We start from the raw sequence: 57,440 nt of genomic DNA on the forward strand, positions 1-57,440 counted from the left end.
CGGCACCGAAGCCGACCCCCGCCCCGGCCTCCGAAACCACGGCCCGCACCCGCACGGCCCCCGAACCGAAGCTTCCCGCCCTGATCGAAGCCGTCAACGCCGCCGGCACGTCCGACTCCGACATTTCGGCTATGGCGGGCGAGATGATACAGGCGCTCTCCGAGGTGCTCGACTTCACCGAGATGTCCGGTCTGCCGCGTGCCGAACAGGAAAGCCGGATCCACGATGCGATCCACGCCCTGTCCGAAAAGCGCAAGATGCACCTCAATGGCCGCGAGGTCGCCGACTTGGTGAAGGCGGTCCTGGCCGACATGCTGGGCCTCGGCCCGCTGGAACGCCTGCTGGCGGACGAGACAGTGACCGACATCATGGTCAACGGCCCCAAACGGGTCTATGCCGAGCGCGGCGGCAAGCTGGAACTTACCGGCGTGCGCTTCCGCGACGACGCGCATGTCCACGCCGTGGCCTCCCGCATGGTCGCCGCCGTGGGCCGCCGGATCGACGAGGCGCAGCCGATGGTCGACGCCCGCCTCAAGGACGGCAGCCGCGTCAACGTCGCCATCCCGCCGCTCGCCATCGACGGCCCCACCATCACCATCCGCAAGTTTCCCGCCGCCCCCATGAAGCTGGAAACGCTCGTGGCCAACGGCTCGCTCTCCGAACAGATGGCGCGCTTCCTCGGGCTTGCGGCCTACCTGCGCCTCAACGTGCTGGTCTCGGGCGGCACCGGCTCGGGCAAGACCACGCTGATGAACGCGCTCTCGGCCTTCATCCCAGCCACCGAACGGCTCGTCACCATCGAGGACGCCGCCGAACTGCGGTTCCAGCAGCCTCACGTGGTCCGGTTCGAGACGCGCCCCCCCAATGTCGAGGGCAAGGGCGAGGTCACCATGCGCACGCTGGTGCGCAACGCGCTCAGAATGCGCCCCGACCGCATCATCATCGGCGAGATCCGCGGCGACGAGGTGCTCGACCTGCTGCAGGCCATGAACACCGGCCACGACGGCTCGATGAGCACCCTGCACGCCAACTCCCCGCGCGAGGCGATGACCCGGATCGAGAGCATGGCGGCACTCGCTGGCTTCGACATGGCCTCGGGCGTGGTGCGCCGGCAACTGGCCGATGCCGTGCAGCTGGTGATTCAGATTTCCCGGATGCGCGACGGCACCCGCCGCATCACCTCGATTTCCGAGGTCGCCGGGCTCGAAGGCGACGTCGTCACCCTCCAGGATCTCTTCACCTTCGAGACCGACCCCGACAGCACCCGCACCGAGGTGCGCGGCACCTACCGCTATTCCGGCTACCGTCCCAAATTCGCCCGCCGCGCGGCCGATTACGGCGTGTCCGAAGATCTCGACGCGGTTCTCGGAGGATAACCCATGAGCCTGTTCCTGATCGTCCTCACCGCTTGCATCGTCACCTTCACCGCCCTCGTGCTGTGCGTGCTGGTCCATACCGACCGCACCCGCCGCCGCCACCAGGCCCGGATGCAGCGCGGCCTCGTCCGCCCCGGCCCCGCGGCGCCCAAACCGCCGCGCCGGACCGTTCGCGACACGCCCGACATCACCGGCCTCACCCCCCGGATAGAGGCGCTGCTGGAACAGACCGGCCTGCGTCTGACGCCCACCGACATCTGCATCCAGATCGCCATCGCCGCACTGTCGATCTACGGCCTTGCGGTGCTCTATGCAGGGCTCAACCCGCTCATCGCGCTGGTACTCGCCGTGGCCCTACCGGTCCTTTTGGCGCTGGTCGTGCTGCGCCACGCCCGCGCCCGCTACCGGGCCGCCTTCACCGAAGGGCTGCCCGAGGCGCTCGACATCTTCGCCCGCGGCCTGCGCGCCGGGCGGCCCATCGCCGATTCCCTGCGCATCGTGGTTGACACCACCACCGGCCCCGTGCAGGCCGAGTTCGCCCGAACCCATGGCGAGATCTGCCTCGGCACCGCCCTGCCCGACAGCCTCGCCGCGCTCTACCAGCGCCTGCGCACCGCCGAGATCGGTTTCTTCGCCGTCGCCACAGCGCTCCAGGCGGACTCGGGCGGCAACCTCGTCGAGACGCTGGAGAACCTCGCCGAGCAGCTGCGCGAACGCCGCAAGCTGCGCAAGAAGGCCCGCGCGCTCTCGTCCGAGGCCCGCGCCAGCGCCATGATTCTCGCGGCGCTTCCCTTCTGCATCGCGCTCGCACTCTTCGTGTTGAACGGCGCCTATCTGAAACCGCTCTTCACCGATCCGCGCGGCCAGGTGATGGCGGCGGCGGCCCTGACCAGCGTGGCACTCGGGGTGTTCGTGATGGCCCGGATGGGACGTCCCGATGTCTGAGACAGCCATGGATATCCTGTCCTGGATGGCCTTCGCCGGGCTGATGCTGGTGGCCCTCGGACTCGGCGCGCTGGTCGACACCGAGCGGCGCCGCTCGGTCCTGATGCTGCGCCTGCGCCGCGCGAGCGGCGAAACGCTGCCCGCCCGCAACGCTGCCCCAAGTGCCGCACCCCGGACAGGCACGCTCGCCCGGGCCGGCGCGGCGCTGCGCCGGATCGTCCTGCGCATGGGCGAACGCCTGTCGGTCATTCTGGGCGGCGAGGCGCGCGACACCGCCGCCGACCTGCGCTCGGCAGGGTATCGCAGCCGCGACGCCCTTCTGGTCTTCGCTTTCCTGAAAACGGTCCTGCCCGTCGGCGCCTTCCTGTCCGGCGGCGCGTGGGTGGTGACCGTCTATCCCATCGGCATGCCTGCGCTCATCCCTTCGGCCATCGTACTGGCCGTGGCGCTCGGCCTGTCGATGGGTGTCGACATGGTGGTCGATTCCCGCCGCCGCGCCCGCATGGGCCAAATCCGCCGCAGCTTTCCCGACCTGCTGGAACTGCTGGTGATCGCCTCCGAAGCGGGGCAAGGCCCGCAGCAGGCGCTGCACCGCGTCGCGCGAGAGCTGCAATACAGCGCCCCCGAGCTTGCCGCAGAGACCCGCCAGCTGGTGGCCGAAATCGGCATGACCAACGACCGCCGCACCGCCTATGACAAGCTGCGCGCCCGCGTGCCACTGCCCGAGATCGCCATCTTCACCCAGGCCCTGGACCAGTCCGACACCTACGGCACGCCCTTCGCCCGCGCCATGCGCAACCTGGTGTCCGAGCAGCGCGCCAACCGTCTGATCGCGATGGAGGAAAAGGCCGCCCGCCTGCCCGTTCTGATGACCATCCCGCTGATCTTCTGCATCATGCCGGCGGTCTTCGTGGTGCTGGTCGGACCCGCAGCACTCTCGATCTTCGACAACATCCTCGCGGGACGCTGAGACCATGATACTGCACCGCCTCACAACCGCCGCCCGCCGCTTCGCCCGTGACACCACCGGCGCCGTCGCCATCGAGTTCATGCTGATCGCGCCGATCCTCTTTGCGCTGATCCTCGGCATCATCACCCTGGGCTTCTACATGGGCGTCAGCCATTCGGTGCAACAGCTGGCCGCCGGCGCCGCCCGCGCCTCGGTCGCGGGCCTGGACGAGATCGAGCGGCGCGACATCGCAACCACCTACCTTGCACAGGGCACCACCCGCTATCCGCTGCTGAAGGATGACGCACTCTCCACCTCGCTGGCCTATTCCGGCACGGCCACGGGCAGCATCACCGTCAACGTCACCTATGCCGCCGAAGGCACGCTGCTGGACGTGGCCAACGGCTTTCTCGGCCTCGGGATCGACACGATCGAGGGGCAGGCCTATGTCGCCTACTGACCGCATCGCCCGCTTTGCCCGCGACGATTCCGGCGTCGTGGCCATCATCGTGTCGCTGATGCTGACCGTGCTCTTCGGGTTCGTCGCGCTCGGCGTCGACGTGGCCGCGCTCTACCGCGACCGCGCCCGGCTTCAGGCCACCAGCGACCTCGGCGCGCTCAGCGCAGTGGCCGACGCCTCCGCCGCCGAGACCCGCGCCATCGACGCCATCATGGGCAACGGCCGCGCCGCCTCCACGCTCTCCGAGCTGCAAACCGGGCGATACTTCCGCAACCCCGCCATCCCCCGGACCGAGCGGTTCGTGCCGCTCGACGCCGGCACCGCCGGCGTGAACGCCGCGCGGGTCACGCTCAGCGACGCCTCGCCGCTCTATTTCGCACAGATCTTCAGCGGCACGCCCACCATCGACCTCAGCCGCAGCGCCCTGGCCACCCGTACCGGCGCGGCCAGTTTTTCACTGAACAGCCATCTGGCCGATCTCGACCCCGCAGCCCTCGATGCGGTGCTGACCGCCAAATACGGCGCCGATGCCGCGGTCGGCGTGGGCAACCTTGCCCTGCTGGCGGAAGCGCAGATCAACCTCGGCACCCTGATGGAAACCCTCGACGCCCTCACCGGCGGTGCCTCGCGCAATCCCGCCGACGTGCTGAACCTCGTCACCTCCGCCGACACCCTGCTCGATGCGCTCGCCTCCGACCTGCCGCCCGCCCTCGTCGGCAGTCTCGCCGGGCTTGCCGGTGCCGTCGCGGGAAAGAAAATAGACGTGGCCGCGGTCGTCGGCGGCATCGACACGCGCCTGGGCCTGACCGCCACCGACTTCCTGACCGAGATCGACGTCTCCGCCCTCGACATCGTCAAGGCCGTCGTCGCCGCCGAAGCGCTCGATCCGGCCGCATCGCTGGGCCTCGACCTCGACGTGGCGGGCATCGTCGGCGTCGACGCACAACTGTCCGCCGGCGAACCGCCCGCGCAGTCCGGCTGGGTCGGGCTGGGCGAGGAAGGCGTGCAATTGCACCGCGCCGCCGCGCGCCTCGCGCTCGATATAGATGTCGATCCCGGCCTGCTGACCGGGCTGGCCGGCGAGGTCACCGCCACCGATCTGCGCGTGCCGCTCTACGTGGAACTCGCCGGCGCCACCGCCACGCTTGACGAGATCGGCTGCAGTGCCTCGCGCGGCACGGACCTGGCCGCCTCCTTCTCGGTGTCGCACACGCCCCTGCACCCGCAGAACGGCACATCCGTCGCGGCGCTCTACCTCGGCACGCTGCCCGCGGGCGCCGGCGCCAGCGACGCGATCGACCCTGCAAGCCTCGGCTTCGCCGATCTGCTGACCGTGCGCATCGCCATCCCGGTGCCGCTCCTGCCCGACCTGGTGCTGGCCGACCTTGTGGTCCAGGCCCGCAGCCACGTCAGCGTCGGCAGTTCCGACACCGATCGCATCACGTTCACTCATGGCGATATGGCCGCCGGCGACACCGTGCGCGGCTTCGGCTCGGAACTGCTGGTGACCAACGCCGTCAGCACGCTCCTGTCGTCCGAGCATACCGAACTGCGCATCAGGCCCGACCAGCAGGGACTTGTCACCGGCCTGGCGGCCCCGGTGGTCAACACCCTGCTCGCCAACCTTCCGGCCCAGCTTCTGGCCGCGCTCACCACGCCGGTCGACGGGGTGGTCGACGGCGCGCTGGCAAGTGTCGGACTGGAACTCGGCGCAGGCGAACTGACCCTGACCGGGCATCACTGCGAACGCGTTCGGCTGGTGCAGTGATGCCGGCGGCCCGTATCAGGCCGCGTGCTGCTTGCGGCGCCCGACCAGCGGCAGGGCGTCCTTGGTGCTGATCTTGGAGGCGGGCTCCTCGGCCTCGCGCGCCATCGACACCACCTCGTCAGTGACGAAGGCGATCAGCTGGTAGCGCGATTCAAGCCCCGATTTCTGATAGATCCGGCCAAGCTGCGATTTCACCGTGGTTATCGCGCTGCCGCGCATCTCGGCGATTTCGCTGTTGGAGAATCCCTTGGCCACGAAAATCGCCACGTCCGCCTCGGCCTGCGACAGGCTCCAGTCCGGCGCGTGGCGCAGGATGACGGTCTCCTTGGCGACGGGTTCACTCATGCCCGGGGCCAGCTTTTCACGGCGCTTCTGCACCATGTGCCGGCTCAGCTGCGTGCAGGCGACATAGGCCACCACCGACGTCAGCGCGAAGAACAGCGCGAAAAGTCCCGACAGCGCCGCAAAGCTCGGCGCGGACACTTCGCCCCCATAGGCGAAATGGACGACAAGCAACGTCTTCAGTGCTGCGATGACCGAAACAAGGACAGATCCGAAAATCCAGATACGTGACATTAATGATTACTCCTGTGCGCGCTGCATTCGGGCCGGACTTTTAATCGGAATTAAGGCAAATTTGAGGAAACCGTTTCCCCGCTACGGACAATTTTGCGGAAATTTCGCGCCTGACGCGCGAGTCGCCCACGACATGCAACCGCAGGCCTCACCTTACCCCGCGTAAACCACGCTCCAGCGCTCGATCAATCCCTGCTGAAGCTGCTTGGCCCGCCGGTTCCAGCTGGACGCGCCCGGCGGGCTCACATCCGACCGGCTGTCGATCGGCGCACGCAGGCTCTCGTTGTGGGTAAAGACGGCAAACGCCAGTTCGGTGCCGTCCGGCGCCGTGGCATACCCCGCCAGCGTGCTGACGAAATACAGCGTCCCGGTCTTCGAGGCGACCTTCACGGGATGGTCGGCCATGATCCCGCCATTGCTGTCGCGCATCCCGAACGGCTTCAGGATCGGCTTCAGCCGCCCGTCCCCGTGCACGCGCGCCAGCCCCCGCGCCATGGCCAGCGGCGTCACCCGCGATGTCTCACCCAGGCCCGAGTGATCGACCAGCATCGCGCCGGTCATGCCCAGTTCCTCTTGCGCCCATTTGCTCATCTCGGCACCCGAGGCCGCGAGGTCCGCGCGCCGGCCCAGCCGCGCGGCGCTGGCGGTCATCCCCACCAGCTCGGCGGTCAGGTTGTTGGAATATTTCAACATATCCTTCAGGATCGGCACCAGCGGCTCGCTCAGATGGCTGACCAGCACCTCGCCCTCGGGTTGATCGTCGAACGTCTCTCCGGCGGTAACCGTCACGCCCTGCGCCTGCGCCAGCGCGGTGAACACCTCGGCGGCATAGTCCCCGGGCCGCCGCACCGGCAGCCAGCGCGCGCCGCCATTGCCCAGCGCCCCCGCCGCCACGGTCCAGCTGTCATGATCGCCCGCGTCCTCGTAGGTATAGACCGGTCCCTTGCGGTTCGTGACGCGCATCCGCGCCACACGCACCGACGGGCGATAGCGACCCGACCGCGCGTCCATCGAGACCGAGTATTCCCCGCCGGAACGCTTCCACTCGAAATGTACCCGGTTGAAGTTCAGGTTCAGCCCCGACAGCGAAGGGTTGTATCCCACGTGCAGGGGCTGCTCATCGTCGATGAAACGGACAAAGGGCAATGCCCCGTCCCAGGCGCGCAGCTTGCCTGTCACCCGGGTCACCCCGGCCGCCTTCAGCCGTGCGGCCATGTCCGCGAGCCCATCGGTGTCCAGCACCGGGTCGCCGCCGCCCGCCAGCACCAGGTCGCCCTCCAGCACACCGTCCTTCACCGGCCCGGTCGCAATCAGCCGCGTCTCAAAGCGATAATCCTCGCCCAGCGTCTCCAGTGCGTAAATCGCGGTGACCGCCTTCATCACGCTCGCCGGCGGCATGCCTGCGCCCGCGTTGTGACCCTCCAGCACTCTGCCGGTCTTCACGTCGATGACCGTGAACCCCACATCGCCGCCCAGCTTGGCGCGCTCGATCAGCGCATCGATGCTCGGGACCGAGCGAATGCGGGCCGCCTCGGCGCCACCCTCGGGGCGCAACTGCGGCCGCAACGAAACCTCGGGCGCATTGGCCATCGCGCCGCCCGCCAGGCTGGCCAGCGCCGTCGTCAACAAAAAACGTCTGGAAATGTCTCTTCGCATGCGCCCAATTAACCCAAGCGTGGCGTGTCGCACAATCGGCAATTCGGCTCTGTCGGCGCCATTGTCGCGGCGCTCCGATCAACTTTCCGAAATATCACCCCAGTCGCCCCGGGCCCGCAGGGCGGTCGACGACAGCGCACTCATCGGCACGTTGACGAAACACCACGCCGGCGCGTCGGCAAAGCGCAACGCCCGCGACTGCCGCGCCGGGATGCGCACCGTGCGATAGATCCGCGCCGGCTTCGACATCCGTGCCGAAATCCGCTGACCGGGACGGGCCAGAACGCCGATCGGCACCGTCTCCATGATCCGCTGCCAGTCCTGCCAGTGCTCGAACTGCGCCAGGTTGTCGGCGCCCATCAGCCAGACGAACTGCACATGCGGCCGCATCCTTTGCAGCACCACCAGCGTCTCGGCGGTAAAGCGCGTTCCGACCTGCGCCTCGAAATCGCTGACCTGGATGCGCGGATGATCGACCAGCGCCCGGCACGCCGCCATCCGCCGCTCCAGCGGCTGCGGGCCCCGCGCCTTCAGCGGGTTGCCGGGGCTCACCAGCCACCACACCCGATCGAGGCCAAAGCGCCGCAGGGCCTCGCGGCTGATATGCACATGGCCGCCATGGGGCGGATCGAACGACCCCCCCAGCAGCCCGATCACCATGCCGGGCCGTGTCATCGGCAAGCGCACACGCATGTCCTTTCCCTCCGCGCTCCCTGAAATCGCCGGGATGCCGCGCGATGTCCAGCCTTTTCAGCGCCGGGCCATATCGCGGGATTCGGCGCAATTTTAGTGATTTAGCCCTTGCGCCGGCACCGGTTGTTAAGCCGCCTGTGGCATGACGCCTCCCAGGTGAGAGACAACAAGGGTATGGGCGTGGCACAAGATGGCAACAGGCCGACCCCGCATTCCCCACATGCGGCGCAGGGGACGGATGCGGACATGTTGCGCCCGCCGCCCTCCGCCGCCGACCTGCCCTATTGCCCGCAATTCCTCAACCGGATCCGGGACGCCGTCATCATCCAGGATATCGAAGGCCGCCTGGAATGGATGAACCCCGCCGCCGAGGCGATGTTCCGCGTCACCCTCGACGCCGTCCGCGGGATCAAGGTGATGGGCCACGTCCTGCCCGATGGCGCCCGGGTCGATCCGGCCAAGATCGCCGCCTTCCGCTACGACATCGACAGCGGCATCTTCCGTCGCGACCACCTCGCCCGGCACAAGCGCGTGGGCGGCGAGACGTTCTGGAACCTGCACAGCTTCACCCTGCTGACCACGCCCACGGGCCACAAGGTCGCCGTCACCTGCCGCGACGTGACCGAAACCGTGGAAACCGAACAGGACCTGCGCCGCGGACAGGCGCGGCTGCAACACGCCGCCCATCACGACACCCTGACGGGGCTCGCCAACCGCAAGCGCCTCTCGCAATACATGGGGTCCGACATCCTGCGCCGCGCGCTGGCCGACCGGCGCGTCGGCGTGCTGCATCTCGACCTCGACAAGTTCAAGGAGATCAACGACACGCTCGGCCACGCCGCCGGCGACGCCGCTCTCCTTCACGTGGCCGACCTCCTGCGCCGCTTCTGCGGCCCGCAGGACCTCGCCTGCCGCATCGGCGGCGACGAATTCGTGCTGGTCTGCCTCGGCATGACGACCGAGGACGCCCTGCTGACCCGCGCCGAACTGCTGCTCGGCGCCGCCCACGATCCGCTCAACTGGAACGACCAGGCCATCCGCGTGGGCCTGTCGATCGGCGCCTGCCTCGCGCAGGACGGTGCCGAAAGCGGCGAAACCCTCATCCATCACGCCGATCAGGCTCTCTACGAGGCCAAGACCCGCGGTCGGGGCCGGGTCATGCTCTACACCCCCGCCCTGGGCCACGTGCAGATCGCGCAGAACCGGCTGGCCCGCGAACTGCGCCTCGCCACCGCCGAAAGACAATTGACCGTGCACCTCCAGCCCCAGCTCGACCTGGCCCGCGGCCGCATCACCGGCTGCGAGACGCTGCTGCGTTGGAACCACCCCCGGCTTGGCCTCCTGCCCCCCGGCGCGTTCTTCGAGACCGCCCGCCGCACCGGCGTGCTGGCCGATCTCGACTACCAGTCGATGCACCTGTCGCTCGACGCGCTCACACGCGTGCACGCGGCCGGCTTCGACGATCTGACCATCGCCCTCAACGTCTCGGCCGAGGCGTTGACCGACGTGAACTATCCCGGCCTGCTGGACTGGGCGCTGCAATCGCGCGGCCTCACGCCCTCGCAGATCTGCGTCGAGATCACCGAGACCACCATCCTCCAGGGCGGCGGCCGCACCATCGCCACCGCGGTCGAACGGCTCAAGCGCATGGGCACCCGCGTGGCGCTCGACGATTTCGGCACCGGCTATGCCGGCCTCGCCCACATCTCGGAGATCGAAGTCGACGAAATCAAGCTCGACCGCTCGCTCACCGCCAACATCGCCACCGATCCGCGCAACCGCGCCATCGTCCGCTCGATCATCGAACTGTGCCGCAAGCTGGGCACCCATGTCACGGCCGAAGGAGTCGAAACCGCCGAACAGCTTCGCCTCCTGCGCGTCGCCCGCTGCCCTGCGATCCAGGGCTTCGTGCTGGCCCATCCCCAGCCCTGCGACGACATGATCGCGTGGCTCTCCGCCAACCTGCCCCTGCCCGCCGGTTTCGGCACGGCGCAGCCCGCCGCGCCCGTCGCCCGCCTGCGCCCCGCCACCTGACGCGTTTTGACCGTTTGAATTCGCCGCCCGGCGCGGTTACATGACGCGCAACGCATTCCCTTCAGGAAGAAGAGCACGGAAAATGGCAGCCTACCAATACGTCTACCACATGCAGGGCGTCTCCAAGTCCTACCCCGGCGGCAAGAAATGCTTCGAGAACGTCCATCTCAGCTTCCTGCCCGGCGTGAAGATCGGTGTCGTCGGCGTCAACGGCGCCGGTAAATCCACCCTGATGAAGATCATGGCCGGCCTCGACACCGATTACACCGGCGAGGCATGGTCCGCCGAGGGCGCACGCGTCGGCTACCTGCCGCAGGAGCCCGAGCTCGACCCCAACCTCTCGGTGCGCGAAAACGTCATGCTGGGCGTCGCCGCCCACAAGGCCAAGCTCGACCGCTTCAACGAACTGGCGATGAACTACTCCGACGAGACCGCCGACGAGATGGCCGCCCTCCAGGACGAGATCGACTCCAACAACCTGTGGGATCTCGACAGTCAGATCGACGTCTCGATGGAGGCGCTGCGCTGCCCGCCCGACGACGCCGACGTCACCACGCTCTCGGGCGGTGAGAAACGCCGCGTCGCGCTCTGCAAACTGCTCCTGGCAGCCCCCGACATGCTGCTCCTCGACGAACCCACCAACCACCTCGACGCGGAAACCATCGCCTGGCTGCAACAGCACCTCATCGACTACAAGGGCACGATCCTGATCGTCACCCACGACCGCTATTTCCTCGACGACATCACCGGCTGGATCCTCGAGCTCGACCGCGGCCGCGGCATCCCCTACGAGGGCAACTATTCCGCGTGGCTGGAGCAAAAGGCCAAGCGGCTGGAGCAGGAGAAGCGCGAGGACAAGTCCAAGCAGAAGACGCTGGAACGCGAACTGGAATGGATGCGCCAGGGCCAGAAGGCCCGCCAGTCCAAACAGAAGGCCCGGATCGAACGCTACAACGAGCTGGCCAACCAGTCCGAGCGTGAAAAGGTCGGCCGCGCCCAGATCGTCATCCCCAACGGTCCCCGTCTCGGCGGCAAGGTGATCGAGGTCGAGGGCCTGCAAAAGGCGATGGGCGACAAGCTCCTGATCGAGGATCTGACCTTCTCGCTGCCCCCCGGCGGCATCGTCGGCGTGATCGGCCCCAACGGCGCCGGCAAATCCACGCTCTTCAAGATGTTCACCGGGCAGGAGCAGCCCGACAAGGGCGAGATCACCTATGGTGACACGGTCGAATTGTCCTACGTCGACCAGTCCCGCGACGACCTCAAGGATGGCGAGACCGTTTGGGAAGCCATCACCGGCGGCGCCGAGATCATCCAGTTGGGCGACGCGCAAGTGAACTCCCGCGCCTATTGCTCGTCCTTCAACTTCAAGGGCGGCGACCAGCAGAAAAAGGTCTCGCTCCTGTCAGGCGGTGAACGCAACCGCGTCCACATGGCAAGGCTGCTCAAGGAAGGCGGCAACGTCCTGCTGCTCGACGAGCCCACCAACGACCTCGATGTCGAAACCCTCCGCGCCCTGGAAGACGCGCTGGTGGACTTCGCCGGCTGCGCCGTGGTCATCAGCCACGACCGTTTCTTCCTCGACCGCATCTGCACGCATATCCTGGCCTTCGAAGGCGAGGCCCACGTGGAATGGTTCGAAGGCAACTTCGAGGATTACGAGGAAGACAAGAAGCGCCGCCTCGGCCCCGACGCCCTGGAACCCAAACGGATCAAGCACAAGAAATTCGCGAGGTGACATTTGGCTTGCAGCCAGATGTCACCCGTGCGCGAAAGCGTTTCCGCAGGAAATGCGTGCGCACCCCGGTAGCAAATCCGGGTGCCACCCTCCACGCCGCCGTCCCGGACTTGATCCGGGACCTCCGGACCCCGAGATCCTCGGGTCAAGCCCGAGGATGACACAAGGCGGGGTGAAACCCCGCCCTACGTCCTGCAATACCTGTAGGGTGGGGTTTCACCCCACCCCCATACATCCCCGCGCATACCGCCCGTCCGCCCTGTCCCGATGCACCGACGAATACGCCCACTCCTCCGGCTCCGCCACGAACCCATGCTTCACCGGGTTCATCCAGCAATACCGCATCAGCGCGGCATAGTCTGCCTCGCCCCGCACATGATGCTCCCAGAACCGGCGCTGCCATATCCCCGCGTCACCCTTGCGTCGTTTGCTCGCCGACCTGCGTAGGGTGGGGTTCCACCCCACCGCGTGTCCCGCCTCCTGCGCCAGGGTGGGGTGGAACCCCACCCTACACCCATCCCGCAAACTGCGCGTGAACCGGGCCTTGATCGCCCCCCACCGGGTCGAGAAATCCGCATCACCTTCCGGCAAGGTCCAGATCGCATGCAGGTGATCCGGCAACACGACCCAGGCGTCGATATGGAAAGGTCGCTCGGCCCGTGTCTGCCGCACGGCAGCGCGCAACCGTTCGATTTCATCCACGAGAAGATGGCTGCCGCGTTCCGCCAGGTTGACGGAAAAGAATACCGTGGCACCGGAAACGCGGGGGCGAAGATAATGCGACATGGCACCATCATGCCGCAAGTTTGGTTAATGAATGGTTGGGGGCGTCTCTCACCCCCCGACCCTCTCCCGCAAAACCTCCTCCAACCTTACCTCCTTCGCCAGATGCATCTGCATATACGTCGCCAGAAGCCGGTTGATCCGCGCGTGCCACCCCTTGCCCATCGCCCGGTAGAACCTTACCACCGACCGATCCAGGTAGAGCGTCACCTTCTCCTTCGGCTCCTCGACCGGCACGTCCATTTCCAGCGTGTGCCACGCCTCCGGGATCTCCTCGGCGATCGTGTCGGGGATCCAGCTTTCCTGCTGCAGATAGATCAGGCTCTGCATCAGGCTGGCACGGGCGGCGCGTTCGGTCTTGGTGGGCATGGCGGGCTCCTCTGTGGCGAGCCTGCATCCTCGCGCAAATCCCTTACCGAAATTTGACCTCACCGCACCGACGCGCTGCCACCCGGATACCGACGCGATACCGACACGTCTTCCCGCGCCCCTCGGGATGCTCTATCTCCCCTTCCCAAGATGCCCGATTTCGACCTTGTCATCCTCGGCGCCGGCCCCGCCGGAACAGCCGCCGCCATGCAGGCCCGCACCCTGGGTCTCAGCGTGGCGCTGGTCGACAAGGCATTGTTTCCACGCCAAAAACTCTGCGGCGGGCTTGTAACGGGCCGCTGTGCAGCGCACTTGGCCGACATTTTCGGCATGCAGATCACCACTGACCTTTTCGAGACCCGGCGAAATTTCGAATTCTACCTGAAAGATCAATCCCTTGGGAATCTCCAGGACGTCCCCCCCCTGCACCTGACCATTCGCTGGGACTTCGATCACCACCTGCTGAAACAGGCCCTTGCCGCCGGCGCCGCCGACTTCACCGGCCATCGCATAGAAGCCTTTGATTTCAAAGAAAATACAATTGATCTGGCCAAGGGCGAACCTCTCACCTACCGACTGCTCATCGCCGCCGACGGCGTGCAAAGCCCCACCGCCAAAGCATTGTTCGGCAAGCCTTTTTCCCAAGACACCATCGGCTTCGCGCTGGAGGTCGAAGGCCCTTCGCAAGCCCCCACCGAGGCCACGCCCATCCGCATCGACTTTGCCGCCGCCGACTGGGGATACGGCTGGTCTTTCCCGAAAAAATCCAGCACGACCATAGGCTTGGGCGGCCTGCACGCCCAAAACCCCGACATGAAATTGCACCTCGCCACCTATCTCGACAAGCTGGGAACCGGAAAGACCGCCAAGGTCAAAGGCCATTTCCTGCCCTTCGGCGCCCCAAGGCCCATCCCCGGCAAGGGCAATGTCCTGCTCGCGGGTGACGCCGCCGGCTTGGTCGACCCGATCACCGGCGAGGGCATCGGCTATGCCATCCACTCCGGAGCCCTGGCGGCCGAGGCCGCAAAAATCGCGCTGGATCAGGGAGGTACCCACCGCGCCCTACCGCTCTACACGAGCGCGACCAAACCGATCCGCCGCTCTATCGCCCAAGCCCGACTACTGCGCCCGCTGATTTTCTCGGCGCGCCTGCAGCCCTTCTTCGCCCGCACCTTCGCCACGTCCACGACGCTCAAGCGCGACTACATGCACCTGCTCTCGGGCGAGATGGAGTATCCCGCCCTTCTTCGCCGCACTGTTTTGCGCCTGCCCCGCGCGGCCCTGCGTTACCTCTCTGCCGCAGCGTCCGGAAACTGAGACTTGACGGTCACGGAATCGCTTGCCCTTCTCCCATTCACTTGTTTTTGATTTCTAAATGCTCATGTGGCGGAATATCGCCATACCCAACTGCCGCCGTTTCGAGGGAAGAAAATCATGATGAATCGCCGCCAATTCGTGGCCACTGCTGCCGCGGTCGCCACCGTGCCCGCACTGCCTGCCGCCGCCCAGACATTCCAGCTCGACCAGAAATACATGCCTCAAGACGTGAACATCTCGGCCCGCTACGCGCCCGGCCAGATGCTGATCCTGCCCAAGGCGCATTTCCTTTACCTGATCACCGAGCAGGGCCGGGCCCGCCGCTACGGTGTGGGCGTCGGCAAGGCCGGGCTGGAGTTCACCGGCCGCGCAACCATCGACGTCAAGAAGAAATGGCCGACATGGCGACCGACGCAGGAAATGATCGAGCGCGAGCCCAAGACCTACGCCAAATTCAAGGGCAATGACTATGTCCAGCCGGGCGGCAAGGGCAACCCGCTGGGGGCGCGCGCACTCTACCTGTTCCAGAATGGCCGCGACACCTATTTCCGCATCCACGGCACCAACGCGCCCCGCTCGATCGGCCGCTCGGTCTCCAACGGATGCATCCGCATGATCAACGAGCACGTGATCGACCTCTACGAGCGCGTGCCGCTGGGAACCGTGGTCACGGTTTTGTAAAGACGGCGCGCAACAAGAGCGCAGACTTTTGCGCAATCGACGGGCCGCCCCGCCTCCAAACTCCCGTCCCGGGCTCGACCCGGGACCTCTTCCTCCGGTGCAGACTGGGATCCGGCCAGGGATCAAAGCCGCTTGGCTTCATTCCGCCCGTTCCGCCAATTCGGCCACCGCCGGCCCCATGGCCTCCACGATCCGGCCGACTCCGTCGGCGTTGGGATGAATCCCGTCCGACTGGAAAAAGCCCTGCAACTCGGACGGATCGCCTTCACCCAACCCTTTGAAGAAGCTCTCGAAATAAAGCGCGCCGAACTCTTGCGACAGCTCGGGATACATCGCGTCGAACGCCGCCTTGTAATCCGGCCCGAAATTGGTCGGCGCCTGCATCCCCACCAGTAGCACGGGCAGGTTCTGGCCCTCCGCCACCTCCAGAATCGTCCTCAGGTTCGCCCGCGCCGCGCCCGGGTCCAGCCCGCGCAGCATGTCGTTGCCTCCCAGCGCCACGATCATCGCGTCAACCTCGGGTGTCAGGCTCCACTCCACCCTTGACGCACCGCCTGCCGTGGTGTCGCCGGAGACCCCGGCATTGATCACCTCTGCCGCAACATCGTTCTCCTGCAACCAGCCCTCCAACTGCGGCACGAACCCGTTTTCCTGTGCCAGACCATAGCCCTGCGTCAAGCTGTCGCCCAAGGCGAGGATCGTCACCGGCTCTTCACCAAAGGCCGGTAAACCAATGAAAACAAGCGCCGCGACCTTGCCCGCCAAGGCCCGGACCCCATATGTGAAACGACTAAAAACGAACAGGCAGAACCCCATGACAGACCCCGTGTTATCGCTGCGCGAGGCCGCGCTTTCGCTGCAAGGCAATGCCGGCCCCGTCGAGATACTTGAGGCGATCAGCCTCGATGTCCACCGCGGCGACACGCTGGGGCTGGTGGGGCCGTCGGGCTCCGGCAAATCTTCGCTGCTGATGCTGATGGGCGGGCTGGAACGCGCCACCGGCGGCACGGTCAAGGCTTTGGGCCACGACCTCACCACGATGTCCGAGGATGCGCTCGCCCGCCTGCGCCGCGACCATATCGGCGTGGTGTTCCAGTCCTTCCACCTTATCCCCACCATGACCGCGCTGGAAAACGTCGCCACCCCCCTCGAACTGGCCGGTAACCCCGACGCCTTCGCCCGCGCCGAGGAGGAACTGACCACCGTGGGCCTGGGCAAGCGCCTGAACCACTATCCCTCGCAGCTTTCGGGCGGCGAGCAACAACGTGTGGCGCTGGCCCGCGCCGCCGCCCCGCGCCCCGATATCCTGCTGGCCGATGAGCCCACCGGCAACCTCGACAGCGCCACCGGCACCGCCATCATCGACCTGCTTTTCGGGCTTCAGGAACGCCACGGCGCCACGCTGGTTCTCGTCACCCACGATCCCGGCCTTGCCGACCGCTGCGCCCGCGTGGCCGAACTCAGCGACGGCCACCTAGCCGAACGACAGCCCATCAAGGCCCGCACGGCATGAAGCTCCGCCTCGCCGCACGCCTTGCCGCCCGCGAACTGCGCGGCGGGCTGCACGGCTTCCGCATCTTCCTGGCCTGCGTGATCCTCGGCGTTGCGGCCATCGCCGCCGTCGGCACCGTCCGCGAAAGCATCACAGAAGGCCTCGCACAGGAGGGTGCAACCCTGCTGGGCGGCGATGCCGAGATCGAGCTGACCTACCGGTTCGCCAACGAGGCGGAGCGCGCGTGGATGCAAGACACCGCCACCCGAGTGTCCGAGATTGCCGATTTCCGCTCCATGGCCGTCATGGGCGAGGAACGCAGCCTGACGCAAGTGAAAGCCGTCGACACAGCCTATCCCCTTGTGGGCGAAGCGAAATTGACTCCCGACATCCCCCTCGACGAGGCCCTCGCCAACGATGGCCTCGTCATGCACCCCACGCTCGCCGATCGCCTCGGTGCCGTGCCCGGCGACACCCTCACGCTGGGGTCGAAGAGCTTCACCCTTCGCGCCCTCATCGAACGCGAACCCGACAGCCGCACGGGGGGCTTCGGCCTCGGCCCCCGCACGATTGTCCTGCGCAGCGCGCTGGACGGCGCAGGGCTCCTGGAACCCGGCACGCTCTTTTCCTCGCATTACCGCCTCGACCTGCCCCCCGGCACCGATCTCGACGCCACGCGGGCAGAGGCCGAGCAAGCCCTCGAAGGCAGCGGCATGCGCTGGTCCGACGCCCGCAACGGCGCGCCGGGCGTGGCCGAATTCGTCGAGCGCCTCGGCGCGTTCCTGATCCTCGTCGGCCTCTCCGGCCTTGCGGTCGGCGGCGTCGGCATCTCCGCCGCCCTGCGCGCCTACCTGTCTGGCAAAACCCAGGTTATCGCCATCCTCCGCAGTCTCGGTGCAGATCAACGCACGATCTTCCTCACCTACCTGATGCAGGTCGCCGTTCTGGGCGTCCTTGGCATCACCCTCGGCCTCGCCCTCGGCGTCGGCCTGCCCGTGCTCCTGTCGCCTATCATCACCGCGCAACTGCCCGTGCCTGCCGTCTTCGCCCCCTACCCGGGGCCGATGGCCGAAGCCGCGATCTACAGCGCCCTCACCATCCTCATCTTCACGCTCTGGCCGCTGGCCCAGGCGCGCGACGTCCGCCCCGCAGCGCTCTACCGCGACGCCGACACCTCCGGCACAATCCCCGGCGCGGGGTTCATCCTGACCACCGCCGCCCTTATCGCCGCGCTGGTCATGGTCGCCGCCTGGTTCTCCGGCAATTCAACCCTCACCTACTGGACGGCAGGCTCCATCGCTGGTGCCCTCGTGGTGCTGGCCCTCGCCGGTCTCGCCCTGCGCGTCGCTGCCCGGCGCATGCGCCCTCTGGCCCGGGGCCGCACTGCGCTCGGCTGGGCGCTCGGCGCCATCGGCGGGCCGCGCAGCACCGCCAGCGCCGTGGTCCTGTCGCTCGGCCTCGGCCTTTCCGTGCTCGCCGCCGTGGGCCAGGTCGACCGCAACCTGCGCGACGCCATCACCCGCGACCTGCCCACCCGCGCGCCCAGCTTCTTTTTCGTCGACATCCAGCGCGACCAGATGCCCGACTTTTCCGCCCGGCTCGACAGCGACGAGGGCGTCACCCGCGTCGACGCCGCCCCCATGCTGCGCGGCATTATCAGCGAAATAAACGGCCAGCCCGCAGCCCAAGTCGCGGGCGACCACTGGGTCCTGCAAGGCGACCGCGGCGTCAGCTATGCCGCCGCCCTGCCCGAGCGCAGCACGCTCACCGCCGGCGACTGGTGGGGCGAGGATTACGACGGCCCGCCCCAAGTCAGCTTCGCCGCCGAGGAAGCCGATGAAATGGGCCTGAAACTCGGCGATCAGATCACCCTCAACATCCTTGGCCGCGACCTGACGGCTGAAATCACCTCCTTCCGCGAGGTCGATTTTTCTACCGCCGGCATGGGCTTCATCATGATCCTGAACGAGTCCGCACTGGTGAACGCCCCCCACAGCTATATCGCCACGGTCTACTCCGATGCGGCCTCCGAAACCGCCATCCTCCGCGACCTTTCGCGCCAGTTTCCAAACATCACAGCAATTTCGGTACGCGACGCCGTCTCCCGCGTCAGCGACCTTCTGGGCAGCCTCGCCTCGGCCACTGCCTGGGGCGCCGCCGCCACGCTGCTCACCGGGTTCATGGTCCTGATCGGCGCGGCCGCCGCCGACGCCCGCGCCCGCAGCTACGAGGCGGCGATCCTCAAGGTGCTCGGCGCCAGCCGCGCGCGCATCCTCTGGGGCCTCTCCCTGCGCGCCGCCCTCCTGGGGGCCGCGGCCGGCAGCGTCGCGCTTGGCGCGGGCATCGCAGGCGCATGGGCGGTCAGTCACTACGTCATGGAAACGTCCTTCGCCGTGGCATGGCCACCCGCCCTCGGCATCGTCGCGGGCGGCGCGCTGATCAGCCTTCTGGCGGGCCTGGCCTTCGCCCTCGGCCCCATTTCCGCCCGTCCCGCCCAGGTTCTGCGCAGCCGCGAATAATCGCCCATCGCGCGCCCCGATCCGGTTGCGGTCCGGCGGCGGGGGTGGCACTCATCCCGCACCCCCTCGCCCCACCGAGTCGTTCAAGGAGTGCCCATGACGGAAACCCTGCCCATCACCGTTTCCTCGCCGCTGACCAACGCGCAGAAGGCCGCGCTCGTCAACCTCGTCCGCCGCGCAGCGAAGGCCGAGATCATGCCCCGCTTCCGCAACCTCGCCGCTGCCGAGATCACCACCAAAGCCGGCCCCGAGGACCTGGTGACCGAGGCCGACCACGCAGCCGAAGCGATGCTCTCGCGCGGCCTGCAAAAGATGTTCCCCCACGCCCTGATCGTGGGCGAGGAAGCCGCCGGTGCCGACCCGTCGCTGCGCGGCAAGCTGGCCGAGGCCGAACTGGCCTTCATCCTCGATCCGGTCGACGGCACCTGGAACTTCGTCAACGGCCTGGCCATGTTCGGCGTCATCGTCTCGGTCACCCGGTTCGGCAAGCCGGTCTACGGCCTGCTCTACGATCCGGTCATGGACGATTTCATCGCCGCCGAAGAGGACGGCCCCGCCGAAATGACCCGCGCCACCGGCCGCGCCCGGCCCGTCTTGGCCTCGCAAGGTGGCGATATCGACAACCTTTACGGCTACATGCACTATTACCTGATGGATCGCGCGGTGCAGGAACAGCTTGCCCCGCTCATGTCACGGTTCGGCCGCATCGGCTCGCTGCGCTGCTCGTGCCACGAATACCGGATGCTGGCGCAGGGCCGTGCCGATTTCCTGCTCTCGGCCACGCTTAACCCGTGGGACCACGCGGCGGGCGTGCTGATCGTCCAGCGCGCGGGCGGCGTGGTGCGTATGCTCGACGGGCGCGACTACAACGCCGGCATCGACACCGGCTACCTGCTTGCCGCGCCTAATGAGCCCAGCTGGCAGAAGCTGGCCGAGGTGTTCAACCCGCGGCTCGCCCCGGCAGCCGAGCCTCCGAAGGCGAAAAAAGGCGACTGATCGGCGCTCTTTTCACCCATGAATTGAAACGTCACGACTGGGTCATTTTACCGGAACCCGGCCCCGCGCCCGGCGTTATTCCCACACTGCATATCGAACGCGCCAACAGGCCTTCGGAACAGGCAAGACGCCGCCGCGAAATGGCCGGCGCCCTGCAAGTGTACCAAATTTCCCGAGATCAGTTTGAACCGACTGACCGGCGACCACGACCGACAGGTATTCGTTCCAAGGGTCACTCCCTCCCGACCGAACGAGGGCATTGCCCCTGTCCCGGGCAAGGCCCGATCATTTTAGCGAGTGATTTCAGTACCAAGTTAGGGCGGTCTCCTTCGGGAGGCCGCCTGATTGCCTGCCTCACTCCGCCGCCTCGGCATACGCCTCCATCGGCGGGCAGGTGCACACCAGGTTCCGGTCGCCAAAGGCATTGTCCACCCGGTTGACCGGCGGCCAGTACTTGTCGACCCTGAAGGCGCCCGGCGGGAAACAGGCCTGCTCGCGGCTATAGGGCCGGTCCCAGTCGCGCACCAGATCCTCCATCGTGTGCGGCGCGTGCTTGAGCGGGTTGTTCTCGCGGTCCATCTTTCCATCCTCGATGGCGCGGATTTCCTCGCGGATCGCCAGCATCGCATCGCAGAACCGGTCCAGCTCCGCCTTGGTCTCGCTCTCCGTCGGCTCGATCATCAGCGTGCCCGCCACCGGCCAGCTCATCGTGGGCGCGTGAAACCCGCAATCCATCAGCCGCTTGGCGATGTCGTCCACCGTGACGCCCGCGCTCTCGGCGAAGGGGCGCGTGTCCAGGATGCATTCATGCGCCACCCGGTCATTCCGCCCCCGGTACAGCACGTCATACGCCCCCTCCAGCCGCTTGGCCACGTAGTTGGCGTTCAGGATCGCCACCCTGGTCGCTTGGGTCAGCCCTTCACCACCCATCAAAAGCGTGTAGGCCCAGCTGATCGGCAGGATCGAGGCCGAGCCGTAAGGCGCCGCCGACACCGGCCCCGGCCCGTCTTTCTGCCCGCGCGGATCGCCAGGCAGGTGCGGCGCCAGGTGCGCCTTCACGCCGATCGGCCCCATGCCGGGCCCGCCCCCGCCGTGCGGAATGCAAAAGGTCTTGTGCAGGTTCAGGTGGCTCACGTCACCACCCAGATCCCCGGGCCGCGACAACCCCACCATGGCATTCAGGTTCGCCCCGTCGATATAGACTTGCCCGCCATGGTCGTGGGTAATCTTGCAGACCTCCAGCACGGTTTCCTCGAACACGCCATGCGTGCTTGGATAGGTGATCATGCACCCCGCCAGCCCGTCAGCATTGGCCTCCGCCTTGGCGCGGAAGTCGTCAAGGTCGATATCGCCATTGGCATCGGACTTCACCGGGACCACCTTCCAGCCCACCATCTGCGCGCTCGCGGGGTTTGTGCCATGGGCACTGGTCGGAATCAGGCAGACGTTACGATGCCCCTCGCCATTCGCGGCGTGATAGGCGGCAATGGTCAACAGCCCCGCGTATTCCCCCTGCGCACCCGAATTGGGCTGCATCGACATGGCGTCATAGCCGGTGATCTCGCACAACCGCGCGCTCAGATCCTCGATCAGCACGCGGTAGCCCTCTGCCTGGTCCTTTGGGCAGAACGGGTGCAGCCGCGCGAACTCGCGCCAGCTCACGGGCATCATCTCGGCCGCCGCATTCAACTTCATCGTGCACGACCCCAGCGGAATCATCGCCCGGTCCAGCGCCAGGTCCCGGTCCGCCAGCCGGCGCATGTAACGCATCATCTCGGTCTCGGCCCGGTTCATGTGAAAGATCGGATGCTCAAGGTACCCGCTCTGGCGGTGCAGCTTTTCCGGCACGCGGTACTCCGGCGTGAAGTCCTCGTCGGTCTTCTCGATCCCGAAGGCGCGCCAGACCGCCTCGATATTCTTGGGCCGGGTCGCCTCATCCAACGTGATGCCGACGCGATGCTCGCCCACCCGGCGCAGGTTGATCCCCTCGTCGACGGCCGATTTCATTACCGCTGCCTGCAATGGGCCCACGTCCACCGTGATCGTGTCGAAATAGACCTTCGGGTCCACCTTGAACCCCGCCGCCTCCAGCCCCTTGGCCAGCCGCACGGTCTTGCGGTGAATGCGCTGAGCGATGGCCTGCAAGCCCTTGGGGCCGTGAAACACCGCATACATCGACGCCATGACGGCCAAGAGCGCCTGCGCGGTACAGACGTTCGAGGTGGCCTTCTCGCGCCGGATATGCTGCTCGCGGGTCTGCAGGGACAGCCGGTAGGCCCGGTTGCCATGGGAATCCACCGACACCCCCACGATCCGCCCCGGCATGGCGCGCTTCATCGCGTCCTTGCAGGCCATGTAGGCCGCGTGCGGCCCGCCATAGCCCATCGGCACGCCAAACCGCTGAACCGAGCCCACGGCGATATCCGCCCCCATGGCGCCCGGCTCCTTCAACAACGTCAGCGCCAGAGGGTCGGCCGACACGATCCCGACCGCGTTCTCGGCGTGCAACGCCTCCATCTGCGCCGTGAAATCCCGCACATGTCCGTAGGTGCCGGGATACTGGAACAGCGCCCCGAAGACCTTGTCCGCCTCCAGCTTTTCCGGATCGCCCACGATCACCTCGATCCCCAGCGGTTTCGTGCGCGTCTGCACCACGGCGATGTTCTGCGGATGGCTATCGCGGTCCACGAAGAACGCCTTGGCCTTCGACTTCGCCACCCGTTGCGCCATGGTCATCGCCTCGGCGCAGGCCGTCGCCTCGTCCAAGAGCGACGCATTGGCCACCTCCAGCCCGGTCAAGTCGCAGATCATCGTCTGGAAGTTCAAAAGCGCCTCCAGCCGCCCCTGGCTGATCTCGGGCTGATAGGGCGTATAGGCTGTGTACCACGCCGGATTCTCGAAAATGTTGCGCTGGATCGCCGGCGGCGTGACCGTCCCGTGATACCCTTGGCCAATGAGGCTGACCAACACCTTGTTCCGCCCCGCGACCATGCGCATCTCGTGCATCAGCTCGCGCTCGGACTTGGGCTTGCCGAAATCCAGTTTCCCGGCCTGCCGGATCGATTTCGGCACGGTCTCGTCGATCAGCTGATCGAGGTCCTCGACCCCAAGCGCGGCATACATCTCGGCCATCTCCTCGGGCGACGGCCCGATATGGCGGCGGTTGGCGAAATCGTAGGGCAGGTAGTCTGTGGGCTCGAACGGCATGACAATCGCTCCTTGGTGTCAGACAAGAGACGGCGCCGGGGCGACGGGCGCCGCCCCTGCTTCCTCTGGCCAAAAATATCCCCGCCGGAGGCACAAAAATCTTCCAAAGATTTTTGCCAAAATTTTCCAAAAATTATGCGCCCGGCGGCGCGGATCAGGCGATGAAGTCCTTGTAGGCGGCTTCATCCATGTAATCGTCCATCGGCGAGGTGTCCGACGGCTTGATCTTGAAGAACCAGCCGTCGCCCTCGGGGTCCTCGTTTATCTTGCTGGGCGTGTCGGCCAGCACCTCGTTGACCTCCACGATCTCGCCGTCCAGCGGCGCCAGGATATCCGACGCCGCCTTGACGCTCTCGATCACCACGATCTCGTCGTCCTTGGTCACCTCTGCACCCACCTCGGGCAGTTCCACGAAAACGATATCGCCCAGCTGTTCGGCGGCGTGGCTGGTGATGCCGACCGTGACGATGTCGCCATCCTGGTCCAGCCATTCGTGTTCTTCGGTGTATTTCATGCAAGTCTCCCTGATGTTCAGCGTTTGAAATTCGCGGGCGTGAACGGCATCTCCGCCACCGCCACCGGCAGGCGCTTGCCGCGCACCTCACCATATAGCGTGGTTCCGGCCGAGGCATGGCTGGCGGCGACATATCCCATCGACATCGGCGCCTCTATGCTGGGCCCGTAGGCGCCCGAGGTCACCTGCCCCACGGCCTCGCCGCCCGTCTCGCTGCCGAAAATTTGCGTGCCGGCCCGCATCGGTGCGCGCCCCTCGGGGCGCAGGCCCACCCGGCACCGCGCCACGCCGTTCTCCAGCTGGTCCAGGATCACGTCGGCCCCGGGGAACCCGCCTTCGCGCTCGCCGCCCCGGCGACGCGCCTTCTGGATCGCCCAGCTCAGCCCCGCCTCCACCGGCGTGGTGTGCTCGTCGATATCCTGCCCGTAAAGGCACAGGCCCGCCTCCAGCCGCAAACTGTCCCTTGCGCCCAAGCCCACCGGCTCCACCGCCTCGTGCAGCAAAAGTGCCCGCGCCAGCGGTTCGGCCTGTGCCGCGGGCACCGAAATCTCGTAACCGTCCTCGCCGGTATAGCCCGAGCGCGACACCCACAACTCCCCGTAATCCGAGGTGAAAATGCCGGTATCCAGGAATTTCATGATCTCGCAGCCCGCCGCAATCGGCGCCAGCGCATCGACCGCCTTCGGCCCCTGCAACGCGATCAGCGCGCGGTCCGTTACCTCGGTCACCTCGCACTCGGGCAACCCTTCACGCATCAACGCGATATCATCGGCCTTGCAGGCCGCGTTCACCACGACCAACAGGTGATCTCCCCGGTTGGTCAGCATCAGGTCGTCGTGAATGCCGCCCGCATCGTTGGTAAAGAACCCGTAGCGCTGCCGCTTTTCGCCCAGCCCCAAAAGGTTGACCGGCACCAGCCGCTCCATCGACTGCGCGGCCCCGCCATAGCCCGCCTCGTGGCGAATCAGGACCTGCCCCATATGGCTGACATCGAAGAGCCCCGCGTTGTCCCGCGTATGCAGATGCTCGCCCATGACGCCCAAGCCGTACTGCAGCGGCATCTCGTAGCCCGCGAACCCGGTCATCTTCGCGCCCAGCGCCTTGTGCAGGCCCGTCAGCGGCGTTTCGCGCAGATCGTCCAAGCGGCTCTCCTTCGCATCTCGAACCGGGCGCATCTGGCAGGGCAACCGGCATCAGTTTCGCGCATCGCCTGACGCGCCCGATGCCCCCTCTGTCCTTTCGCCTGAGATCGCTATCCCTTCGGCGCCGCGGGATCTTTCCGCGATCTCTCCAGAGTCTTACATCGGCCGGTCCTTGCGCCTGAGAGTTTCCGGGGCGGTTGCTCCTTCGGCACCGGCATTGCCGGTTCTCCCGTTCCGATACTTTAGTAGCGTAGTGGCCGGCCCAAGCCTCTGCAAGCAGAATGACCGTCACCGATCACAGTTTGATGGCAGTCCTTGACCTTTGCCGCTGCGACTGTTGACATCGTGGGGCGAACAGAAAGGCGGTACCCCTCGTGCAACCCGGATTCTTCTTCGGCTATGGCAGCCTGGTGAATCGCGGCACCCATACCTATGCGGATGCCCACCCCGCCCAGCTTTCGGGCTGGCGGCGCGCCTGGCGCAAGACGACCCTGCGCGAGGTGGCGTATCTGACGGCCGTGCCCGACACCACCGCCCAGATCGACGGCCTCGTCGCCGGCGTGCCCGGCGCCGACTGGGCCGCCCTTGACGCGCGCGAGCGCGCCTACATGCGTGTGCCCGCCCGCCACCAGGTCCGCACCCACCTGCCCGAGGATGCCGACCTCGTGGTCTTCGCCATCGAGGACGGTCAGCACCAGAACCCCGACGCGGTCAGCCCCGTGCTGCTGAGCTATATCGACGTGGTGGCGCAGGGCTACCTGCATGTCTTCGGAGAGGAGGGCGTTCAGCGTTTCTTCGACACGACCGACGGCTGGGACGCTCCCATCCTCGACGACCGCCGCCGTCCGCTCTACCCACGGCACCAGAAGCTCAAGCGACAGGAAACCGCGCTGGTCAACGACATGCTCGACCGTGTCGGAGCCAAGGTCCAGCCGGCCTCCACCTACAACCCGCTCAAGGACTGAGGCGCGTCCCGCACGACCTCCGTGAACCGCTCGAAACGACGCGGCCTTTCGGTCAGGTAAATCCTAACCCGTTCAAGTCGCGCAACCGTCAGACGCGATTCCGCGCCGACGACGCCAGAAAAGCAAACAGAAGAACGGCCACGATTGCCATCCCGATCAGTACAATGACGCTAGACATGTTTCGACCCCAGGTGAAGGTATGAGCAGACCACTTGAATGAGGTGGAATCAGGGCTGACAACAAGTCACCTAGGTCATCACATCTTCGATGTGTTGCTGAAATGCGCAAGCCATCGGCAAAGAAGCACCGATCAGGGGCCGGTCTGCGCCCGGCGCAGCCAAGTTGCCGCCCCGTGGGGACGTCCCCGCGATACGCGGCCCTGGATCAGCCACATCGCCAACGGCACAATGCGGTCGTTCGGCCTGAAATGCTTCAGGGCCTGCTATGCGGCGAGCTGACCATTCCCCTTCAAGCTTCGGAAGAGGCCACCATCTCTCCGGCATACGCATCCATCAACTCGGCACCGAACTCTTCAGCGCCTTCGCCTCGAAGTGCCGATATGCGGGAGAAGGCTTCATCGCGCACCGTCCGGCTTGGGTAGACTGTTACAATGGCAAAACGGTCCAGTTCGGTATCGACCAGCATCGAACGCTCTGCACCCAGGGCCAACAGTCCCGGAAAGTATTTCCGCACCATCAGGTCTTTCACGTGCTCGAGATTCTCGGTCTCGACGACCATTCGCCACGTCGTGATCGAAACAAAGCTCATTTGATCATCCTCCGCGAAATCCAGATATAGCACAGTTTGGTGCTTCGGTCCCCTTGCGGCGACACTCATGGAGTTCGTGGCAGGATTTACCGGCGCCGCAAAGTACCGTCCCTGAAAGCTTTCGGCAGACTTCAGGGACAGGCAAGCAACGCTCGTGTTCAGCCCTTCGCCTTGATCACCTGCAACAGTGGCAGCACCTGGCTCATGTCCGGCCCGTGGTTCTGCCCGGTCAGCGCCTTGCGCAGCGGCATGAACAGGCCCTTGCCCTTGCGGCCCGTCTGCTCCTTGACCGTGTTCGTCCACTGCCCCCAGGTGTCGCCATCATGCGGCCCCTCGGGCAGCAGCGCCAGCGCTTGGGCCACGAACTCCCGGTCCTCGTCGTCGATCACCGGCTCCGCCCCGTCGCGGAACATCACCCACCACGGCTCCAGATCGTGCAGCGTCGTGATGTTCTCTCGCGTCACGCTCCAGAACCGCTCGGCTTGATCCTCCGGCACGCCAAGCGCCACGATATGCGCCTTCACATCCGTAAAATCGCGCCCCTGCAGCACCCGCGCCGTCAGCGGAAAGAGGTCATTCGCATCGAACTTCGTCGGCGCAGAACCGAAGCGCGAGATATCGAACCCCTCGATCAGCTCCGCCATGTCCGTCCGCAATTCCACGGGATCGGCCGAGCCCAGCCGTGCCATCAGCGACAACAGCGCCATCGGCTCCACCCCCTGCGCCCGCAAATCGCGCAAAGAAAGCGTGCCCAGCCGTTTCGACAGCGATTCCCCCTGCGGCCCGGTCAGTAGCGAATGATGCGCAAACTGGGGCACGGTGCCGCCCAGCGCCTCGATGATCTGGATCTGCGTCGCGGTATTGGTCACGTGATCGGACCCGCGCACCACATGGGTCACGCCCATCTCGGTATCGTCCACGACCGAGGCCAGCGTATACAGCACCTGCCCGTCTCCGCGGATCAGCACCGGGTCGCTGACACTCGCCGCATCAATCGAGATGTCGCCCAGGATCCCGTCATTCCACTCGATCCGCTCGTGATCCAGCTTGAACCGCCAGACGCCATCCCCGCGCTCTGCACGCAACGCGTCCTTCTGCTCGTCGGACAACCCCAGGGCAGCCCGGTCATACACCGGCGGCCGCCCCATGTTCAGCTGCTTCTTGCGCTTGAGGTCCAGTTCCGTGGGCGTCTCGAACGCCTCGTAGAACCGGCCCATCCCACGCAGCTTCTCCGCTGCCTCGGCATAGCGGTCCAGCCGCTCCGACTGCCGCTCGACGCGGTCCCAGGTCAGGCCCAGCCACTCCAGGTCTTGCTTGATCGCATCCACGTATTCCTGCTTCGACCGCTCGGGATCGGTGTCGTCGATGCGCAGGATGAACGTCCCGCCGCTCTTGCGGGCAATCAGGAAGTTCATCAGCGCGGTGCGCAGGTTGCCGATATGGATGTACCCGGTGGGGGACGGCGCGAAACGGGTGGTTGTCATGGGGTGTCTCCTGTTGCCGCGCCAAATGTCATAAGGGGGGTCGCTTGTCCAGTATCACGGGCGCAGCACGCGACCCTGTCCGCCTGCCGGGGTGTAGCTCGGCCTCACTTTCCCGTGACATGCTCGGGACATATGCGCGACTTTTCCACGCCCCGTCCTATCCTCTCGCTCGACATAAACAGGAGGTCCGACATGTCCACACGCTTTTCCCGCCGCGGGTTTCTCGCCTCGGCCACCGCCCTCTCCGCCGCCCCCGCGCTGCCCACATGGGCCACGGCGCCGATGCTGGGCGCCGCCACACCGCCCTTCCGCCGCTTCACCCTGGGCGGGTTCGAGGTCACGACACTCCTGGCGGGCGAGGCCACGCGCCCCGATCCGCACACCATCTTCGGCCTCAATGTCGAGGAAGACGAGTTCAACGCCGTCTCCGAGGCCGCGATGATCCCGACCGACCAAGCGCAGTTCTTTTTCACCCCCACCGTGGTCAACACCGGCTCCGAGCTGGTTCTCTTCGACACCGGCCTGAACGCCGAGGGGCTTACGGACGCGCTCGAGGCCGCGGGCTATTCCTCCGACATGATCGACACCGTCGTGATCACCCACATGCACGGCGACCATATCGGCGGCCTGATGGACGGCGACACGCCCACATTCCCCAACGCGTCCTATGTCACCGGATCGGCCGAGTTCGACCACTGGGCCGCGGCCGGCGACGAAAATTTCGAGGCCAAGGTCCGCCCCCTGGCCGAGCAATTCACCATGATCGAAGATGGCGGCTCGGGCTTTTCCGGCCATACGGCGATGTCCGCCTTCGGCCACACGCCCGGCCACATGGTGCACCTGATCGAAAGCGAGGGCGAAAGCCTGATGATCGCCGCCGATTTCGCCAACCACTATGTCTGGTCGCTGGCCCATCCCGACTGGGAGGTGAAGTTCGACATGGACAAGGAAGCGGCCGCCCAGACCCGCAAGACGATCCTCGACATGCTGGCCACCGAGAAGATGCCCTTCGTCGGCTATCACATGCCCTGGCCCGCCACCGGCTTCGTCGAGAAATCGGACAGCGGCTACGCCTACGTGCCCTCGTCCTACCAACTGCGCCTCTGAGCGCTTGCGCACCCCGGGCGCGCGGCCTAGATCACGTCCATGTCCGCGCCCGACACCTCTCTCGACTGGATGGAAGACGTGGCCCGCCGCACCGTGGCGGGCTTTCCCGACGCGTTTGCCGAGGCCGCGCGGGCCGTCGCGATCCACGTCGCCGACTGGCCGGATCAAGAGATGCTCGACAGCCTAAGCATGACCGACCCGGCCGAGCTGACCGGGCTCTATGACGGCATCCCGATGACCGAAAAGTCGGTCTTCGACCAGCCCACCGGCCCCGATATCGTCTGGCTGTTCCGCGAACCCATCCTGGCGGAATGGCGCGACCGGGGCAACGTGGACCTGGCCGATTTGGTCGCCCACGTAACAGTGCACGAATTCGCCCACCACTTCGGCTGGTCCGACGACGACATCGCCAGCATCGACCGCTGGTGGGAATAACAAACCCCGTTCCGGGCCTGACCCGGGACCTTCCGCCGCAAGAGATCCCTGATCAGGTCCGCGATGACGTTACGCCACGAAGACACGCGCGGAACAAAGGCGCAACCAGCTGCGCCGCCGCGCGATCGCCAGACCGCCCGTCACGCCGAAGGCGTGCCGATTATAGGCGGCGCACCTTTGGTGCGACGGGCTGGCGATTGGCCTCCGTGAGAGCTTCGATTCGAGGTTTTCAGGACGCGGCAGCCATAAAGCGCATTGAAGTCCCGTCCGTTCGCCAGCCCGCGGTCTGGCCATCGCGCGGCACCCTCATATTCCCGTTGCACCCCCGCGCCCCCCGTGCATTCTGGCCCCATGGATGATTACCGCGCCCACGACATGACCTCCCTCGCCGGCCTCGTCGCCAGGGGCGAGGCCACGCCAGACGACCTCCTCGACACCGCGCTGGCCCGGATGCATGCCGTGAACCCCGCGCTCAACGCCGTGGTGCACGACTATTCCGACACCGCCCGCCGCATGATCGCCGACGGCCTGCCCAAGGGCCCGCTCACCGGCGTGCCCTTCCTGCTCAAGGACATGGGCGCGGAATCGACCCGCTTTCCCGCCTCGCTCGGCTCGCATCTGCTGGCCAACACCAGCTACAAGATGAATTCCACCATCTACGACCGCCTGGAATCGTCGGGCCTCGTCACCTTCGGCCGCACCGCCGCGCCCGAGGGCGGCGTGGGCGCGGCGACCGAGGCGGCGGTCTATGGCGGCCCCACCCGCAATCCCTGGGACACTTCCCGGACGCCCGGCGGCTCGTCCGGCGGCTCGGGCGCGGCTGTGGCCGCCGGCATCGTCCCCGGTGCCCATGGCAGCGACGGCGGCGGCTCGATCCGCATCCCCGCGTCCAATTGCGGCCTCGTCGGGTTCAAGCCCACACGCGCCATGGTCCCCGATGGCCCCTACGCCGGCGAAGGCTGGGCCGGCATGGCGATCGAGGGCTTTCTCACCCGCTCGGTCCGCGACACGGCGCTCTTGCTCGATATCGTCTGCGGCCCCGACCTCGGCGCGCCCTATGTCGCGCCGGCTATGCCCTGCACCTTCATGGAATCGCTCGACCGCCCCAACACGCCCCTGCGCATCGCGCTATGCGACACCACCCTCACCGGCGAGGCGATCCACCCCGAATGCCAGGCCGCCGTGCAGGACGCCGCAGCGCTTTTGCACGACATGGGCCACCACGTAACGCAAGCCCGCCCCACCGCCGACACCGCAGGGATGATGCACGCCTGGACCAAAATCGTCGCCTGCGGCACCGCCTCCTGGGTGCGCCGCGCGCTGGCCAAACAGGGACGCGACCTGCGACAGGGCGACATCGAAGGCGTCGCCCGCGGCGCGGTGGAATACGCCAGGACTGTCAGCGGCACCGATTACCTCGACGCCGTGGAGACCGTGCACGCCTACGGTCGCCAGATGGCCGCGTTCTTCGAGGATCACGACATCCTGCTGACCCCCACCATGGCCGAGCCACCCGCCGCCATCGGCCGCTTCGCCCACGACACCGAGGATTACGTGGCCTACCGCATGGGCGAAAACGGCATCTTCGCTTATTCCCCCTACACCGCCGCCTTCAACGCCACCGGCCAGCCCGCCGTGTCCCTGCCGCTCTGCCGGGGCGCCGACGGGTTGCCCATCGGCATCCATCTCGCCGGCCGCTTTGGTGCCGACACGGCGCTCATGTCGCTCTGCGCCGAGGTCGAACGCGCCCGCCCATGGTTTGATCAAATTCCGTCCCTGCCTGGCGTCGATACCTGAAAACACTTGAATATCGCGGTCGTGTCAGGAAACACTGACCCCATGAACATGGGGGACTTTGCATGACCGAAGCCGCGGTCGAGGCCCGATCGGCCCGCAAGGAATACGGTGCCGGCGACAAAAAGGTCCGCGCCCTGAACGATGTGTCCCTGGTGATCAACAAGGGCGAATTCTTCACCCTCCTGGGCCCCTCGGGCTGTGGCAAGACCACCCTTTTGCGCCTCATCGCCGGCTTCGAATCGCCCACATCGGGCATGATCCTGCTGGGCGCGCGCGACATAAGCACCATGGCGCCCTACGACCGCCCCGTGAACACCGTCTTCCAAAGCTACGCGCTCTTTCCGCATCTCAGCGTGGCTGACAATATCGGCTTCGGCCTGGCCATGCAGGGCACGCCCAAGGCACAGGTCGACGCCCGCGTGGCCGAGATGCTCGCGCTGGTCAAACTCGAAGCCTTCTCCGAGCGCAGACCCCAGCAACTCTCGGGCGGCCAGCAACAGCGCGTGGCGCTGGCCCGCGCGCTCGCCCCCGAGCCCGAGGTTTTGCTCCTCGACGAGCCGCTCTCGGCGCTGGACCTCAAGCTGCGCAAGGAAATGCAGCTGGAACTCAAGCGCCTGCAAAGCGAGACCGGCATCACCTTCGTCTTCGTCACCCACGACCAGGAAGAGGCGCTGACCATGTCCGACCGCATCGGCGTCATGCGCGACGGCTCGATCTTGCAGATCGGCGGCCCGCGCGAGATCTACAACAAGCCGGTCAACCGCTTCGTCGCCGATTTCATCGGCGAAACCAACGTCCTGACCGGCACGGTCGAGACGGGCGGCGTACGCCTGCCCACCGGCGACGTCATCGCCGTGGACAACCTCGACGCCGCCGCGCAAGGTAGCAAAGTCAGCCTCGCCGTGCGCCCCGAACAGGTCCGCATCGGTGACGGCGCGCTCTCGGCCCGTGTGGCCGAAACCGTCTATTTCGGCACCGACACCCATTGCCACCTGCGCATGTCCGACGACACCGAGGTGGTCGCCCGGATGCAAAGCCCGCCCTCGGGTGACACCGGCCTTCACGAAGGCCAGCAGGTCTCTTTCGATTTCGTCCCCGGCGCCGTCCGGGTGCTGGAGGACTAGCATGGCGGGCACCACCCATGGCAGCGGACGCACCGGCTGGATCCTCTCGATCCCGGCGCTGATCCTGCTGGCGCTCGGGGCCGCCGGCCCGCTGCTGATCGTAGTGGTTTACGCCTTTCTCGAACCGGGCGAATATTCCGGCGTGGTCTGGGAGTTCACGACCGAGGCATGGTTCCGCGTCTTTTTCGAGCGCGACATCTTCGACGATACCGTCACCTTCGCCGATGCACACCTGACGATCTTCTGGCGCTCGGTGAAACTGTCGGTCCTGACCACGCTCATCGCCTTCGCCATCGGCTTTCCCACCGCGTGGTTCATCGCCACGCGCCCGCCCAACAAGCGCGGCTTCTGGCTGTTTTTGATCACAATTCCGTTCTGGACCAACCTGCTGATCCGCACCTTCGCTATAATGGAAGTGGTTCGCAACCAGGGCCTGCTCAACTCCTTCCTGCTCAGCTTCGGCATCATCGACCAGCCCTTGCAGATCCTCTACACCGACACCGCCGTGCTGATCGGCATGGCCTATGTCTACCTGCCCCTGATGGTGCTGCCGCTTTACGCCGCCATCGACCGGTTCGATTTCCGCCTCGTCGAGGCGGGTTACGACCTCTACGCCACCCGTATGAAAGTGCTGCGCCGGGTGATCCTGCCCATCGTCAAACCGGGCATCGTCGCGGGTTCGATCCTCGTCTTCGTGCCCTCGCTGGGCGCCTACGTCACCCCCCGCATCCTCGGCGGCGGCAAGAACATGATGGTCGGCAACTTCATCGAGCTTCAGTTCGGCCAAGGCCGCAACTGGCCCCTCGGCGCTGCCCTGTCGCTGCTCTTGCTCATGATCGTGCTGGTCGCCCTGCTGGCCTATGTCCGCGTCACCTCACGGGACCAGACCAATGGCTAGGAACAAAAGCTTCTCCGTCACCACGCTGCCCGGCTTTACAGCCATCGCGCTCACGACCTTCGTGCTGCTCTACGCGCCGATCGTCACCATGGTGATCTACTCTTTCAACGATTCCGAATCCGTGGCGCTCTGGGGCGGCTTTTCCATCCGCTGGTACGTCGAGGCCTGGGACAACACGCAAGTCCAACAGGCGACCGTTCGCTCGCTGGTCATCGCCGTCTCGGCGGCGTTCATCTCCACCACCGTCGCCACCATGGCCGCGCTCGGCACCACCCGTCGCGGCCGCTTCAAGGGGCAGACGCTGATCTATGTGATGATCAACCAGCCCCTGATGGTGCCCGAGATCGTGACCGCCGTGGCCCTCCTGATCTTCTTCGCCTCGATCAAGGTCGCCACCGGCTACACCGGCCTTGCCTACCTGATCCTCGCGCATTCGGCCTTCTGCGTGCCCTTCGCCTACCTTCCCATCCGCGCCCGGCTCGAGGGCATGGACCTCGCACTCGAAACCGCCGCAGCCGACCTCTACGCGCGCCCCTGGCAGACCTTCCGCCACGTGACCCTGCCGCTGATGATGCCCGGCATCGCCGCCGGTGCGATGCTGGCCTTCGTCATCTCTCTCGACGACGTCATCATCACCGAGTTCGTCAAATCCGCCGGGCAGGATACCCTGCCCACCTACATGCTGGGCCAGCTGCGCCGCGCCGTCACGCCCGAGGTCAACGCGATCTCCACAGCGCTCCTCGCGCTGACCGTGCTTTTGCTCACGGCCTTCTTTATACTGAACCGAAAGCGGGACTAACCCGCGCACAACCTCAACAGGGAGAAAGACGATGAAAACATACCTGACCACCTCAGTCGCGGTCATCGCGCTGGCCGGGGCGGCCCATGCCGAAGGGTCGCTCAATATCTACAACTGGGGCAACTACACCAGCCCCGAGATGATCGAGAAGTTCGAACAGGAACACGACATCGACGTCACGATCACCGACTATGATAGCAACACCACCGCGCTGGCCAAGATCGAGGCCGGCGGCCACGGCTTCGACATCGTCGTGCCCACCCACAGCTACATGGGTGTCTATATCGACAAGGGCCTCCTGATGAAGGCCGGCATCCCCGAGATGGAAAACTACGACAACATCTCGGACCAGTGGAAGAACGTCGAATGGGACCCGAATCGCGAGTATTCCGTGCCGTGGCAATGGGGCACGACCGGCGTTGCCGTGAATACGTCCGCCTATGATGGCGACATCAACACCTCCGCCATCTTCCTCGACCCGCCCGAGGAACTGGTGGGCAAGGTCAACGTCGTGCCGGAAATGCAGGACGTGATGAACCTCACGCTGTTCTACGTCGGTGGCGAGCCCTGCACCACCGACAAGGAAATGCTGAAAAAGGCCCGCGACGTGCTGATCGAGGCCAAGCCCAAGTGGATGAGCATGGATTACGGCATGACCGAGAAGCTCTCGAACGGCGACGTCATGGCCTCCGTGAACTGGAACGGCTCGACCTTCCGCGCCCGCAACAACAACGAGGACGTGGCCTATGGCTACCCCAAAGAGGGCTACCCGGTCTGGATGGACAGCGCCGCGATCCTGGCGGACGCGCAGAACGTCGAGAACGCCAAGCTCTTCCTGAACTTCATCATGGAGCCGGAAAACGCGGCCATGCTGTCGTCCTTCGCCCGCTACGCCAACGGCATCGACGGCTCCGAGGAGTTCATGCCCGAGGACATGAAGACCGCGCCGGAAATCGTCGTGCCCGAAGAGCTGAAGGAAGCGGGTCAGTTCACCACCGCCTGCCCCGCCGAGGCGCAGGAATTCTACACCGCGATCTGGACCGAACTGCAGAAATAAGCCAGTCGACGAGGGACGGGAAACGGGGGCCTTCGGGCCTCCGTTTTTCCGTCTGATCGCCCCTCCCGGGCTAGACCCGGGACCTCCCCGCCACCCCGCCCAATGTTATCCCGCTTCCCTTAACCCGGACGCCTGCCGCCTGTCCTTGGGGTCTGCGACCTTGCATCGGGCCCGCGTCGGTCGGAGGGCCGGCATCAGCCGATCGTTCGCGGGTCGGATTTCAGTTTCGCGGCAATGGACTCGATCTGCGCCTGCAACAGCGGCTTGTTGACGAACTCGTCCACCGCACAACTCGCGTTCGCCCGCTCGATGTCCCCCGGGTCGAGCGATGAGGTCAGCATCACGACGATCATGCTGCAAAAGTCCTTGCCGAAACGTGCGGTCGCTTCCTCAAGAAACTCGAAGCCGTTCATCTTCGGCATGTTTATGTCAAGGAAAAGGACGTCGATCCGGGGCCTGTCCTCTCGGGCCAGGAATTCCAGCGCGTCTTCGGCCATCGGAAAGGCGATCAGGGTCTTCACCAGGCCCGACCGCTGCATCAGCCGCCTGCACGCGACGTGAAAGAACGTATCGTCGTCAACCAGAAGCACGGTTTCGATCGGCGCCAGCGGTTTGTCCTGTAGTTCACTCATGTTCGGGCATTCTTAGCGACACGGTGAACACGGAGCCGCCACCGGGGTTCTCGCCGACCTCCAGCCCACCTTTCAAATTGTGGACGATCCGCCGGCACATCGTCAGGCCAAGTCCGCTCCCCGGAATATCCTCATGCCGATGCAACCGGTTGAACAACTCGAAGATGCGGTCGCGATACTCGGGCGCTATTCCGATCCCATTGTCGCGCACCTCGATCCGGGCGCGTCCGTCCGGATCGCGCGCGCCGGATTCTACCATTATTTCGGGGGGCCGGTCGGGGCAGCGGAACTTGACCGCGTTGGAAACGAGGTTCTGAAACAGAACGCGCAGCATGACCGCGTCGCCCAGAACCACCGGCAAATCGCCCCGCCGCACCGTGGCCCCCGCGCCTTTCACCTCGGCTCTGAGATCCGCAATCACCTCATCGACAATCGCGTTCAGATCGCAGGGCGCTTTCCTGATGTAGGTCCCTATCAACTGCGTGTAACGCAACAGGTCCTCGATCAGAACGGACATCCGCGAAAGGGTCTCCCGGCTCATATCGACCAGTTCCGTGACGTCATCGCCAAGATCGCCCTCGTTGCATTCGGACATTTCGGACAGCAGCATCGCCACCGTCTGTACCGGCGACTTCAGGTCATGCGACACCGCGTAGGCAAAGGATTTCAATTCGGCGTTCGACGCGTTCAGTGCCTCGTTCGCCCGCTGCAGGGACCGCCGGTACGCCCGTTCACGCCGTGCCTCGGCATCGACGTGTTCGAGCTCCGCGTTGAGATCGCGAAACGTCTTACCCAGCGCGTCTCCCCGCTCCGACACAAGCACGAAGTGCCGAGGCGCGGCACCGCCATTGCGGACGGGGCTTACGCGGAACCGCATTCTCGACGGGCTGCCCGGCGCCGGGTCGCGCAGCGGAAACAACAATATCCCGCCAGAGGCGGCAACGATTATCTCCTTTATCGCGGCTTCGGGCGAGATGTCGAAGACATCGGAAAGGCCCCACTGGTCCGGCACGGCGCTGCATCCCGTGACACCTCGGGCCAGACGCGCCGCCATGGCATTGCTGGCGCAGACACGCGCCGATCGGTCGACCAGGATCGCATGTTTCGGCAGCGCCATGAAGGCGCTGCGTTCCAGCTCTTCCTGTCCGACCCGATTAACCAAAATACTCGCGGCCAATTTCGCCCTCTGTCAGGTGCACGACGATACGGCACCGCGAGTCACCGCGCGCGATCGTTTCGGTCTTTTCGATACGGGCATAATCCAGGTTGTTCGCGGCGAGGCGCCCGAAAACGCTGGATGTCATCATGCAAAGCGCCTGCCGTCCGTGCACGTAATCCCCGAACGGACAGGCACTGTTCACCAGCACGATACGGTCACCCGATATCTCTTCTATCTCGAACCCGCCGTTGATGCGCGCCTTGAGATCCACCAGGGCGCCGGCCACCTGCTCCAGGTCCATCCTGTCGACATCGAGAAGTCCGCGATATTCCGCATCCATTTTGTCGCCGATCCGCGCCCCGACCCGCGCGAGGAACCCCTTGGCCTCTTCAAGGCCGACGCGATCCTCCAGCACGTCTGCAAGTTCGCGCAACAGCTCACGCAAAAACTGATCGCGATCTCTGGAAATTTTTCCCTCGGTGTCCGGGAAAGACAATGCCGCCATGCGTTTTCCTCCAGTTGGGAACAGCTGCGAAAACCGATTCTAAGCGGCAAGACTTAACGAAAGCCAAACCTCCGATTGCCGGGAAATGGCAGTTCATGCCATCACTTAGTTTTTTGATAAAATTCATTTAATACAGGATAATAATCTCACAATTATCGTATGTTGATAATAAAATATCACATATTGGTCAGAAAAGGGTGGACTTCCAAAGCCGTCATCCCGAGGCTCCCCATCAAGAGGCCGGCCCGCGACCCGGCTTCGCAAGGGAGGACAGTTTGACCGATAGCGACCCGGACACCGGCACCCTGCCTGCGGGGCAAAGCGACAGGACGGCCGAGACATCGCTGGCCAAGGCGATCCGTCTTTTGCCGATCGTGGCCGCCCGCAACGCGACCGGAATCACCCTCTCGACCGTGGCCCGCAAGGCCAACCTCAAGACCGCGACCGCCCGCCGGCTGCTGCAGGGGCTGGTCGACGGCGGCCTGCTCAGCTTCGATCCCTATTCCAAGATCTACACGCTCGGCATCGGGATCTTCGACCTCGCCGGCGCCCCCGGCTCGCCGCGCCAGTTCGATCCGCTGCGCATGGAGCTGCGGCCCGCCCTGGCCGAAATCGCCGCCGCGACCGGCGAGACCGCCTTTCTATCCGTGCCATTCGGCGACGAGGCGCTCTGCATCGACGCGGCGGGGGATACCTTCGCGCTCTGCGCCAACACGCTTCAGGTCGGCGCGCGGCGTCCCCTCGGCGTCGGCGCGGGCAGCGCCGCTCTTCTCGCCGCCCTGCCCGAGGACCAGTGCGACCGCCACATCGCCGCCAACGCCGACGTCTACAGCCGCTATGGCGAGCTCAACGCCGCCGATGTCCGCCGCATGGTCCGGCACTGGCGCGAGCACCGCTGGCTGATCAACGCCTCCATCATCATCCCGGAGGTCGGCGCCATCGGCGTCGCCGTCTTTGACCCGTCGGGCCAGCTTCGGGCGGCCATCTCGGTGGCGGCCCTCAAATCCCGCATGGCGCCTGCGCGGCGCAAGGAAATCGTATCGGTCATGACCCGCGCCATCGTGCGGTCGGGTTTCACCACCTAAGGCAAAAAAGAACGCATGTACCCCATTCACTTCTTCCATCGCGCCGCCCGGCTCTGGCCCGACCAAATCGCTGTCGAACATGGCGACCAGGCACTTACGTATGACCAGCTGCACGCCCGCGTCCAGGCGCTCGCCACCGGCCTGCAAGAGCTTGATCCCGAATTCGGAAGTCGCGTCGGCATCTGCTGCTACAACACCATCGACCACCTGACCTGCTGGCTGGCGGTGCTGGCCGCGGGCAAGGTCTGGGTGCCGTTGCAACCGATGAACGCCAGCGCCGAGCTGGTGCGCGCGGTCGGCTTCACCCGCGCCAGCATCGTCATCGTTCAGACCGATACCGCCGACAAGCTGACCGGCGCGGACACCACATTCCTGTTTTCCGATCCCGCCGGCGGCCCCGGTACCACCGGCGACCTCATCCGCGCCAACATGGGCCAGGCACCTGTCAAAGCCAACCTGCCATTGTCCGCCACCCAGGCGATCAAGTTTACCGGCGGCACCACCGGCCTGCCCAAGGGCGTGATGCAGCCCTACCGCGCGTGGAACACCAACATCGCGACCCAGGTCGCCGCCTGGTCTCTGGGCGAGGGCCAGCGCTACCTCGCTGCTGCCCCCATCACCCACGGCACCTCCACCTATATCCTGCCGACGCTGGCAACCGGCGGCACGCTTGTCCTGCTGGACCGGCCCCGCCCCGAACAGACCCTGGACTTCCTGCAAAACGCGCGGATCACCACCACCTTCGTGCCGCCCACAGTGCTGTACATGCTGATGGAGCTCGACGGCGTGCGCGACGCCGACTATGCCCACCTCAAGAACCTGATCTATGGCGCCGGCCCCATGCGCCCCGACGCCATCGGCCGTGCGCAGGACATCTTCGGCCCCTGCCTCGCCTCCACCTACGGTCAGACCGAGGCACCCCAGATCGCCACCATGATCTCGGCCGAAGAGCTGAAGGACCCCTCCAAGCGCGCCTCGGTGGGCCGCGAGACCCTGCTTAGTCAGGTCGAGATCATGGACGACAAGGGCAATGTCCTGCCCGCGGGCGAAACCGGCGAGATCGTCATCCGCGGCGACCTTCTGATGACCGGATACTGGGACCAGCCCGAGGCCACCGCCAGGACGCTGGTCGACGGCTGGCTGCACACCGGCGACCTGGGCCAGAAGGACGCGGACGGCTATCTGTTCATCCGCGGCCGCGCCAAGGAGATGATCATCACCGGCGGCTTCAACGTCTACCCGGCGGATGTGGAAACCGTCATGGGCGAACACCCCGAGATCATCGACTGCGCCGTCTACGGCGTGCCCGACGACAAATGGGGCGAGGCGGTCCACGCCGCCGTTCAGGTGCGCGATGCCAAGGCCGTCACGGCGGACGAGATCATCGCATTCATCCGCGAGCGCCTCGGTCCCGTCCAGACGCCCAAATCCGTCAATTTCCGTGACAGCCTGCCGCGCAACGCGATCGGCAAGCTTCAGAAGAACCAACTCTCCGAAGAGCACGCCGCCGCGCGGGCCGACGAACTTCAGAAAGGCTGACCCATGTCCAAACCAGCGCCCACGACATCGCTGTGCCGCTATACCGACACCGAGATCTTCTATCGCAACCACAACCTCGTGGACGAGCTGCTGACCGATGACTGCGATTTCGTCACCGTGATGATGCAACACATCCTGAACCGCCCGGTCAGCCCCAGTCAGAAGCGCGTGATGAACGCGATCCTGATCGTGATGATGGAACACGGGCTGACGCCCAGCGCCATCACCACACGGTCGATCTACATGTCCGCGCCCGAAAACTTGCAAGGCGCCGTGGCGGCCGGACTTCTGGCCGTCGGCAGCCAGTTCGTAGGCACGATCGAGAACAACGCCCGCCTGCTGTCGGAGCTGGTCGATCTGGACGCCGACGCCCAGGCCGCCCGCGCGACCGAAATCGTGCGCGAACACCGCGCCCGCAAGGCCCATCTGCCCGGCTTCGGCCACCACCTGCACAAACCCGACGACCCCCGCGCTCTCAAGCTGCTGGAGATCGGCGAGAAAGAATCCGACAACCCCCGCTACCTGCCCGCGCTGAAAACACTGTCGGCTGCCGTCGATGCCGAATTCGACCGCCACATCACCATCAACGCCACCGGCGCCACCGCCGCCCTTCTGGGCGACATGGACATCCCGGTGGAACTGATGCGCGGCTTTGCCGTCATCTCCCGTGCCGCCGGCCTCGTGGCGCATATCGCCGAAGAACAACAGAAACCGTCGGGGCGCTTCATATGGGAGACGATCGACAAGGCAATGCCCTTCGAGGAGTGATCCATGAGTGATTTCGCCATCGTCACCGGCGGCGCCCGCGGCATCGGCGCAGCCATCGCCGAGCGGCTCAAGGCCGACGGTCTGCGCGTCGCCGTGGTCGACCGCATCGTGCCCGAGCATGACCATGCCGACGAGGTGCTGGAACTGGACCTGTCCGATGTCGAGGCCACGCGCACCGCGTTGGAAAAATTCTGCGACGGCCGCCGCGTGACGCGGCTCGTGAACAATGCCGGCATCGTCGAACCCGCCGACGTGGAAGGGACCGACCCCTATTCCATAGACAAGGTCGCGGCGGTCAACCTGCGCGCGCCGCTTGTCTGCCTGCAAGCCGCGCTGCCAGCGATGAAAGAGGCGCGACTGGGCCGTGTCGTCAACATTTCCAGTCGCGTGGCTCTCGGCAAGGAGTTGCGCACCGCCTATGCGGCCACCAAGGCCGGCCTGCACGGCATGACCAAGACCTGGGCGCTGGAACTCGGTCGGCACGGCATCACCGTCAACGCGCTCGGCCCCGGCCCCATCGCCACCGAACTTTTCAACAAGGTAAACCCGCCGGGTGACCCGCGCACCGAAAAGATCATCGCGACGGTGCCCATGAAACGCACCGGAACGCCTCAGGACGTGGCGGACGCCGTGTCGTTCTTCTGTTCCGAAAGGGCGGGGTTCGTGACCGGACAGGTCCTCTACGTCTGCGGAGGAATGACGATCGGATCGGTCTGAAGACGATCCGGACCAAGGAAAGACACGACACTTCATCAAAGGAGGAGACCAAGATGAAACTCAATCGTAGAACCCTGATCGGCGCCGTCAGCGCCACCGCGATGCTGGCCTTCGGCGGCTCTGCCATGGCGCAGGACTACCCGACCAAGCGTATCACCCTGATCGTGCCCTACAGCGCCGGCGGCGCCACCGACGTTCTGGCCCGCCAGGTGGCCGATGGCCTCGCACAGGTGCTGGATGAAACCGTGACTGTCGAAAACCGCCCCGGCGCCGGCGCCACGCTGGGCACCACGCAGGCGGCCAATGCCCGTCCTGACGGCTACACGCTCTTCATGGGGCAGGTCTCGTCGCACGGTATCGCGCCCGCGGTCTACAAGAACCTGCAATACGACCCGGTCGAGGATTTCACGCCGATCAAGCTGATCCTGTCGATCCCCAACGTCATGGTCGTCAACAAGGACAGCCCCTACCAGACCGCGCAGGAATTTCTCGACGCCGCGAAATCCGAAAACATGAGCTTCGGCTCCTCGGGCGTGGGCAGTTCGATTCACCTCTCGGGCGAGATGTTCAAGGCCCGCACCGGCGCCGACATGACCCACGTGCCCTTCCGCGGCAGCGGCGAGGCCGTACCGGCCCTCTTGTCGGGCGATGTCGACGTGATGTTCGACAACCTGCCCTCGGCCATGCCGCATATCCAGTCGGGCGCCCTGCGCGCGCTGGCGGTCACCACGCCGGAACGTTCCGAGCATCTCGAGGACGTGCCGACGCTGGACGAGCTGGACATCGCCGAGCTTGACGGCTTCGCCGCGCGCTCGTGGTTCGGCCTTTTGGCCCCCGCCGGCACCGACGACGCGGTTGTCGCCACGCTGAACGAGGCGCTGGACGAGGTTCTTGCAAGCGACAGCTTCAAGAAATTCGCCGATACGCGCGGCGGCCAGATCGAGGGCGGCAGCCCCGAGGATTTCGCCAAATATATCGACGGCGAACTTTCCAGCTGGAAAACCGTGGTGGATGAGGCCGGTGTAACCGTCGAATAATCCTGACAAACAACAGGTGGCGGCCCCGCGGGCCGCCACTCTTCAAAGGCGGCATGGGAGGGCCAGCCATGAGCGAAACAGATATAGACACCGAGAACCGCAAGGGTCGCCGCCGCGAGATCGTCTTCGCGGTGTTGACGATTCTGGCCTCGGTGCTTTTCGCATTCTTCGTGATCCCCGCCGGGGTGACGTCGCCGGCGTCGGTCAAGCACCTGCCCCTGTCGCCCACCTTCCTGCCTTATGTATTGACGATTGGCGTCGGTCTCTTCGCCCTGATCCACCTTCTGGAAGCAATCTTTGCCGCGCATATTCCCGGCGAGGATGACGCCTCGCTGGGGACACATCCGCACTGGAAATCCCGCGTGCTGATGCTTGTCGGCCTGCTTGTGCTCTATCTTCTGATGCCCGAGCGGCTGGGCATGCCGCTCACCGCCATCGTTGTGACCATCGCCCTCATGGCCATCGGCGGGGAACGCCGCCCGCTCATCCTGCTGGGCGTCGGCATCGCCGTGCCGCTGCTGGTCTATCTCTTTTTCGCCCATGTCGCGCAGGTGCCCCTGCCCATGGGCCTGTTCGAAGACTGGATGTGATCCATGCTTGAGAATATCGCAACCGGCTTCGAAATGTTCTTCACGCTCGGCAACCTGCTGGCGATCACCGCCGGTGTCTGCCTCGGCGTGACCGTTGGCGCGATCCCCGGCCTCACGGCGACCATGGCCGTGGCCCTCGCCCTGCCTTTCACCTTCAACCTCGATCCGGTCACCGGCATCCTGCTGCTGGTGGGCGTCTACAAGGGCGGCGTCTTCGGCGGCTCGATCACCGCGATCCTGATCCGCGCGCCCGGCACGCCCGCCGCCGCCTGCACCCTTCTCGACGGCTACCCTCTTGCGCAAAAGGGCCAGGCGGGCAAGGCGCTCAACATGGCGCTCTACGCCTCCTGCATCGCCGACTTCCTGTCCAACCTGTCCCTGATCTTCTTCGCCAGCCTTATCGCGGGCCTGGCGCTCGCCTTCGGCCCGCCCGAATATTTCTGGCTGATCTGCTTTTCACTTACCGTGGTGATCTCGATCTCCGGCTCGTCCCTGACCAAGGGCCTGATCTCGGGCCTGCTGGGCCTCCTGACCTCCACCATCGGGCTCGATCTGGTCTACGGCACCCAGCGGTTCACCTTCGACAATTTCAACCTGATGGGCGGGGTCAGCTATATCCCCCTGCTGATCGGCCTCTTCGCCCTGCCAGAAGTGATCGACTTCTACGTGCGCAAGGTCGCGCCCTTCACGGTCAAGACCGCCGACAAGAGCCGCGTGAGTCTGGCCGAACTCAAATCCAGCCTCGTCACCATCGTGCGCGGCAGCTTCATCGGCGTCATCATCGGCACAATCCCCGGTGCCGGCGCCACCGCCGCCGCGTTCCTCTCGTACGGTGAGGCGCGCCGCACCTCCAAGTCCCCCGAAACATTCGGCAAGGGCAATATCGAGGGCGTCGCCGCCTCCGAGGCGGGCAACAACGGCGTCGCCGGCGCCACGCTCATCCCCCTGCTGGCGCTCGGCATCCCGGGCGACGTGGTGACGGCGGTGATCCTCGGGGCGTTCATGCTTCAGGGCCTCACCCCCGGCCCGCTGATGTTCCAGGACAACATCACCATCATCTACGCCATATTCATCGGCATCATGCTCAGCTCCGTCGTGCTGCTGGGGTCAGGCAAGCTCGCCATCCGCTACTTCGCCCGCATCGCCGACATCCCGCGCCATATCCTGCTGCCCATTGTCCTGATGTTCTGCGTCTTCGGCAGCTATGCCGTGCAAAGCCAGATGTTCGACGTGGGCGTGATGCTGGCCTTCGGCTTGCTGGGCTACATCATGATGAAGATCGACATGGCTGCGGCCCCCTTCCTGATGGGCTTCATCCTGGGCCCGCTCTTCGAGGACAACCTGCGCCGCTCGTTCCTCATTTCCGAGGATATCACGATCTTCTTCCGCAGCCCGATCTGCTGGATCTTCATCGTCATCACCATTCTTTCGGCCTTCGTCGGCGTCCGCCGCGAGCTGCGCGCCACCCGCGCCAAGCGTGACGCCCTGCGCTCCTCGGGGGCGGCATGACCAGCGCGGCGGACACCGGCCTTCAGGGCCGCATCGCGCTGGTGATCGGCGCCGGCTCCATCGCGTCGGGCATCGGCATCGGGCGGGCCATCGCCATTTGCCTCGCCCGCGAAGGCGCCCATGTCATTGCCGCCGACAATGATCTTTCCTCTGCCCAGGAAACCGTGACCCATGTCACCAATGCAGGCGGCAGCGCCGAGGCCGCAACGGTCGATGTCCTCGACGACGTCAGCGTCACCGCCCTGATCTCGGGCATCGAGGCCAAACACGGACGCCTCGACATCCTGCACTGCAACGTGGGCCTGGGCAAAAGCGGGCCGTCCGAAAACACCACCCCCGCCGACTGGCGCCGCATCAGCGACGCCAACCTCACTTCGCTGCACGTCGCCGCCCAGGCCGCGATTCCGATGATGCGTGCGCAGGGTCGCGGGGTCATCACCGTCACCTCCTCGATCGCGTCGATCCGGCATGTGGGCTATCCCCACCTCGCCTATTCCGCCACCAAGGCCGGCGCCAACCAGTTCGCCCGCTCGCTCGCGGTGGAACTCGCGCCCGACAACATCCGCGTGAATTCCATCATCGCGGGCCTCATTGACACCCCCCGTATCGGCGTCACGCTCGCTAACAGCTACGGCGACCGGACCGAGGCGCAGATGCGCGCCGCCCGCGCCGCGCAATGCCCGTTGGGGCGCATGGGCACCGCCTGGGACATCGCCGAGGCGGCAGTCTTCCTGGCCTCCGACAAGGCCGGCTACATCACCGGAACCGAACTGGTGGTCGATGGCGGTCTGTCGGCCAGCATACGCCAAACCGTCGATGGCTGACGCACCCGTCATGTTCGGGCGGGTGCGCGACGTCCTCAACCCGCTGCTGGCGCTCTACCTGCTTGCCACCGGTGCCGCGGCCATCGTCGTGCCGGTGCCGGAAATTCCCGTGGTCTTCGCCCTGCTGGCGGTGGCCCTGCTCAATCGCCGCGGCCTCAACCGACCCGCCTGGATCATCGGCGGCCTTGTTTTTGTGCTCTTCCTCTGGGGCTGGGCCGGCGGCTGGATCGCGGAAACCGGCGGCCTCGACCGTATGATCTTTCTCTCCGCCTTCCTCGTCGCGCTCGGCCTGCTCAGCCGCGCGGCCTCCCGCGCGCCGGACATTCGCAAGGCCGCGGCCGTGGTGGCAAGCCGCCCGCGCGGCGCACGCTATCTCTTCGTCACGCTCGGCACCCATATCTTCGGCATCTTCCTAAATTTCGGCGCCGCAAGCCTGATGGCCACCCTGCTCGCCCAGACCCGCGAGACACTCGAAAGACAGAACGCGGTCGAGGACCTGACCCTCTCGATGCTGCGCGGCTTCGGCGCCATGCCCATGTGGTCGCCCTTGGCCCTGTCGACGATCATCACCCTGTCCATCCTCCCCGAGGTCGATTACTTCCAGATCCTTCCCTACGGCCTTGCCGCGGCGGTTCTTTACCTCGGCGCGGGCTATGCCGCGTCGCGCGGCCCCCGCGCCACCGATCCCGACCCCGGCAAATCACCCATGACGCGCGCCCTGCCCGCCCTGCCCGAACAGCTCATCCTGCTGCGCGTCGTCGCCCGGGTCGCCCTGCTCGTGGCGGTGGCCTTCGTGCTGCACGTGGCCGCGGACCTCTCGATGCCGGCCTCGGTGCTGGTGGCGGTGCTGGGCTTCTCGCTCGCCTGGTGGGCGATCCAGGTTGCCGCGCGCATCGCCCCCGGCCTGCACCGGGAACTGGCCGCCACCGCGGCAAGCGGCGTCAACGAGATCGTCATCGTCTCCTGCGCAGGCTTTCTCGGCGCGATCATCGCATGGTTCGTCAGCAGCTTCGACGGCGCCCTGCCCTCGCCCCCCGATGCGCTGGTGCCCGCCCTCATCGCGCTGGTTCCCCTGGGCATGGTGCTGGGGGGCGTCTCGGCGCTCAATCCCATTGTGTCGGCCAGCATCCTTTTGGGCGTGCTGCACCCGCTGGTGCCCGAACCCGCCCTGATGTGGCTGGCGCTCGCCGCGATCGTCGGCTGGGGTCTCACCGCGGGCTCCACACCCTTCACCGCCAACGTGCTGATCACAACCCGCATCATGCAACTGGAACCGGCCCCGCTCCTGCGCCGGGGCAACTTGAAACTCACCGTACTGTCCTTGACCGCACTCGGCCTCTTCCTCGCCGTCGGCACGGTCATCTCACTCCAAGGTTAGGAGCCCTCTCATGCCCCAGGCCATGCAAGCCATCTTCGCCACAAGCCCCGGCGGCCCCGAAGTGCTGGTGCCCCGCGAGATTCCCGTACCCCGCCCCGGTCCGGGCGAGGTGCTCATCCGCGTCGCCGCCGCGGGGGTCAACCGCCCCGACCTGCGCCAGCGCCAGGGCGGCTATCCCCCGCCTCCCGGCGTAACCGAGGTGCTGGGGCTTGAGGTGGCAGGCGAGGTCGTCTCCTGCGGCGACGACGTGCTGTCTTTTGCCGAGGGCGACAAGGTTGTCGCGCTGGTCGCGGGCGGCGGCTACGCCGAATACTGCGTCGCGCCAGCCCCGCAGGTCCTGCCCTGGCCCTCCGGCCTTTCGGCGATCGAGGCGGCGGCCCTTCCCGAGACCTACTTCACCGTCTGGACCAATCTATTCCGCATCGGCCGCCTCGCCGAAGGCGAAACCGTCCTGATCCACGGCGGTGCCAGCGGCATCGGCACCACCGCCGTCCAGCTCGCCCGCGCCATGGGGGCCACCGTCTACGCCACCGCCGGCACCGACGAGAAATGCCAGGCCTGCCGCGATCTGGGCGCGACCGAGGCGATCAATTACCGCACGGCCCGGTTCGAGGATGAAATCGCCCGCCTCACCGACGGCGGCGGCGTCGATGTCATTCTCGACATGATCTGCGCCGATTATCTCGACCGCAACCTCGCCTCTCTCGCCGTCTCCGGGCGGCTGGTCATCATCGCGTTTCTCGGCGGCGGCAAGACCGAGATCGACATCGAGGGCATGATCCGCAGGCGCCAGACCCTCTGCGGCAGCACCCTGCGCCCGCAATTGCCGCAGGAAAAGGGCCTTATCGCCGCCGATCTGCTGGCCCGGGTCTGGCCCCTGCTGGAACAGGGCGCGGTAAAGCCGGTCATCAACTCCGTCCACCCGCTCGCCCGCGCCGCTGATGCCCATGCCGAGCTCGAAGCGGGCGGCCACGTCGGCAAGATCGTCCTCTCGGTGCGCGAATAGTCAGTCCTCGCGCGGCGGCCCGCTGGTGGCGCGCACCATGATCTCGGGCGGGATCAGCGCCGCCACGTCCACCGCCTCCTCCGAGGTGGTCAGTTGCACGATGGCGGCGGCCGCCCGCGCCCCGATCGTCCGTGCCGGGATGCGCACCGTGCTCAGCGACGGCTCGAACTCCTTCGAGCCCTTGAAATCCCCGATGCCCGTCACCGTCACCCGCCCCGGCACGGCGATCCCGGCCCGGTTCAGCGCATGCAGCGCGCCCCAGGCCAGCACGTCGTTGCCGCAGAGGATGGCGGTCGGCAACGCGCCCTCCGCAATCAGCGCCTCGACCGCGCTCTTCGCCGTCGCCACGCTGTATGGCGCCACCAACTGCCACGCCTCGGGGATACTGCACCCCGCCTCCGCCAGCGCATCCTTCACCCCTGCAAAGCGTAGCGAGGCCCGGTCGTTGCCTTCAACGGGCGGGAATATCGCCGCCACCTGCCTGTGGCCCAAAGCCGCTACGTGCCGCCCGATCAGGTACCCCGCCTGATAATTGTCCGACCCCACGCAGGGAAACGGCGCTTGCGGTGAAAAGCTCCACAGCAACAGCGTCGGCATCTCCTGCTGCGCCAGCAGGTCCAGCGTATCCCGAGTATGCTCGATCCCGATCAGCGCCACGCCATCCACCCGATGTTCCAGCATCTTGCGTGTCAACGCATACTCCCGGTCCAGGTTGAACCCGTGCGAGGCCAGCAGGATCGTGAAGCCCAGCTCCTCCACCGCCTCGGAAAAACTCTGGATCATCTCGGCAAATATCGCTTGGTCCACGGTGGGCACGATCAGCCCGATCGTGCCGCTGCGAATGCCGTGGATCGTCTGTGCCGCACGGTTGCGGATATAGCCCAACCGCCGCACCGCGGCATCTATCTTCTTGCGGGTCGTGGCCTTTACCAGGTCCGGGTGGTTGAAGCTGCGCGACACCGTCGAGGGCGACACGCGCGCCGCCTTGGCGACAGCAATGATATCGGTCTTTCTCTTATTTTTGTCAGACACTTGCGCGGCCCCACGCGGCCAAAAATGAAAACATTTGCAATATTGTTTTCATTGCATACCCTTCCAGGTCACTTACGACAAGCCAATGGGAGGATACGGCTTGGAGTTCCTGTTCTACTTCGGCGACGTGTTCACGCCGTTCAATTTCATGCTGCTTCTGATCGGCACGATCGGCGGGCTGATCCTGGGCGCCACGCCGGGCCTGTCGCCCACCATGGCCGTGGCCCTGCTCATTCCCTTCACGTTCAAGCTCGACGCCACGCAGGGCCTCATCCTGCTGGGCGCGGCCTATACCTCGACGGTCGCGGGCGGTGCGGTCAGCGCCATCCTGCTCAAGATCCCGGGCGCGCCGGCCAACATTGCCACAACGCTCGACGGGCACACCATGGCCAAGAACGGCCAGGGCGCCCGCGCCCTGCAACTGTCGTTCATCTCTTCGGCCATCGGCGGCGTCTTCGGGGTTCTGCTGCTGATATTCCTGACGCCGGTACTCGCCGAATGGGCGCTGGCCTTTGGCCCCTCGCACCTCTTCTGGCTGGCCATCCTCGGCGTCACCGTCATCGGCTCGCTCGATTCCAGCTCGGTGGTCAAGGGCCTCTTGTCGGGCTGCATCGGGCTCTGGCTCGCCACCATTGGCTTCGACGACGTGATGGGCGCCCAACGCTTCATCTTCCATTCCAGCGTCTCGGGCGGCATCAACATCATCCCCGCCCTCATCGGCCTCTTTGCCATCCCGCAGGTCATCACCATGTTCGCCAAGGGCCGGCATCAGCATGACGCCGAAGTCCTCAAGGTCGAGAAAAGCCCGATCATGGATTCGATCCGCGAGGTCTTCCGCCGCTCCCGCGCCTTGGGGATCGGCACGATGACGGGCTCCTTCATCGGCCTCATCCCTGGCGTCGGCGGCCAGATCGCCGGACTTGTGGCCTATGACCAAGCCCGCAAGACCAGCCGCGAGCAAAAGAAATTCGGCACCGGCCACAGCGAGGGCGTGATCGCCGCCGAAAGCGCCAACAACGCCATGGTCGGACCCTCTCTTGTCCCGCTGCTGACCCTCTCGATACCCGGCTCGCCCACCGCCGCCGTGCTGCTGGGCGGCCTGCTGATCCACGGGATCTTCCCGGGCAGCGACCTGTTCGAGAACTACCCCGATGTCGCCTGGACCTTCATCAACTCCATGCTGATCGGCCAGATCCTGATGTGCGTCTTCGGCCTCTACGTGGCCGGGCTGGCGGCGCGGGTGGCGCAGGTCCCCAACGCGGTCATGGCCGCCGTGGTGCTGGCGCTCGCCGTCTTCGGCAGCTACTCGGTGCAGAACTCAATGGGCGACGTCTACATCATGGCCGCCCTGGGCACCGGCATGTACTTTCTCGAGCGCTTCGGCTTTTCCGCAGCACCGCTGGTGCTGGGCCTCATCCTCGGCCCCATCGCCGAGGCGAATTTCGTGCAGGGCGCCATGATCGCCAACGCCACCTCCAGCATGGGCAGCTACTTCTTCACCGGCACGCTCAACCTCACGCTCATCGGCATCGTCGTGGCCTCCATCGCCTACTCGGTCTGGATGGAACTGCGCCAGCGCCGCTTCCTCAGCAAGGAAGACACCCTCGAACAACAGGAGCGGACCACGTGACCGACCGCCCCCGCACCCAGCACATCATCGCCAGCGGTCTGGTGGCCTTTGTCGGCATCTGGGTCGCCTGGCTCAGCTTCACCGGCGAACCCGCCCGCGCCTTTCTGTTTCCCCGCATCATCTCGGTCGTGTTCGTGGCTTTGGCCCTCTGGACCTTCGGCAAGGCGCTCCTGGGCAAGACCCGCGTCGGCCCCGGCCTCAGCGTCATCGCCATGCGCAACATCCTGCCCGGCATCCTCGTCCTGCTGGTCTATGTCTTCTGGGCCGCGCCCACGCTGGGCTTCTACACCGCGTCCACCATCGCGTTCTTCATCCTGCTGTCCCTCTACGATCCCGCCCCCCACGGCGAGCCAAGTACATGGGTCAAACGGGTGCTGATCACGGCCGGTTTCCTGGCCGTGATGTACGGTCTCTTCGCACTGCTGCTCGGGGTCTTCACCCCGCGAGAGATCCTTTTCTGAAAACCAAGAAGCGAAAGACAACTTTCCAAGGGAGGAACTACCGATGAAGAAACTGATTGCAGCCGCATCCATTGCGCTCATGGGCCTTGCCGGCTCTGCCAGCGCGCAGGACAACTACCCCGAACGCCCCGTCATGATGATGGTCAGCTACGGCGCCGGCGGCGCCACCGACTTTCAGGCGCGCATCGTCACCATGACGGCAGGCAACGAGGACGCGCTCGGCATGCCCATCGCCATCGTCAACAAACCCGGTGCCGGCGGCCGCGTCGGCTGGAACTGGCTCGCCACTCAGGTTCAGCCCGATGGCTACACTCTCGGCGCCTACAACGTGCCCCACTTCATCGCCCAGTCGATCGAGGGCGGCGTCGAATACAGCACCGACAGCTTCGAGCCCATCGCCAACTGGGGCGCCGACCCGGCGGTCTTCGTGGTAAGTGCCGACAGCCAGTTCAACTCGATGGAAGACGTGGTGAGCTACGCCAAGGAAAACCCCGGCGGACTCACCTTCTCGGGCGCCGGGCTGTTCGTCGGCCACCACATCGCCGCGCTTCAGCTTGAAAAGGCGGCAGGCGTGAAACTGGCCTACATCCCCAACAATGCCGGCGGCGCCGGTGCCATGAAAGCCGTCATCGCCGGCGACGTGCTGGGCGGGGTCAACAACCTCTCCGACGCGTTCCGCGCCGAAAAGGCCGGCAACGTCAAGATCCTCGGGGTCTTCGACAACGAGCGCAGCGATTTCCTGCCCGACGTGCCGACCATGAAAGAACAGGGCTATGACATCGACAACGCCTCGGTCAATTTCCGCGGCGTGATGGTGCCCAAGGGTACGCCCCAGCCGATCATCGACAAGCTGGCCGAGGTGGTCCCGACCATGTTCGAGAACAGCCGCGTCAAGGGCAAGATGGAAGCGGGCGGGTCGCCCATGCACGTCATGACCCGCGACGAGGTGATCGAGATGTGGGCCGCCCGCGAGGAAACTCTCAAGGAACTGCTCGCCGGTCTCTGAGCCCCAAATCACCGGGGCGCGCGCCCGATCCGCGCGCCCCTCACAAGAAAGGTCACCACCATGAACGCCGCCGATCCCATCGCCGAACTGGACGCCATCATCGCCCGCGCCCGCGCCGCCCAAGGCCGGTACGAGGCGGACGGCAGCCAGCAGCGCTACGACCGCGCCGCACAGGCCGTCGCATGGGCGATCATGGAACCGGGCCGCAACCGCGCACTGGCCGAACTGGCGGTCCGGACCACAGGCTTGGGCAACGTGCCCGACAAGATCACCAAGAACCACCGCAAGACGCTGGGCCTCATGCGCGACATCAAGGGCGTCACCACCTTCGGCGTGATCCGCGAAGACCCCGCCACCGGCATCACGGAAATCGCCCGCCCCAAGGGCGTCGTGGCCGCCATCGTGCCCTCGACCAACCCCGCCGCCACGCCCGCCAACAACATCATCAACGCGTTGAAATGCGGCAACGCCATCGTCGTGGCCCCCTCGCCCAAGGGCGTGCCCAGCTGCGAGAAACTGATCGAATTCATCCATGCCGAGTTCGCCAGGATCGGCGAGGACCCCGACCTCGTCAGCATGGTCCCCGCGCCCGGCTCCAAGGACAAGACGCAACGCCTGATGGAGACCTGCGACATGATCGTCGCCACCGGCAGCCAGAACAACGTCCACCGCGCCCAGACCTCCGGCACCCCCGCCGTCGCCGTGGGCGCGGGCAACGTCACCGTCATCGTGGATGAGACCGCCGACCTCGCCGCCGCCGCCGAGAAGATCCGCGCGTCGAAAACCTTCGACAACGCCACCTCCTGCTCGTCCGAGAATTCGATCGTCGTGGTCGAGGCCGTGCGCGACGCCTTCATCGCCGCCATGGCCCGCGCCGGCGGCGCCGTGGTCGAGGACGAGGCCGCCATTGTCGCCGCCCTCTGGCCCGACGGCCACCTCAACCGTTCCGTCATCGCGCAGGATGCCGACAAGATGATCGACGCGCTGGGGCTGACCGGCCAAGTCCCCGACGGCACCGAATACATCGCCGTGCCCACCACCGGCATCGGTCCCGACCATCCCCTGTCTGGCGAAAAGCTCAGCCGCGTCCTCGCGCTCTATTCAGCCAAGGATTTCGACGATGCCATCCGCATGACCCGCGACATCCAGCTATTCCAGGGCGCCGGCCATTCCGTCGGCCTGCACAGCACAAACGACACCCGCCCGATGACGCTCGCCCGCGCCATCCCCACCAGCCGCATCATCGTCAACCAGGCCCATACCTTCGCCACCGGCGGATCTTTCACCAACGGTATGCCCTTCTCACTCTCCATGGGCTGCGGCAGCTGGGGGGGAAATTCCATCGACGAGAACGTTCATTGGAAGCATTTCCTGCAATCCACCAAGATCGTGCACGAAATCCGCGCCAATGTGCCCGCGCTAGAGGATATCTTCGCCGACTACTGGGAGGCCGCCGGCCAATGAAGCTGCGCCGCGACACACCGCCCGAGGGCACCGTCCGCGACTGGCTCGCCGCCCGCGCCCACCGGGGCGGCACCGCCTTCGTCTTCCCCGAGGATTGCAGCCACCTCGACTGGCCCGCGCTACAGGACGCGGCACTTGCCTTCGCGCGCGCCCTCACCGCCCGCGGCGCGGGCAGAGGCGAAAGCGTGGCCATCGTCGCCCCCAACAGCCGCGAGGGGCTCGTCGCTCTCTACGGCGCGCTTGCGGGGGGCTTTCGCGCCACCATGATCAACCTCGCCGCGGGCCGGGATGCCATCGCCTACGCGCTGGAGCATTCCGAGGCCCGACACGCTTTCGTCCACGACGCCTGCGCCGAGCAATTCGCCGCCGCCAACACCACTCGTATCACCCCCGTGCCCCTCTCCGAGCGGGCCGAGGCCGACCTGCACCCGCTCACTCCGACGGACCACGCCCTCCTGATGTACACGTCCGGCACCACCGGCCGACCCAAGGGCGTGCTGCACACGCATGCCAGCCTGCTGGCCGGGGGCTGGACGACCACCATCGCGCACGATCTTTCCGAGGCCGATCGCGGTTTCTGCGTACTGCCCGTGTACCACATCAACGGCCTCTGCGTGACCGTCATGGGCAGCCTCGTGTCCGGCGGCTCGCTCGCCGTCACGTCGAAATTCTCCGCCTCCCGCTTCTGGGATCAGGCCGCAGACGCGCAGGTCACCTGGTTTTCCGCCGTGCCCACCATCATCTCCCACCTGCTGCACGGCACGGACGAACCCGGCCCCGAGGTCCGAACCCGCCTGCGCTTCGGTCGCTCCGCCTCCTCGGCGCTGGCGGTCGAGACGCAATCGGCCTTCGAAGCCCGCTTTTCCGTGCCCATCATCGAGACCATGGGCCTGACCGAGACCGCGGCCCAGATCCTGGCCAACCCCCTGCCACCGGCGACCCGAAAGATCGGCTCGTCTGGGATGGCCTATGGCTGCGAGGTCCAGATCCAGGACAGCACCGGCGCCGCGCTGCCACCCGAAACCGAGGGGGAAATCACCGTGTGCGGCCCCAACGTGATGCAGGGCTACCTCAAGAACGCGCAAGCCACCCGCGACACTTTCCGCGACGGCTGGCTGCGCACGGGCGACCTCGCCCGCATGGACGCCCACGGCTACGTCTTCGTGACCGGCCGCCTGAAGGAGCTCATCATCAAGGGCGGCGAGAATATCGCCCCCCGCGAGGTCGACGAGGCGCTCTACACCCATCCCGACGTGATTGAGGCCGCCGCTTTCGCGCGGCCCTGCACCACCTACGGCGAAACCGTCGAGGCGGCGGTGCGGGTCCGCGATGGCTCCGCTCTCAAAGGCGCCGACCTGATCGAGATCTGCCGCAACCGCCTCGGCGCGTTCAAGTCACCCGACGAGATCCACTTTCTCGACGAGTTGCCCAAGGGCCCCTCGGGCAAGATCCAGCGTCTGAAACTCGCCGACATCCTCGAACCCGCCGACCGCTGACACAGCCCTGCCCCGGCCCGACCCGGCTTTGAGCGATCCGGAAATACGCCCAAGGGAGGGATTCCCTTGTCGTGTGATGCGTTGTCTTTGCGCCTCATCGAAACTGATCTTCTTTACATTCCAATAATTTAAGCTGTCAGTTCGTTGAAAGATTGCGAGAACTGTCGGTTCGACCGTATAGCGTGCTCCGCGCAAGCGCGGCGACCAGGTCCGTTCTTGTGACAATGCCGATGATCCTGCCGTATTCGATGACAGGCACAGCATCCGTATCCCCGTCGGCCATCATCGGCAGCAACGCCCCGATGGGCGTATGTGACATCGCACGGGGACCGGCGACACTCATGATCTCCCCGGCCTTTGTCGGATTCTCGCGGTTTCGGTCAAGCAGCCGTCGCAGGGCGGCACCGTACCCTCGATCCAGGCGCAATGCATCCTGTCTTGCCTGGCTGATCAGATGAACCTGGAAGATGACCCCTAGAAATTTCGCATCCCTTTCGACGACAGGAAGGGACGTGAAACGGTGTTGCCGGAAAAGGTCCGCGACCTCGCTCAGCGATGTTTCAGGACAGACCGTGACAAGGTCGCGGGACATGATGTCCTGCGCCGTCATCGGACCGGAAAGATGTGCGGCGGCCTGAAGCTCCGCCGCTCCGATCAGGCGCGCCAGGTCCTCGACACCAAGGTTGAAGGACTGGCTGTAGCGTTCCAGGATCCCGGTCAATTCCTCTTTGGACAACCCGAGCCGTTCGGACGGGGTGCGGTCATCCGTTCCGTGCTTGCCGGGGTCGTCGAACTGGCGGAACGGATAGTGCCGCCCGGTCAGACGGGCATAGATGGCGGCAACGACGACGAGCGCGATCGTGCCTGCGCCAATTGGCGCAATCGCGAACCAGAAGCCCAGATGCGCAATGGCATCGGGCGACATGGCCGCGGTCATCGCGACCGCCCCGGCCGGAGGGTGGATCGCGCGACACAACATCATTGCCATAATGGCAAGACCGACCGCCAGACCGATCCGCAGGGCAGGATCTTCGACCAACAGGCAAACGGCCACAGCGACCAGTGCAGCAACCGTATTGCCGACGATCGCGGACCAGGGCTGCGCCAAAGGGCTGTTCGGGACCGCGAACAAAAGGACGGATGAGGCGCCGAATGGCGCGACAAGGTACAGACCCAGTTCCAGGTCGACATCGGGCGACAAAATGAAGAGCCCGGTCAACCCCAGACCGATGAGGGCGCCCAGCCCTGCACGAACGGCTTCAACGCCTGAAACACGCGCGACAGCAGGACCAAGGGATTTCAGAATGTGCAAAGACGCGCCTCCCGGCAAGATGTGCACAAACTTTCATCACTTGATCAAAGGTTCAACTGGTCAACGACACGCAGCCTGCCGTCCGACGCATCCTCTGCTTTTTGCGAGGCGAACGGAAACAGAGCACCTGACACGCCATCAAGCAGAGCAGGCTGTCCTGCGGATGGAGGCACACCCGAACCGATCGGACACCGTTTATACATCTATGGAAGCCGGGTCCGATCAACCTTCAAACGATCAAACCGATAAGGCGTCTTGAGCCGAGCTTGCAAAAGTACGGTTGGGCGTAGTCTCCAGCTACATCAGCGGGAACGGGTTTTGCCCCGAACCTCGTCCCGGGCTCGACCCGGGACCTCGCCCTGAACAAGCGGGCAGAGACCGGGGCGCGTCAGCCTGTGGGCAGGACCTGCAACCGCGCTGCCGCTCACACCCCGACATACCGCTCCGAAATATCCGGTGTCAGTTCCGCCATCGCGCCAGCCCAGACCGTCTTGCCCCGCTCCAGCAACACCGCGCGGTCCGCCACCTGCGCCAGTTCCCGCACCGACTTGTCGATGACCAGCAATGCCATCTCGGTCGCGTCCCGCAACTGTCCCAACGCCGCCCAGATTTCGGCCCGCACCAGCGGCGCCAGACCCTCC

At 65.8% G+C, this 57,440-nt stretch carries 52 protein-coding genes and 1 riboswitch (1 of these 53 running past the window's edge); of the genes, 35 read left to right on the forward strand and 17 right to left on the reverse strand.

The window, feature by feature from the left end:
- The 5 genes from RBB31_RS04115 to RBB31_RS04135 all read left to right on the forward strand — a co-directional run.
- The coding region (locus RBB31_RS04115; RefSeq protein ID WP_306127988.1) for a CpaF family protein at positions 1-1,376 on the forward strand (1,376 nt) is incomplete at its 5' end.
- A 3-nt stretch (positions 1,377-1,379) separates the two neighbouring features.
- Positions 1,380-2,321 (forward strand): type II secretion system F family protein, encoded by a 942-nt coding sequence (locus RBB31_RS04120; protein ID WP_306127989.1) that lies wholly within the window; start codon positions 1,380-1,382, stop codon positions 2,319-2,321.
- Complete coding sequence (locus tag RBB31_RS04125) at positions 2,314-3,291, forward strand: type II secretion system F family protein (RefSeq protein WP_306127990.1); 978 nt, start codon at positions 2,314-2,316, stop codon at positions 3,289-3,291. The genes RBB31_RS04120 and RBB31_RS04125 overlap by 8 nt, the downstream gene beginning before the upstream one ends.
- Before the next feature lie 4 nt (positions 3,292-3,295).
- The gene (locus tag RBB31_RS04130; RefSeq protein ID WP_306127991.1) at positions 3,296-3,730 is read left to right on the forward strand and encodes a TadE/TadG family type IV pilus assembly protein; all 435 of its coding nucleotides are present in this window, start codon (positions 3,296-3,298) and stop codon (positions 3,728-3,730) included.
- A complete protein-coding gene (locus tag RBB31_RS04135; RefSeq protein WP_306127992.1) occupies positions 3,717-5,498 on the forward strand; it encodes a TadG family pilus assembly protein in 1,782 nt (593 codons plus the stop codon). Before RBB31_RS04130 ends, RBB31_RS04135 begins: the two co-directional genes overlap by 14 nt.
- Before the next feature lie 15 nt (positions 5,499-5,513).
- Here the strand turns inward: RBB31_RS04135 and RBB31_RS04140 are convergent, their stop codons facing one another.
- The 3 genes from RBB31_RS04140 to RBB31_RS04150 form a co-directional block, all read right to left on the reverse strand.
- Positions 5,514-6,074, reverse strand: a complete 561-nt coding sequence (locus RBB31_RS04140) for a helix-turn-helix transcriptional regulator (protein WP_306127993.1) — start codon at positions 6,072-6,074, stop codon at positions 5,514-5,516.
- 153 nt (positions 6,075-6,227) lie between these two features.
- The gene (dacB, locus tag RBB31_RS04145) at positions 6,228-7,730 is read right to left on the reverse strand and encodes a D-alanyl-D-alanine carboxypeptidase/D-alanyl-D-alanine-endopeptidase (protein ID WP_306127994.1); all 1,503 of its coding nucleotides are present in this window, start codon (positions 7,728-7,730) and stop codon (positions 6,228-6,230) included.
- Positions 7,731-7,808: 78 nt separating this feature from the next.
- Positions 7,809-8,423, reverse strand: coding sequence for a nicotinate-nucleotide adenylyltransferase (locus RBB31_RS04150; RefSeq protein WP_306127995.1), 615 nt, complete (start codon positions 8,421-8,423; stop codon positions 7,809-7,811).
- Positions 8,424-8,669: 246 nt separating this feature from the next.
- On the opposite strand from RBB31_RS04150, the gene RBB31_RS04155 reads away from it, so the two are divergent.
- Entirely contained in the window at positions 8,670-10,457 is a 1,788-nt protein-coding gene (locus tag RBB31_RS04155) for a bifunctional diguanylate cyclase/phosphodiesterase (protein WP_306127996.1), read from the forward strand.
- An 82-nt stretch (positions 10,458-10,539) separates the two neighbouring features.
- Complete coding sequence (gene ettA / locus RBB31_RS04160; RefSeq protein ID WP_306127997.1) at positions 10,540-12,195, forward strand: energy-dependent translational throttle protein EttA; 1,656 nt, start codon at positions 10,540-10,542, stop codon at positions 12,193-12,195.
- A gap of 216 nt (positions 12,196-12,411) precedes the next feature.
- On the opposite strand, the gene RBB31_RS04165 is transcribed toward ettA, so the two are convergent.
- Complete coding sequence (locus RBB31_RS04165; RefSeq protein WP_306127998.1) at positions 12,412-12,981, reverse strand: transposase; 570 nt, start codon at positions 12,979-12,981, stop codon at positions 12,412-12,414.
- Between the two features lie 48 nt (positions 12,982-13,029).
- Positions 13,030-13,347: a BrnA antitoxin family protein gene (locus RBB31_RS04170; protein ID WP_306127999.1), complete on the reverse strand. Its 318-nt coding sequence runs from the start codon at positions 13,345-13,347 to the stop codon at positions 13,030-13,032.
- 150 nt (positions 13,348-13,497) lie between these two features.
- Here RBB31_RS04170 and RBB31_RS04175 point away from each other — a divergent pair, with 150 nt between their 5' ends.
- On the forward strand, positions 13,498-14,664 hold the full coding sequence (locus RBB31_RS04175) for a geranylgeranyl reductase family protein (protein WP_306128000.1): 1,167 nt from the start codon (positions 13,498-13,500) through the stop codon (positions 14,662-14,664).
- Between the two features lie 117 nt (positions 14,665-14,781).
- Positions 14,782-15,345, forward strand: coding sequence for a L,D-transpeptidase (locus tag RBB31_RS04180; protein WP_306128001.1), 564 nt, complete (start codon positions 14,782-14,784; stop codon positions 15,343-15,345).
- A 138-nt stretch (positions 15,346-15,483) separates the two neighbouring features.
- Here the strand turns inward: RBB31_RS04180 and RBB31_RS04185 are convergent, their stop codons facing one another.
- Positions 15,484-16,161, reverse strand: coding sequence for an arylesterase (locus RBB31_RS04185; protein WP_371931288.1), 678 nt, complete (start codon positions 16,159-16,161; stop codon positions 15,484-15,486).
- Here RBB31_RS04185 and RBB31_RS04190 point away from each other — a divergent pair.
- From RBB31_RS04190 to RBB31_RS04200, 3 genes are all read left to right on the forward strand, one after another.
- Positions 16,160-16,858: an ABC transporter ATP-binding protein gene (locus tag RBB31_RS04190; RefSeq protein WP_306128003.1), complete on the forward strand. Its 699-nt coding sequence runs from the start codon at positions 16,160-16,162 to the stop codon at positions 16,856-16,858. The two genes, RBB31_RS04185 and RBB31_RS04190, sit on opposite strands and share 2 nt — an antisense overlap.
- A complete protein-coding gene (locus RBB31_RS04195) occupies positions 16,855-19,356 on the forward strand; it encodes an ABC transporter permease (protein WP_306128004.1) in 2,502 nt (833 codons plus the stop codon). The genes RBB31_RS04190 and RBB31_RS04195 overlap by 4 nt, the downstream gene beginning before the upstream one ends.
- Before the next feature lie 96 nt (positions 19,357-19,452).
- On the forward strand, positions 19,453-20,352 hold the full coding sequence (locus RBB31_RS04200) for an inositol monophosphatase (RefSeq protein ID WP_306128005.1): 900 nt from the start codon (positions 19,453-19,455) through the stop codon (positions 20,350-20,352).
- 354 nt (positions 20,353-20,706) lie between these two features.
- On the opposite strand, the gene gcvP is transcribed toward RBB31_RS04200, so the two are convergent.
- The 3 genes from gcvP to gcvT form a co-directional block, all read right to left on the reverse strand.
- Positions 20,707-23,559 (reverse strand): aminomethyl-transferring glycine dehydrogenase, encoded by a 2,853-nt coding sequence (gene gcvP, locus RBB31_RS04205; RefSeq protein ID WP_306128006.1) that lies wholly within the window; start codon positions 23,557-23,559, stop codon positions 20,707-20,709.
- A gap of 154 nt (positions 23,560-23,713) precedes the next feature.
- The gene (gene gcvH, locus RBB31_RS04210) at positions 23,714-24,073 is read right to left on the reverse strand and encodes a glycine cleavage system protein GcvH (RefSeq protein ID WP_306128007.1); all 360 of its coding nucleotides are present in this window, start codon (positions 24,071-24,073) and stop codon (positions 23,714-23,716) included.
- A gap of 17 nt (positions 24,074-24,090) precedes the next feature.
- Positions 24,091-25,215, reverse strand: coding sequence for a glycine cleavage system aminomethyltransferase GcvT (gene gcvT, locus RBB31_RS04215; protein WP_306128008.1), 1,125 nt, complete (start codon positions 25,213-25,215; stop codon positions 24,091-24,093).
- A gap of 156 nt (positions 25,216-25,371) precedes the next feature.
- Positions 25,372-25,458: riboswitch (glycine riboswitch) on the reverse strand.
- Between the two features lie 131 nt (positions 25,459-25,589).
- Between gcvT and RBB31_RS04220 the strand changes: the two genes are divergently transcribed.
- Complete coding sequence (locus tag RBB31_RS04220; protein WP_306128009.1) at positions 25,590-26,180, forward strand: gamma-glutamylcyclotransferase family protein; 591 nt, start codon at positions 25,590-25,592, stop codon at positions 26,178-26,180.
- Between the two features lie 468 nt (positions 26,181-26,648).
- Here the strand turns inward: RBB31_RS04220 and RBB31_RS04225 are convergent, their stop codons facing one another.
- Together RBB31_RS04225 and gltX are read right to left on the reverse strand one after the other, a co-directional pair.
- The gene (locus RBB31_RS04225; protein WP_306128010.1) at positions 26,649-27,017 is read right to left on the reverse strand and encodes a hypothetical protein; all 369 of its coding nucleotides are present in this window, start codon (positions 27,015-27,017) and stop codon (positions 26,649-26,651) included.
- An 89-nt stretch (positions 27,018-27,106) separates the two neighbouring features.
- Positions 27,107-28,432: a glutamate--tRNA ligase gene (gene gltX, locus RBB31_RS04230; RefSeq protein WP_306128011.1), complete on the reverse strand. Its 1,326-nt coding sequence runs from the start codon at positions 28,430-28,432 to the stop codon at positions 27,107-27,109.
- Between the two features lie 192 nt (positions 28,433-28,624).
- Here gltX and RBB31_RS04235 point away from each other — a divergent pair, with 192 nt between their 5' ends.
- The 7 genes from RBB31_RS04235 (at position 28,625) to RBB31_RS04265 (ending at position 35,649) form a co-directional block, all read left to right on the forward strand.
- A complete protein-coding gene (locus RBB31_RS04235) occupies positions 28,625-29,539 on the forward strand; it encodes an MBL fold metallo-hydrolase (protein WP_306128012.1) in 915 nt (304 codons plus the stop codon).
- 39 nt (positions 29,540-29,578) lie between these two features.
- On the forward strand, positions 29,579-29,974 hold the full coding sequence (locus RBB31_RS04240) for a metallopeptidase family protein (protein ID WP_306128013.1): 396 nt from the start codon (positions 29,579-29,581) through the stop codon (positions 29,972-29,974).
- A 351-nt stretch (positions 29,975-30,325) separates the two neighbouring features.
- A complete protein-coding gene (locus tag RBB31_RS04245; protein WP_306128014.1) occupies positions 30,326-31,771 on the forward strand; it encodes an amidase in 1,446 nt (481 codons plus the stop codon).
- A 62-nt stretch (positions 31,772-31,833) separates the two neighbouring features.
- Positions 31,834-32,895 (forward strand): ABC transporter ATP-binding protein, encoded by a 1,062-nt coding sequence (locus RBB31_RS04250; protein ID WP_306128015.1) that lies wholly within the window; start codon positions 31,834-31,836, stop codon positions 32,893-32,895.
- 1 nt (position 32,896) lies between these two features.
- A complete protein-coding gene (locus RBB31_RS04255) occupies positions 32,897-33,793 on the forward strand; it encodes an ABC transporter permease (protein ID WP_306128016.1) in 897 nt (298 codons plus the stop codon).
- A complete protein-coding gene (locus RBB31_RS04260; protein WP_306128017.1) occupies positions 33,786-34,592 on the forward strand; it encodes an ABC transporter permease in 807 nt (268 codons plus the stop codon). The genes RBB31_RS04255 and RBB31_RS04260 overlap by 8 nt, the downstream gene beginning before the upstream one ends.
- A 31-nt stretch (positions 34,593-34,623) precedes the next feature.
- Complete coding sequence (locus RBB31_RS04265; RefSeq protein WP_306128018.1) at positions 34,624-35,649, forward strand: extracellular solute-binding protein; 1,026 nt, start codon at positions 34,624-34,626, stop codon at positions 35,647-35,649.
- Between the two features lie 194 nt (positions 35,650-35,843).
- On the opposite strand, the gene RBB31_RS04270 is transcribed toward RBB31_RS04265, so the two are convergent.
- From RBB31_RS04270 to RBB31_RS04280, 3 genes are read right to left on the reverse strand one after another with little or no spacing between them, the layout of a single operon-like run.
- A complete protein-coding gene (locus tag RBB31_RS04270) occupies positions 35,844-36,281 on the reverse strand; it encodes a response regulator (RefSeq protein WP_306128019.1) in 438 nt (145 codons plus the stop codon).
- Positions 36,274-37,398 carry an ATP-binding protein gene (locus RBB31_RS04275; protein ID WP_306128020.1) on the reverse strand — a complete coding sequence of 375 codons (1,125 nt, stop codon included), beginning with the start codon at positions 37,396-37,398 and terminating at the stop codon, positions 36,274-36,276. The genes RBB31_RS04270 and RBB31_RS04275 overlap by 8 nt, the downstream gene beginning before the upstream one ends.
- Positions 37,399-37,435: 37 nt before the next feature.
- Positions 37,436-37,873, reverse strand: a complete 438-nt coding sequence (locus RBB31_RS04280; RefSeq protein ID WP_306128021.1) for a methanogen output domain 1-containing protein — start codon at positions 37,871-37,873, stop codon at positions 37,436-37,438.
- A 347-nt stretch (positions 37,874-38,220) separates the two neighbouring features.
- Here RBB31_RS04280 and RBB31_RS04285 point away from each other — a divergent pair, with 347 nt between their 5' ends.
- The 10 genes from RBB31_RS04285 to RBB31_RS04330 all read left to right on the forward strand — a co-directional run bounded on the left by RBB31_RS04285 (position 38,221) and on the right by RBB31_RS04330 (position 48,398).
- Positions 38,221-39,030, forward strand: coding sequence for an IclR family transcriptional regulator (locus RBB31_RS04285; RefSeq protein ID WP_306128022.1), 810 nt, complete (start codon positions 38,221-38,223; stop codon positions 39,028-39,030).
- A 15-nt stretch (positions 39,031-39,045) separates the two neighbouring features.
- Entirely contained in the window at positions 39,046-40,569 is a 1,524-nt protein-coding gene (locus tag RBB31_RS04290) for a class I adenylate-forming enzyme family protein (protein WP_306128023.1), read from the forward strand.
- Positions 40,570-40,572: 3 nt separating this feature from the next.
- Complete coding sequence (locus RBB31_RS04295; RefSeq protein ID WP_306128024.1) at positions 40,573-41,337, forward strand: citryl-CoA lyase; 765 nt, start codon at positions 40,573-40,575, stop codon at positions 41,335-41,337.
- 3 nt (positions 41,338-41,340) lie between these two features.
- The gene (locus RBB31_RS04300; protein WP_306128025.1) at positions 41,341-42,054 is read left to right on the forward strand and encodes an SDR family NAD(P)-dependent oxidoreductase; all 714 of its coding nucleotides are present in this window, start codon (positions 41,341-41,343) and stop codon (positions 42,052-42,054) included.
- A gap of 53 nt (positions 42,055-42,107) precedes the next feature.
- Entirely contained in the window at positions 42,108-43,091 is a 984-nt protein-coding gene (locus tag RBB31_RS04305; protein ID WP_306128026.1) for a tripartite tricarboxylate transporter substrate binding protein, read from the forward strand.
- Between the two features lie 68 nt (positions 43,092-43,159).
- On the forward strand, positions 43,160-43,681 hold the full coding sequence (locus RBB31_RS04310) for a tripartite tricarboxylate transporter TctB family protein (protein ID WP_306128027.1): 522 nt from the start codon (positions 43,160-43,162) through the stop codon (positions 43,679-43,681).
- Between the two features lie 3 nt (positions 43,682-43,684).
- Positions 43,685-45,190 carry a tripartite tricarboxylate transporter permease gene (locus tag RBB31_RS04315; protein WP_306128028.1) on the forward strand — a complete coding sequence of 502 codons (1,506 nt, stop codon included), beginning with the start codon at positions 43,685-43,687 and terminating at the stop codon, positions 45,188-45,190.
- Positions 45,187-46,014, forward strand: a complete 828-nt coding sequence (locus RBB31_RS04320; RefSeq protein ID WP_306128029.1) for an SDR family NAD(P)-dependent oxidoreductase — start codon at positions 45,187-45,189, stop codon at positions 46,012-46,014. Before RBB31_RS04315 ends, RBB31_RS04320 begins: the two co-directional genes overlap by 4 nt.
- Positions 46,007-47,392 carry a hypothetical protein gene (locus tag RBB31_RS04325; protein WP_306128030.1) on the forward strand — a complete coding sequence of 462 codons (1,386 nt, stop codon included), beginning with the start codon at positions 46,007-46,009 and terminating at the stop codon, positions 47,390-47,392. Before RBB31_RS04320 ends, RBB31_RS04325 begins: the two co-directional genes overlap by 8 nt.
- Positions 47,393-47,402: 10 nt before the next feature.
- Positions 47,403-48,398 (forward strand): NAD(P)H-quinone oxidoreductase, encoded by a 996-nt coding sequence (locus RBB31_RS04330; protein WP_306128031.1) that lies wholly within the window; start codon positions 47,403-47,405, stop codon positions 48,396-48,398.
- On the opposite strand, the gene RBB31_RS04335 is transcribed toward RBB31_RS04330, so the two are convergent.
- A complete protein-coding gene (locus RBB31_RS04335) occupies positions 48,399-49,430 on the reverse strand; it encodes a LacI family DNA-binding transcriptional regulator (protein WP_306128032.1) in 1,032 nt (343 codons plus the stop codon).
- A 100-nt stretch (positions 49,431-49,530) separates the two neighbouring features.
- Here RBB31_RS04335 and RBB31_RS04340 point away from each other — a divergent pair, with 100 nt between their 5' ends.
- The 5 genes from RBB31_RS04340 to RBB31_RS04360 are packed head-to-tail and all read left to right on the forward strand — an operon-like array spanning position 49,531 to position 55,487.
- Positions 49,531-51,060 carry a tripartite tricarboxylate transporter permease gene (locus RBB31_RS04340; protein ID WP_306128264.1) on the forward strand — a complete coding sequence of 510 codons (1,530 nt, stop codon included), beginning with the start codon at positions 49,531-49,533 and terminating at the stop codon, positions 51,058-51,060.
- Positions 51,057-51,521, forward strand: coding sequence for a tripartite tricarboxylate transporter TctB family protein (locus tag RBB31_RS04345; protein ID WP_306128033.1), 465 nt, complete (start codon positions 51,057-51,059; stop codon positions 51,519-51,521). Before RBB31_RS04340 ends, RBB31_RS04345 begins: the two co-directional genes overlap by 4 nt.
- A gap of 43 nt (positions 51,522-51,564) precedes the next feature.
- The gene (locus tag RBB31_RS04350; protein WP_306128034.1) at positions 51,565-52,527 is read left to right on the forward strand and encodes a tripartite tricarboxylate transporter substrate binding protein; all 963 of its coding nucleotides are present in this window, start codon (positions 51,565-51,567) and stop codon (positions 52,525-52,527) included.
- Between the two features lie 27 nt (positions 52,528-52,554).
- Positions 52,555-53,991, forward strand: a complete 1,437-nt coding sequence (locus RBB31_RS04355; RefSeq protein ID WP_306128265.1) for an aldehyde dehydrogenase family protein — start codon at positions 52,555-52,557, stop codon at positions 53,989-53,991.
- On the forward strand, positions 53,988-55,487 hold the full coding sequence (locus RBB31_RS04360; protein ID WP_306128035.1) for an AMP-binding protein: 1,500 nt from the start codon (positions 53,988-53,990) through the stop codon (positions 55,485-55,487). Before RBB31_RS04355 ends, RBB31_RS04360 begins: the two co-directional genes overlap by 4 nt.
- 136 nt (positions 55,488-55,623) lie before the next feature.
- Here RBB31_RS04360 and RBB31_RS04365 read toward each other — a convergent pair whose 3' ends face one another.
- Positions 55,624-56,799, reverse strand: coding sequence for an HPP family protein (locus tag RBB31_RS04365; RefSeq protein ID WP_306128036.1), 1,176 nt, complete (start codon positions 56,797-56,799; stop codon positions 55,624-55,626).
- Between the two features lie 424 nt (positions 56,800-57,223).
- On the reverse strand, positions 57,224-57,440 hold the final stretch of the coding sequence (locus RBB31_RS04370; RefSeq protein ID WP_306128037.1) for an ABC transporter ATP-binding protein. 470 nt of this gene lie beyond the right edge of the window; 217 of the gene's 687 nt are visible here — the last part of the coding sequence; its start codon lies off the right edge, out of view; it ends in the stop codon at positions 57,224-57,226.

This window comes from Roseovarius sp. MMSF_3350 (assembly GCF_030733425.1).
Classification (GTDB): domain Bacteria; phylum Pseudomonadota; class Alphaproteobacteria; order Rhodobacterales; family Rhodobacteraceae; genus Roseovarius.

Excerpts from the sequence above, each read along its gene's own strand:
- RBB31_RS04120 (WP_306127989.1), top strand. The coding sequence starts at position 1,380 with ATGAGCCTGTTCCTGATCGTCCTCACCGCTTGCATCGTCACCTTCACC.
- RBB31_RS04125 (WP_306127990.1), top strand. The coding sequence starts at position 2,314 with ATGTCTGAGACAGCCATGGATATCCTGTCCTGGATGGCCTTCGCCGGG.
- RBB31_RS04130 (WP_306127991.1), top strand. The coding sequence starts at position 3,296 with ATGATACTGCACCGCCTCACAACCGCCGCCCGCCGCTTCGCCCGTGAC.
- RBB31_RS04135 (WP_306127992.1), top strand. The coding sequence starts at position 3,717 with ATGTCGCCTACTGACCGCATCGCCCGCTTTGCCCGCGACGATTCCGGC.
- RBB31_RS04140 (WP_306127993.1), bottom strand. The coding sequence starts at position 6,074 with ATGTCACGTATCTGGATTTTCGGATCTGTCCTTGTTTCGGTCATCGCA.
- dacB (WP_306127994.1), bottom strand. The coding sequence starts at position 7,730 with ATGCGAAGAGACATTTCCAGACGTTTTTTGTTGACGACGGCGCTGGCC.
- RBB31_RS04150 (WP_306127995.1), bottom strand. The coding sequence starts at position 8,423 with ATGCGTGTGCGCTTGCCGATGACACGGCCCGGCATGGTGATCGGGCTG.
- RBB31_RS04155 (WP_306127996.1), top strand. The coding sequence starts at position 8,670 with ATGTTGCGCCCGCCGCCCTCCGCCGCCGACCTGCCCTATTGCCCGCAA.
- ettA (WP_306127997.1), top strand. The coding sequence starts at position 10,540 with ATGGCAGCCTACCAATACGTCTACCACATGCAGGGCGTCTCCAAGTCC.
- RBB31_RS04165 (WP_306127998.1), bottom strand. The coding sequence starts at position 12,981 with ATGTCGCATTATCTTCGCCCCCGCGTTTCCGGTGCCACGGTATTCTTT.
- RBB31_RS04170 (WP_306127999.1), bottom strand. The coding sequence starts at position 13,347 with ATGCCCACCAAGACCGAACGCGCCGCCCGTGCCAGCCTGATGCAGAGC.
- RBB31_RS04175 (WP_306128000.1), top strand. The coding sequence starts at position 13,498 with ATGCCCGATTTCGACCTTGTCATCCTCGGCGCCGGCCCCGCCGGAACA.
- RBB31_RS04180 (WP_306128001.1), top strand. The coding sequence starts at position 14,782 with ATGATGAATCGCCGCCAATTCGTGGCCACTGCTGCCGCGGTCGCCACC.
- RBB31_RS04190 (WP_306128003.1), top strand. The coding sequence starts at position 16,160 with ATGACAGACCCCGTGTTATCGCTGCGCGAGGCCGCGCTTTCGCTGCAA.
- RBB31_RS04185 (WP_371931288.1), bottom strand. The coding sequence starts at position 16,161 with ATGGGGTTCTGCCTGTTCGTTTTTAGTCGTTTCACATATGGGGTCCGG.
- RBB31_RS04195 (WP_306128004.1), top strand. The coding sequence starts at position 16,855 with ATGAAGCTCCGCCTCGCCGCACGCCTTGCCGCCCGCGAACTGCGCGGC.
- RBB31_RS04200 (WP_306128005.1), top strand. The coding sequence starts at position 19,453 with ATGACGGAAACCCTGCCCATCACCGTTTCCTCGCCGCTGACCAACGCG.
- gcvP (WP_306128006.1), bottom strand. The coding sequence starts at position 23,559 with ATGCCGTTCGAGCCCACAGACTACCTGCCCTACGATTTCGCCAACCGC.
- gcvH (WP_306128007.1), bottom strand. The coding sequence starts at position 24,073 with ATGAAATACACCGAAGAACACGAATGGCTGGACCAGGATGGCGACATC.
- RBB31_RS04225 (WP_306128010.1), bottom strand. The coding sequence starts at position 27,017 with ATGAGTGTCGCCGCAAGGGGACCGAAGCACCAAACTGTGCTATATCTG.
- gltX (WP_306128011.1), bottom strand. The coding sequence starts at position 28,432 with ATGACAACCACCCGTTTCGCGCCGTCCCCCACCGGGTACATCCATATC.
- RBB31_RS04235 (WP_306128012.1), top strand. The coding sequence starts at position 28,625 with ATGTCCACACGCTTTTCCCGCCGCGGGTTTCTCGCCTCGGCCACCGCC.
- RBB31_RS04240 (WP_306128013.1), top strand. The coding sequence starts at position 29,579 with ATGTCCGCGCCCGACACCTCTCTCGACTGGATGGAAGACGTGGCCCGC.
- RBB31_RS04245 (WP_306128014.1), top strand. The coding sequence starts at position 30,326 with ATGGATGATTACCGCGCCCACGACATGACCTCCCTCGCCGGCCTCGTC.
- RBB31_RS04250 (WP_306128015.1), top strand. The coding sequence starts at position 31,834 with ATGACCGAAGCCGCGGTCGAGGCCCGATCGGCCCGCAAGGAATACGGT.
- RBB31_RS04255 (WP_306128016.1), top strand. The coding sequence starts at position 32,897 with ATGGCGGGCACCACCCATGGCAGCGGACGCACCGGCTGGATCCTCTCG.
- RBB31_RS04260 (WP_306128017.1), top strand. The coding sequence starts at position 33,786 with ATGGCTAGGAACAAAAGCTTCTCCGTCACCACGCTGCCCGGCTTTACA.
- RBB31_RS04265 (WP_306128018.1), top strand. The coding sequence starts at position 34,624 with ATGAAAACATACCTGACCACCTCAGTCGCGGTCATCGCGCTGGCCGGG.
- RBB31_RS04270 (WP_306128019.1), bottom strand. The coding sequence starts at position 36,281 with ATGAGTGAACTACAGGACAAACCGCTGGCGCCGATCGAAACCGTGCTT.
- RBB31_RS04275 (WP_306128020.1), bottom strand. The coding sequence starts at position 37,398 with ATGGCGCTGCCGAAACATGCGATCCTGGTCGACCGATCGGCGCGTGTC.
- RBB31_RS04290 (WP_306128023.1), top strand. The coding sequence starts at position 39,046 with ATGTACCCCATTCACTTCTTCCATCGCGCCGCCCGGCTCTGGCCCGAC.
- RBB31_RS04295 (WP_306128024.1), top strand. The coding sequence starts at position 40,573 with ATGTCCAAACCAGCGCCCACGACATCGCTGTGCCGCTATACCGACACC.
- RBB31_RS04300 (WP_306128025.1), top strand. The coding sequence starts at position 41,341 with ATGAGTGATTTCGCCATCGTCACCGGCGGCGCCCGCGGCATCGGCGCA.
- RBB31_RS04305 (WP_306128026.1), top strand. The coding sequence starts at position 42,108 with ATGAAACTCAATCGTAGAACCCTGATCGGCGCCGTCAGCGCCACCGCG.
- RBB31_RS04310 (WP_306128027.1), top strand. The coding sequence starts at position 43,160 with ATGAGCGAAACAGATATAGACACCGAGAACCGCAAGGGTCGCCGCCGC.
- RBB31_RS04315 (WP_306128028.1), top strand. The coding sequence starts at position 43,685 with ATGCTTGAGAATATCGCAACCGGCTTCGAAATGTTCTTCACGCTCGGC.
- RBB31_RS04320 (WP_306128029.1), top strand. The coding sequence starts at position 45,187 with ATGACCAGCGCGGCGGACACCGGCCTTCAGGGCCGCATCGCGCTGGTG.
- RBB31_RS04325 (WP_306128030.1), top strand. The coding sequence starts at position 46,007 with ATGGCTGACGCACCCGTCATGTTCGGGCGGGTGCGCGACGTCCTCAAC.
- RBB31_RS04330 (WP_306128031.1), top strand. The coding sequence starts at position 47,403 with ATGCCCCAGGCCATGCAAGCCATCTTCGCCACAAGCCCCGGCGGCCCC.
- RBB31_RS04350 (WP_306128034.1), top strand. The coding sequence starts at position 51,565 with ATGAAGAAACTGATTGCAGCCGCATCCATTGCGCTCATGGGCCTTGCC.
- RBB31_RS04360 (WP_306128035.1), top strand. The coding sequence starts at position 53,988 with ATGAAGCTGCGCCGCGACACACCGCCCGAGGGCACCGTCCGCGACTGG.